Source organism: Brucella anthropi (genome assembly GCF_046630315.1).
Classification (GTDB): Bacteria; Pseudomonadota; Alphaproteobacteria; order Rhizobiales; family Rhizobiaceae; genus Brucella; species Brucella anthropi_A.
On record NZ_LQBD01000007.1, the window covers coordinates 1 to 56,387 of the forward strand.

Here is a 56,387-nt window from a genome sequence, read left to right on the forward strand (position 1 = left end):
CAAACCAGTCAAAACCCTTAAAGCTCAACTCGCTCAACCAACCCCAAGGACGCATCAGCCTGCCGCTTGCGGCGCCGCCGCCCTCGTTGTGGCGCCATATAGACCCCACAAACCAAAACTGTCAACGACCAATCCAAACTTTTTCCAAAAATTCTTTCCACAGACAAACACTCAAATAAGACCGACCAACGCGGCCCTTATATAAGTGTGCATTCCGCCCTATGCGGAGAGCCACCCCATGCGGTCGGCCACGTCATTTGCAAGCGCGCGCACCCGCCTGCCCATGTCTTCTATTGTGTCGGGACGCGCTTCCGCAGCCATCATCGACAAAGCGATGCCCGCTATAGGGTGAAACGGCCGATCGCAGATCGCAGCGCCGATACAGAACATGCCCTCACGCAACTGGCCATTATCGAGCGAATAGCCCCTTGCCTTTGCTTCGGCCATCTCCGCTTCCAGCACCTGGAGCGAAGGCGCGCTCGCCGGTGTAATCGGTTCCGGCCATTCGGACGGCAGATGGCGGGCGAGCTCCTGCGGCGACATCGCGGCCAGCATGGCCTTGCCGGTCGCCGTAAAGACGGCGGGAACCCGCATGCCGATGCGGAATGTGATCCCCAGAGGCGCGGTGGAGTTGCGGCACGACAGATAGATGACATCCGGCCCTTCGAGATGCGAAAGCGTCAATGTATGCGCGCCCAGCCCATCCGCCTCCGCCACCGCCTCGTGAAATGCATCGACAATGTCGCTGCCCGCCATGAACACATTGGCCCAGCGCACCGATTGCGATCCCATGGTGAAGCTTCCATCGCTGTTGAGCTTGAGCAGTTTGAGATGCACCAGCGTCTGGCAAAGTCCGTGCACGCTGCTTTTCGGCAGGCCGGTCCGGCGGGCCAGGTCTGAAAGCTTGAGCCCCTCCGCCACGCCCTTGCCGCCTTCCTGCGCGGATGTCGCGATCTGATCCAGAATTTGTGCCGCGCGCATGACCGCCGGAACCAGTTTCTGGGAACTCTCGCTCTCGCTCACCGTTTTCGTCATAGCTTTGCCACTCACCTGATCGACCGCCCGATAAACCGTTGACTTTGAGCGGTGCGGCCTGTTTAATTCAAAATATCGTAAGCCGTTCAATATACTGAACAGGCTTTCTCTGCAAGACTGGGATGGAACATTATGCTCGCTTTGAAAGACCCCTCACTGCTCAAATCGCAATGCCTTGTCGATGGGCGCTGGATAGACGCCACGGATGGCGCCAGGATCGACGTGACCAATCCGGCGGACGGCTCGGTCATCGGCACGGTTCCCTCCCTTTCTGTTGTGACCATCAAGGAAGCCATCGACGCTTCCGCCAGGGCGTTCCCGGCATGGGCCGCCAAGACCGCCAAGGAACGCACCGCGATCCTGCGCAAATGGTTCGATCTCATCGTCGCCAATGCCGATGATATCGCCCTTATCATGACGTCGGAACAGGGCAAGCCGCTTGCAGAAGCGCGCGGCGAAGTTCTTTATGCGGCGTCCTTCATCGAATGGTTCGCGGAAGAAGCAAAGCGCGTCTATGGCGACACAATCCCTGCCCCGCAGGCCGGGCAGCGCCTGACGGTCATCCGCCAGCCGGTCGGCGTGACGGCGGCCATCACCCCGTGGAACTTCCCGGCGGCGATGATTACCCGCAAGGCAGCCCCTGCCCTTGCCGCCGGCTGCACCATGATCGTGCGCCCAGCCGATCTCACCCCGCTGACGGCGCTGGCGCTTGGCGTTCTCGCCGAAAAGGCGGGCATTCCGGCAGGCGTTCTCCAGATCGTCACCGGCAAGGCGCGCGAAATCGGCGCCGAACTGACCAGCAACGATATTGTGCGCAAGCTTTCCTTCACCGGGTCGACGGAAGTGGGACGCCTGCTGATGGCGCAGTGCGCCCCGACCATCAAGCGCATCTCGCTGGAACTTGGCGGCAATGCGCCGTTTATCGTGTTCGACGATGCCGATCTGGATGCGGCCGTCGACGGCGCCATGATTTCCAAATACCGCAATGCGGGCCAGACCTGCGTTTGCGCCAACCGCATCTATGTACAGCGCGGCGTTTACGACAAGTTCGCCGAAAAGCTTGCCGCCAAGGTCAAGGAACTCAAGGTCGGCAACGGCACGGAGCCGGGCGTGGTCATCGGCCCGATGATCGAGCCGAAGGCCATCACCAAGGTCAAGGCGCATATTGACGATGCCGTGTCCAAGGGCGCCAAGCTCATCACCGGCGGCAAGGAACTGGGCGGCCTGTTCTTCGAACCCGGCGTTCTGACGGGCGTAACCTCCGACATGATCGTGGCCAGGGAAGAAACTTTCGGCCCATTGGCCCCGCTCTTTGCCTTCGACACGGAAGAAGAAGTCATCGCCATGGCCAATGACACGATCTTCGGTCTGGCCGCTTATTTCTATACGGAGAATTTCAGCCGCGCGATCCGTGTCAGCGAAGCGCTGGAATATGGCATGGTCGGGCACAATACCGGCCTGATCTCGAACGAAGTCGCGCCTTTTGGCGGCGTGAAGCAGTCCGGCCTTGGCCGTGAAGGCTCCAAATATGGCATTGAGGAATATCTCGAGACCAAATATATTTGCAGCGCCTATAAGCGTTAAGAACCGCTATTTTCCCGGCGGTTCCCAAACTGTCCGGTGCAAAGCAGTATCAAGGAAGACGGCGCGCATTGTTCGCGCCGCCTTTTTTATTTATAGACGGTGCAACCGCTAATATGGCTTCGGCCAAGAAATTCCGGAAAATATATGCTGCGCCGCCTTTACGACTGGACGATTTCGCTTGCCGCCAGAAAATCCGCCGAATGGTGGCTCGCCATCATCGCCTTTGTGGAAAGCTCGGTCTTTCTCGTTCCCGCCGACGTGCTGTTTCTGCCCATGGCGCTTGCCCGGCCCGAGCGCGCCTGGCGCTATGCCTTCATCGCGACGGTAGCCTCCGTCCTCGGCGGCATTGCGGGCTGGTATCTCGGCTATCACGCCTATGAGCAGATCGCCAAGCCGGTGCTCGAAATGTATGGCAAGCTGGACACGTTCGAGCAGTTGCGCGGCACGACCAGCGCCGACGCCATCCTGCTGATGCTGATCACTTCCGGCCTTGCGCATCTGCCGCCGATCAAGGTGGTGACGATCCTGTCGGGTGCGGCGGGCATCAACATCTGGCTCTTCATCGCATCGGCGATCGTTGCGCGCGGGGCACGTTTCTATTTCCTGGCCTGGCTGCTGCGCCGCTATGGCGAACCGATCCGCCATTTCATCGAAAAGCGCCTCGGCCTGATCGCAAGTCTCGTGGCGGTGGTCTTGATCGCGCTCTTCTTTGCCGTGAAATATCTTCATTCCTGAAGAGCCCGCCCAAACTCGGTCAAAATAAATTGCTTGGAGACAAGCCGATTATTTGCCTTAAAAAGCAAGAGAACCTTTTCAGGGAATCCCATATGGCGTTTGCACTCAATCACCCGGTCGGCAAGGTACAGGCATGGACCGCAGGCATCATGACCGTCGGCCTTGCCGCGACTGTCGCCACGGCGCTCGGCTTCGAGCATCTGGCGGGCTTCATGCCGTGCAAGCTCTGCCTCGAACAGCGCACGCCCTATTATATCGGCGTGCCGGTCCTGGCTGCGGCTTGGGTGTCTTATGGCCTGAAATGGCCCCCGATCCTGACGCGCGGCCTCATCCTGATCGGCGCGTTCCTGATGACCTTCGGGCTGGCACTCGCTGCCTACCACACCGGCGTTGAACTGAAATACTGGCCGGGACCGATCGATTGCAGCGCGGAGACGATGAAAGTCACGCTGGATGCGGGCAATCTGCTGAGCGAGCTCAACACGCACCCGCCAGCATGCGACAGCGCGCCGGGCTATTTCCTCGGCCTGTCCTTTGCCGGATGGAACGTCATCGCAAGCCTGCTCTTTGCAGCCATCGGCTATTACGGCGCTTTTGCGAAAAGTGGGAAGTAAGAGCGGAAAACTATAGGGCTGATTCTTCTTTTATCGCATGTTGTTATCGCAAAACCGCTACGCACTTTTGCGCAACATGCTTATGGCTCCAGTTCGACATCCCAGTACAGAAAATCGAGCCAGCTGTCGTGCAGATGGTTGGGGGGGAAAAGGCGGCCGTTATTGTGCAGCTCCTGCACGGTCGGCATGGTTGGCTTCTGGCGCGGCCACATATGCGCGACGGCGGGCATCATGCCGCCCTTGCGCAGATTGCATGATGAACAGGCGGCGACCACATTTTCCCACGTCGTCTCGCCGCCATGGCAACGCGGGGTAACGTGATCGAAGGTCAGGTCGTGCGGCGAGCCGCAATACTGGCATTCGAAACGATCACGCAGGAAGACGTTGAAGCGCGTGAACGCGGGATAGCGCGGCGGCTTTACATAATCCTTGAGGCAAATCACGCTCGGAACGCGCATGGAAAAGGATGGCGAGGAAACGATGTGATCATATTCCGCCACGATATTCACGCGTTCGAGAAACACCGCCTTGATTGCATCGGGCCAGGACCAGAGCGACAGCGGATAATAGCTGAGCGGGCGGTAATCAGCGTTCAGAACCAGCGCGGGCAGGCCGCTGGTCGAGACGGTTCTGGGTGAGACGGCAACATTCAAGGCGCACCTCCTTCAGAGCAACTCCGGAAAGGGCGAAACAGCTCTCCAGGCGGAATTGCGCTTTCGTCGAAGCGCCGCGCGTCCATTTTGGGCGCAACAACGACGCTCCAACCTCGTGAGGACGGCGCCGCGAAAGCAGACAATCAAGCTTCTGCGAATCGAAATACCGTCATCAGCCGATGTGGATAATGTAAGCCTGACGTGACAGGATTGTGAAGCGGAAACACATTTGTGCTCCGGCAAACACGCAAGTTTTACAGCAGCATCTACAGAAGCGGCGCCGCCTCGCGCCCCTTGATGGCGGCATAATAGGCCCAGAACAATCGCGCCGCCACGCCGCGCCACGGCGCCCAGTCTTCCGCAAGCTTGCGAAGGGCCGCGGCATCGGGCCGGGTCTCGTGCGCAAAGGCGTGCCCGACAGCCGTTTGCAGCGCCACATCGCCCGCCGGAAAGACATCCGGATGACCGGCTGCAAAGAGCAGATAAACCTCCGCCGTCCATGGGCCAATGCCCTTGATCGCCGTCAGGGCCGCGATGGCTTCCTCGGCGGGCAGATCGCAAAGCCCGTGCAAATCGAGGCCACCTTCGGCAAGCGCCTGCGCGACGGCCAGAAGCGTCCTCTGTTTGGGGCGCGAAAGACCGGCAAAGCGCCAGGCCTCCTCCCCGCCTGCGATATAGGCTTCAGGCGTCAGCGGATCGATCACCTGTTTCAGCCGCGCCCAGATTGCGGCGGCGCTGGCGGTTGAAACCTGCTGGGCGACGATGATGGAGGCGAGGCTTTCAAATCCGGGTTCGGACCGGCGTAGCGGCACCGCATGGGAGCGCCCGCATATGTCGGCAAGCCGCCTATCGGCGAGAACCAGCGCCTCCAGCCCGGCCTCAATATCGCTCAGTGTATCGATCCGCCGCATCGGACAGCCTTTCATTCTCTCGGCGCACAACGTACCAATGGAATCAGATGACATTCAACTGACAACAAGCTGCCATGACCGTACCCGTGTTCCGCTTTGCTCCCAGCCCCAATGGCCAGCTCCATCTCGGCCATGCCTATTCCGCGCTTTTGAACGCGGACATGGCCGGAAAAACTGGCGGCCGCTTTCTGCTGCGCATGGAAGATATCGACACGGCGCGCTGCACGCCAGCGCTGGAACAGGGCATTTACGACGATCTCCGCTGGCTCGGCCTGACATGGGAAAAGCCGGTGCGCCGCCAGTCGGAGCATTTTGGCGAATACCGCAATGCCCTCACCAAACTGGCGGACAAGGGGCTCGTCTACCCCGCCTTCCTCAGCCGGGGCGAAGTTCGCGAGCAGATCGGCGAGGCTTTCGCCAGGGGCAAGGACTGGCCTTCCGACCCGGACGGCACACCGCTTTATCCGCAGGGCGAGCGCGACCTGACCGAAAAGGAACAGATGGAGCGCATCGCTTCGGGCATGTCCTATGCCTGGCGGCTCAACATGGACAAGGCGCTGGAAGCCGCGGGCGAACCGCTTTTCTGGAATGAAAGCGGTGCGGGTCCGCAGAGTGAAACCGGCCATCTTGCCGCCGACCCCGCCCGCTGGGGCGACGTGGTGATCGCACGCAAGGACACGCCGACCAGCTATCACCTTTCCGTGGTGGTGGACGATGCGCTGCAAGGCATCACCCATATCGTGCGCGGGCGCGATCTTTTCCACGCGACCGCCGTGCACCGGCTTTTGCAGAAACTTCTGGGCCTGCCCGAGCCGCTCTATCACCATCACGATCTTGTTCTGGGCGAAGACGGGCAGAAACTTTCCAAGAGCCGCAAGGATACCGCGCTCGCATCGCTGCGCGAACAGGGGTGGACGCCCGCCGATATTCGCAACAGGCTGTCCCTATGAATGCTATTTTCGCCGCAGCGTCACAAATGATGTGCCCGCGCCCCGATTGACGAAAGCGCGCCGAAGCGGTTCAAAGGCAGCATGTGGCTGGCGTTGAAAGACGCTGGCAGTGGATTTGTTTATTTTGAAGGAGGCTGAGCCATGGTTTCTCAAAAAGCCGGTCATTACGTTGAGATTGAAGGCTTGCGCGTTGCCCCTGAACTGGTGGAGTTTCTGGCCACGGAGGCCGCACCCGGCACCGGCGTGGAGCCGGAAAAGTTCTGGAAGGGCTTTGCCGCCATCATCCGCGATCTTGCTCCGAAAAACCGCGCCCTCCTCGCCAGGCGTGACGAAATGCAGGCAAAAATCGACGCCTGGTACAAGCAGAACCGCGACAAGGGCTACAGCCAGGCCGATTACCAGCAGTTCCTGAAGGATATCGGCTATCTCCTGCCGGAAGGCGGCGCGTTTTCGGTTTCGACCAGCAATGTCGATCCGGAAATCACCCATATTGCCGGTCCGCAGCTTGTCGTCCCGGTCATGAATGCGCGCTATGCGCTCAACGCCGCCAATGCGCGCTGGGGTTCGCTCTATGATGCGCTCTATGGCACCGATGCCATTTCGGAAGCCGATGGCGCGGAAAAGGGCAAGGGCTACAATCCGAAGCGCGGCGAAAAGGTTATCGCCTGGGCAAAGAACTTCCTTGATGAAAGCGCGCCGCTCAGCACGGGCAAATGGGCCGATGCCGCCGGTCTTGCCGTCAAGGACGGCAAGCTGGAAATCAGGCTGACCGACGGTTCGGCAACGGCGCTGAAGGATGGCAGCCAGTTCAAGGGCTATAATGGCGATGCCGCCGCCCCGACCAATGTGCTGCTGGCCAAGAACAACATGCATGTCGATATCGTCGTCAATGCGGACCACCCGATCGGCAAGACCGATCCGGCGCATATTGCCGATGTGGTTCTGGAATCGGCTGTCAGCACGATCCAGGATTGCGAGGATTCCATTGCCGCCGTCGATGCCGAAGACAAGGTTGCCGTCTATCGCAACTGGCTCGGCCTGATGAACGGCAAGCTGGAAGACACGTTCGAGAAGAACGGCAAGCAGATGACGCGCCGCCTCAATGGCGACCGCAGCTACAAGGCGCCGGACGGTTCCACGCTGACGCTCAAGGGCCGTTCGCTCATGCTGGTGCGCAATGTCGGCCACCTGATGACCAACCCGGCCATTCTCGACGCCGAAGGCCATGAAGTGCCGGAAGGCATCATGGATGCAGCCTTCACCAGCCTGATCGCGCTGCATGATATCGGCCCGAACGGTCGCCACATGAATTCACGCGAAGGCTCGGTCTATATCGTCAAGCCGAAGATGCACGGGCCTGAAGAAGTGGCGTTCGCCAATGAAATCTTCACCCGCACGGAAGAAATGCTCGGCATGAAGCCCAACACGCTCAAGATGGGCGTGATGGACGAAGAACGCCGCACGACCGTCAATCTCAAGGAGGCGATCCGCGCCGCCAAGGATCGCGTGGTCTTCATCAATACCGGCTTTCTCGACCGCACCGGCGACGAAATCCACACCTCCATGGAAGCAGGCCCGATGATCCGCAAGGGCGACATGAAGCAGGCCGCATGGATCGGCGCCTACGAACAGTGGAACGTCGATATCGGTCTGGAATGCGGGCTTTCCGGCCATGCGCAGATCGGCAAGGGCATGTGGGCCATGCCCGACATGATGGCCGCGATGCTGGAACAGAAGATCGCCCATCCGAAGGCCGGTGCGAACACCGCCTGGGTGCCGTCGCCGACCGCCGCCACGCTGCACGCCACCCATTACCACCAGATCGACGTTGCCGCCGTTCAGGAAAAGCTCAAAAGCCGCCCGCGCGCCAGGCTCGACGATATCCTGTCCGTGCCGGTCGCAACCCGCCCGAACTGGACGCCGGAAGATATCCAGAAGGAGATCGACAACAACGCGCAAGGCATTCTGGGCTATGTCGTGCGCTGGGTCGACCAGGGCGTCGGCTGCTCGAAGGTGCCGGACATCAACAATGTCGGCCTGATGGAAGACCGCGCAACGCTGCGCATTTCCGCGCAGCACATCGCCAACTGGCTCCATCATGGCGTCGTTTCGCAAGCGCAGGTGATGGAAACCATGAAGCGCATGGCCGCCGTCGTCGACAAGCAGAACGAAGGCGACCCGCTTTATCGCCCGATGGCCGCCGACTTCGACAAGTCGATTGCCTTCCAGGCCGCCTGCGATCTGGTCTTCAAGGGCCGCGAACAGCCGAACGGCTACACCGAGCCGGTCCTGCATCGCCGCCGCCTCGAGTTGAAGCATGTCTCCTAAAAGTGGGAACCGGTTTGAGGAACAAGACATGCGCGGAAATGAAAACTGAAAGTGCAGGGCTGATTCTTTTCACTTGCAAATGATCGAATACGGCGGGAGAAATCCCGCCGTTTTCTTATTCAACAAGGCCCCTGAAATGACCCTCCTCATCCGCCACGCGACGGAAGCCGATCTTGCTGCCCTGCTCGCCATTTATAATGATGCGGTCGAAAACACGCTTGCCATCTGGAACGAAACGCTTGTCGATCTGGAAAACCGCCGCCAATGGCTGGAAAACCGCAACCGCGACGGCTTTCCGGTTCTGGTCGCCGAACGGGGTGGGCAGGTCGTCGGCTATGCGAGCTATGGCCCGTTCCGCCCGTTCGAGGGGTTTCGCCATTCCTGCGAACTTTCGGTCTATGTCGCAAGCGATGCCCGCGGCGGCGGCATCGGGCGCGCGCTTCTGGCCGAGCTTGTGGAGGAAGCGAGCGAGCGCAAGGTGCATGTGCTGGTTGCCGGTATCGAGGCAGGCAATGCCGCCTCCATCGCGCTGCACAAATCGCAGGGCTTTGAGGATTGCGGCACGCTGAAACAGGTCGGCCAGAAATTCGGGCGCTGGCTCGATCTGACCTTCATGCAAAAAACACTCTGAATGGAAGGGCCGCTTTCGCGGCCCAATTTATCAGTTCGCCTGTGCAACGGCGCTGCCGGTCGGCAATTCGCTCAGGCCGATCTCGCCTTCGACCTGGTCGCTGCGGGCCATCAGATAAAGACCGAGGCCACAGGTCAGGACGGCGATGAACACCAGATACCAGGCATGGGCCATCGGATTGACCGCCAGAAGCGAGGTGACGATCACCGGCGTCAGGCCACCGAAGACCGCATAGGAAACATTGTAGGAAAACGACAGGCCGGAAAAGCGCACCGGCGCCGGGAAGGCGCGCACCATCACATAAGGCACCGCCCCCACCATGCCGACCGAGAGCCCCATCACTGCATAGAGCGCGAACAGGACCGGCAGCGAAACCGCCGCATAGGTGTAGAACACGAAAGTCGCGACGCCGAAGAAAATCCCGGCAACGGCAAAGAAGCGCCCGCTGCCGATGCGGTCCACGATAGCGCCCGCGCTCACCGTGCCGAACATCAGGAACAGCGTGCCGAAGCTTGTCGCGGCCAGCGATTGCAGCGGCGTATAACCATAGAGCTTTTGCAGGAAAGTCGCCGTCATCAGCGTGGTGACAACGATGCCGGCCGACAATATCCAGGTCAGCAGCACGGAAATGACGACACCATGCATGTGGTTGCGAAGGACTGTGCCAAGCGGCAGCTTGTCCTTCAGCAAACGGCTGTTTTTCATCTCGGTGAAGATCGGCGTTTCCGCCAGCCAGCGCCGCAGATAGACCGCAAGCAGGCCGAAAATGCCGCCGATGAAGAACGGAATGCGCCATGCATAGGCGGACAGTTCCTCCGGCGTGAATATCCAGTTGATGGCGGTCGCGATCAGCGAGCCGATCATGATGCCGAGCGTCAGGCCGGAGCAGAGGAAACCGCAGGCCATGCCGACGCGGTTGGCCGGAACGTGTTCGGCCACGAAGGTCCACGCGCCCGGCACCTCGCCGCCGATGGCAGCCCCCTGCAACATGCGGAAGACGATCAGCAGGATCGGCGCGCCGACGCCGAGCGTCGCATAGGTCGGCAGGCAGGCCATGGCCAGCGTCGAGATCGACATCAGGAAGACCGAAAAGGCGAAGACGCGCTTGCGCCCGAACTTGTCGCCGAAATGCGCCAGCACGATGCCGCCCACCGGACGCACCAGATAACCGGCCGCGAAGATGCCGAAAGTCTGGATCAGCACCAGCCAGTCCGGCATGTCGGGCGGAAAGAACAGGTGCCCGATGACGCTCGCAAAGAACACGAAGATGATGAAATCATAAAACTCCAGCGCGCCGCCAAGGGCCGAAAGGCCGAGCGTGCGGAAATCCTGCCGGTTGAGCGGACGGGGACTATTGCCTGCGTGGAGATTCGTCGATGCCATCGATCCGATTCTTTCTATCGCATCGGCCCGCAAATCCTCGTCGATTTTCCGGAAAGCCCGATGCGTGGTTTTGAGAAGTTCAGAGCCCCTTGCGCCCCCATGGGCGCACGGCGCTCCAGTCATTTGTCTGCCTTACCCCAATTTTCGGGGGCGCATTTTAATGCGCCAAATGTGTCCGTTCCGCAAGACTTGACTTCCGGGTTTCAAGGTCTATTTTAGAACTATTCTAAACTAATGGATTTGAATGATGTTCAGCCGTTTCTTCCGCAATGACCGCCGCCCTTTCGATTCGCTTTCCGAGCAGGAAATCCTGGCGCTTGCCATTTCCTCCGAGGAGGATGATGCACGCATCTATCTCGCTTATGCCGATGGCCTGCGCGACGAATATCCGCAATCGGCGAAGATTTTCGAGCAGATGGCAGCGGAGGAACACGGCCATCGCGATGCGCTGATCGAACGGCACAAGGCCCGCTTCGGCGACCGGATTCCGCTGATCCGCCGCGAGCATGTCAGCGGCTATTACGATCGCAAGCCGGACTGGCTGGTGCGCCCGCTCGGCATCGACAAGGTGCGCGAAGCCGCGTCGGACATGGAGGAGCAGGCCTACCGTTTCTATGTCGAGGCCGCCAAGCGCGTCAGCGATGCGGACACCCGCAAGCTGCTGGGCGACCTTGCCCAGCAGGAAAAGCAGCACGAGGCCAAGGCGGAAACGCTGGAACTGGCGCTGACACCGGATCATGTGCAGGATGAGGAACGCGCCGCCGAGCGCAAGCAATTCATCCTCACCTATGTCCAGCCCGGCCTTGCGGGCCTGATGGACGGCTCCGTCTCGACGCTGGCGCCGATCTTCGCCGCAGCCTTCGCGACGCAGGATACGTGGCAGACCTTTCTGGTCGGCCTGTCAGCATCCGTCGGCGCGGGTATTTCGATGGGCTTTACGGAAGCCATTCACGATGACGGCAAGCTGTCGGGCCGCGGTTCGCCGATCAAGCGCGGCCTGTCCTGCGGCATCATGACGACGCTGGGCGGCCTTGGCCATACGCTGCCCTATCTGATCAAGGATTTCTGGACGGCGACAAGCATCGCGGCAATTCTGGTCTTCTTCGAACTGTGGGCCATCGCCTTCATCCAGAACCGCTATATGGAAACGCCGTTTCTCCGCTCGGTGCTTCAGGTGGTATTGGGCGGCGGACTCGTGCTCGCGGCAGGCATATTGATCGGAAATGCCTGATCAATATGCATACTATATATTAGTCGCATATAATATTATTCTCAATCATATCAGTATATTGACAATGAATAAGTATGTTTAATAGATTTTGGGCAGATACATATGGGAGGGAGCAAACGTGGAAAATACAATAAATAAAAAAGGTCACCGTTGGAGTGACCTTTTAGAGCGCCGGGGGTCCGTCACGAACTTGCGTGCTGCCGACCGATTCCCGACGTTTCATTGATAAGTTTATTGATAGCGATGAACCATGTCAAGATACCTTTCTCCCAATGAAATAGCCTCAATCAGCACGCTCTTATCAGCCCCACGTTTAGGAACATATCTGGCCATCACTCGCACACGCACATTCGTAGACGCCATTGAACTCCATCAAGCAACGATGAGTCTCGGTATAGCGATCATGGCTGTCACCGGATTGATCGAAGTCAGTTTGCGCAACGCAGTTTGCCACGAATTGGACAATGCACTGCAAATAAATGGATGGCTGAGAAATCCGCCGCAATCACTCAAATGGTCTGCGCTCGAAGTCTATGCGATAAAAAAGGCTGAACAACAGGCCCGCCGTGCGATCTATTCCAAAATGACGAATGCAGAAAAAGTGGCGTTAGACGCCCTGGCTTTTCCCAACGGGGTGCCTGTTGGTATAAAACACCGTAAATTGGCCGAGAAACGTCAGACAAGTATAAATCCTGTTTCGGATGGCCAAATCATTGCACATTTGACGATGCACTTCTGGAAAAGGCTTTTTTCAGAAAACTACGAACAAACATTATGGAAAAGAGCTTTAAAGAAGATTTTCCCAAATAAAACGCTAACGCGAGCGATGATCGCCTCTCACCTGGAAGCAATCTATGAAGTTCGCAACCGACTTGCACACCATGAACCCGTGTATGGAAGTCGACTGGATGCGATTCTGGAATCAATTGATTTTATGACCCACAATTTTGGTAGCGTGAAGCCGAGTGCCGAAACGCCATTAGCCAAACTTATTTTACCCCAGCGGGACATTCTCGCAGGACAAGTCGCGATCTTTAAAGCAACCTTTGAGCGGCTCACATAAACCATGCGTCTTTTGACGCAAAATAGCGTCGGTGCAAAGCGTGCCGCATTTTATCGTAGTCATACGGCACGCCTTAAGTTTTTGTTTTCGTGCATGTCTTCATCCCATCATAGCAGGAACAGAAATCAGTCGAGCGAACTGATTCCCCCGCAGAGACGGTTTCTACTTTTGGGAGACATGCATTAACTACTCAGCGTCGTCTCCGCATCCTGCGGCCGGGAAATCGGTTCCTCGAAATCCTCGATCGCAATGCGCCCCTGCCGGGAAACGGTGACAAAACTGTTTGCCGGCACCGCCATCCAGTTTGCCGCCTCGCCATCGAGCGGTTCGGACACCACGCATATGCCGGAGGATGCGCCAAGCCTCGCCGTATAAAGCGTCGGCGCAAAGGCATCCGTGGCATAGCGGATGGCGTAAAGCTGGTTTCCATCGGAAAAGGCGGCGGTCAGCCGCAGGAATGGCGGCACGCTGGCGCGAACCGCTTCCTCAAGAACCGTTGCCACCATGCGCTTCATGGCAAGCACGGGGTCCCTGTCGAGGCCGAATTCCAGCATCAAAAGAAAAATCAGTTCCGAATCGGTTGCGCCATGCTTCTGGCCATAGACCTCGTCGCTCAGATGGCTTTCCAGCCTGCGGCGCAAACGGTCGAAATGCCCGATCTGGCCATTATGCATGAAGCTCCAGCGCCCGGAAACGAAGGGATGGCAATTGGAACGGCTGGTGAGCCCCCCGGTCGAGGCGCGCACATGCGCAAGGAACAGACGCGAGCGGATCTGCCGCGCCAGGCTGCGCAGGTTCTGGTCCGACCAGGCGGGCAGGATATCCCGGTAGAGGCCGGGCTCATCCCGATGGCCATACCAGGCGACGCCGAAACCGTCGCCATTGGTACGTGTTTTGGCTTCATGCGCATCGTGGCTTTGCGCCACGAGCGAATGGCAGGGAGACGAGATAATGTCTTCCAGATAGGTTTCCGGTCCGAGATAGGCGGCCCAACGACACATGTGCGATCCGGTATTTACCGGCCCCGGTTATGCGTCCGCTCATAAAGCTGGCGAACGATCGTGCTCGCCGTCTTCTCGAACAAAAATGGCAAAATTGCATGAACGAGCGCCGCGAATGCCGCGCAAAAAAGCTTGAACGAAAACCGTCCGGCAAAGGCCATATGTTCAAAATAGGTTTCGTCAACCGACCGGGGATGTTCGGTAAAAAGGCGTGTCAAGCGCGTGGTCATTGGAAGTACTCCCGTCAATGAGTAATTCATTTCCTCTTGTCCGGTGCCGAAAACACCTTTCTGGAAAATCATTCTAGCAAAACATCTGGAGATAAAATCTCAAATTATCCTTGATAAATATGATTCAATGGGACAATCATCCCAACATGAAACCAGTTCTCGACGAAATTGATCGAAAAATCTTGGATGAGCTGCAAATTGACGGCACCCTGTCCGTTGATTCTCTCTCCGAGAGTGTGCATCTGTCCCGCAATGCCTGCTGGCGGCGGGTGAAGCGCATGGAGGACGAAGGCATCATCAAGGCGCGGGTTGCGCTGGTGGATGCCGAACTGGCGGGATGCGGCCTGTCGGTCTTCATCCTTGTGCGCACATCGAGCCATGATCCCGACTGGCTGACGAAGTTTCGCGCCGCCATGGGCCGCTTTCCCGAAATCGTCGGGGTTTATCGCATGACGGGTGATCTGGATTATGTGCTGAAGGCGCGCGTTTCCGACGTCAAGGCCTATGACCGGCTCTACCAGCGGCTGATCGCCAGCGTCCCCCTATCGGATGTTTCGGCATCATTCGTCATGGAAGAGATCAAGGAAACGACCGCGGTTCCCCTGAAGGAATAGCAGCGCGCACCTTCGCCATGCCCGCTGGAGTGATAAGGGCGCTGGAAACCGGATTTTCGTTCCGGACAGCCCCTTCCCGGTGCAAATTGCATGACCCTGTGCGGTACTATCATTGCAAAACGCCAAATAGGCGGTACACCTTTCATTGGTTTTCACGTATGAGCGTCGCCAATTTAACTTCTCGCAAGAAAGGCTCCCTCATGACCGCAGCATCCGCTCAAGCGCCAACGCTCGGCATTATCCGCCTCGAACATGCGAAGGGTCTGGACCTTCCGGCCTATGAGACATCCGGCTCGGCCGGCATGGATCTGCGCGCGGCCGTTGCCGAAGACCGCCAGATCGTTCTCCTGCCGGGACGCCGCACACTGGTGCCGACAGGTCTGATCTTCGAAATTCCGGAAGGCTTCGAAGTGCAGATTCGTCCGCGCTCCGGCCTTGCCTTCAAGAACGGCATCACCTGCCTCAACACGCCCGGCACCATCGATTCCGATTATCGCGGCGAGGTGAAGGTGCTGCTCGTCAATCTGGGCGATGACGATTTTCGCATCGAGCGCGGCATGCGCATCGCGCAGGCCGTGTTCGCGCCGGTCGTCCAGCCCAAGATTGAAGAGCGCGCCGAAGTGACCGATACGGCGCGCGGCGCCGGCGGCTTCGGTTCGACCGGCACGGCATAAGCGCCATAGCGCAAGCAAAAGCCCGGTCTGGCAGCAGAGCCCGACCGAGCTTTGTCGAGCTTTGCTGAGCTTTGTCAGGCTTTATTGCGTGAGAACAGCGCGTTGGCAAAGAACGCCGGTGACCTGCACATCGGCCTGCCCAATCTTGACGCCGAGCATATCCAGCACCCCGAAAAGCAGGCCATCCACCGCCGGCCCCAAAGGTGTGAGCAATGTGCCCAGAAGCTGGGTCAGCCCACTCAGGGGCAGAGGCAAGGGCAGGAATCCGATCAGGACAACCTCAAGATCGAGCCCCTTTACCAGCCCGACAAAAAGCGATCCGGCGAGTTGGTTGGTCCCCACGGTTTTGATCCGTTTGGCGGCAATATCGGCAGGCGTGAAGGTCACAATTTCCTGCTTGGGGTTGCCGAGCGGCAGTTCGACACGACCGCGAAGCTCGGCAATATCCGCGCTCAGCAATTTCACCTTGGCGATGGCTGTCTTCCTGACGACCGGCGTTTTGCTGAAATTCCCCATCAGGTCGATATCGGTATCGCCGAGATAGACACCGGCCAGACCCGGTTTGACGCCGAGTTTCACCGTGGCGCTTCCGGGGCCCTGCGGGCAGCTTATGCTTTTCAGTTCAGCCTCGCCGCTCGCCACGTCGATGAAGATCGGCACGCGGACATTGGCCAGATAGGAAACAAGCCCGTCATTGCCGACCTCAAGCGTCAGAAGCAGGCGTATCTGCGCCGTGCGCACCAGGGTGCCTGCCCCACCCACGGCAAAGAACGGGGTCTTTTGCGCGGGCTCTCCAACAGCGACGTCCAGTTTGAATGCCAGCACTCCGGGCAGTTTCAGCTCGGTGCCGAGCTGTAGTTGATGATCGCCTCCCAGCATCGCTGCCGCTGAAATCATTTGCAGGACATTGGCCGTGATGTTGTAATTATTGGCCGATCCAAGCGCTGCATCGGCGATCGACCCAAGCCCCAGCAACTTTCCGACCGGCAGTTTCGTGGCCAGGGCACCCGCATCCTTGCCCAGAATACCGAGTGCGGCCTTGGCCGCCGGGTTGTTCGTCACCACTTCGGCCAACACATTCGCCAGCATGCCGACCGAAACATCCGTCCTCAACAGCCGGTCATAAGTACCAGCCGTCAAACCTGCTTTCAAAGCAAGCCTATCCAGAAAACCGAGCAGGTTGATATCGGTTGCCGCAAGCGCGTTATAGTCGGCCAGCTTCAGGTTCAGGCTGGTTCCGAGCAATCCGCCCAAAAGCCCGTTCAGGATGCTTTGGTCGGTATTCAGGCTCAACAGCCGCGAACCGATCGAAAATGCCGCCTCGGCCTTTGTCGCTGCCATGCCGGTTGCGCCGAGCGCGGGCCGGTCGATGAAGGACTGGCCGAAATAGAGATTGCCGGGGCGCGCCAGTCGGACGCGCACCGCATCCGGATTTGCCCCGCCGGCCACGAAACGGCTTTCGACCGCACGGTTCCTGTCGGCGAAATAATTGCCTTTCTCCACCCATACGCGCGTCTTGTCGTCGGTCTTTCCGTTGACGATGGACGGATCATAGGCGCCCGTCATCAACACCGGATCGAGGCCGTTCGCCTGCAATTGCCGCAGCACCGCATCGTTGGCCTGCGAAAGAGAGGCCGCACCGGCAACGGCGGCAAGATCCGCCATGCTTTGCAATTGGCGCCGCTCCAGAAAGAGCGAACTCGTATCGACGCAGAACGCCGCTACCGCCAGAAACAGCGGAGAGACCAGCGCCGCCATCGTCGCCAGATTGCCGCCCCGCGCACGCAGGAAACGCGATACCAAACCCCGCATGACCAATGCCCCCACCCCGTTTCAGATTCCGCCAAGCCTTATTGTCGATGCCCTTGTGATGGTCGTGTCGGGAAGCGGCAGGCCCCTCATCAGGTTCCAGATCGGCAGGTTTTCCGCGTCATAGCGGATCGTCACCGTAAACTGGTTCGGATCGGACTGGGCATTGTCGACAGTCACCTGCATCCGCGCCGGATCGATCAGGGAATATTTTGCCGCGTTCTTCTGGATATAGCCGGTCGCCAGCATCTGCCGTTCCACGGGATCGATACCCGCCAGCGCCGTCCGCGTTGCGTCGGCGGCAAGCTGCTGCACGGCGTTGGCGGCACCGAGATAGAGGCCGAAGGCGATCATCCCCATCAGGATCAGGAGAAAGACCGGCGCCAGTATTGCGAACTCGACTGCCGCCGTACCGCTCTTATTTCGATTGAAAAACAACAATGAAGCGGTTCCGCGAACCAAATGCGGAAACTTGCCCGACAAGGACGCAAACCCTTTTCGCCCCATAATAAGGTAAGCCATGTGCCCTCCCGTCCAAGAGCATTGAAACCTTATTTCCATGTCATTTCGAAACGACATGCATCATGCATGCGCCGACCCACCGCCTTTGCGGACAGATCACGTTTTATTTTCTTCTATACTTTCAGATTGTGGCTTCCCGATCTTATTTAATCAGAAGATAATTTAAGAAAACTTAATTGTCGCCCTCAGCGTGTTTCCATCGCAGAAATGCGAAAGAATAACCGCAAGTTGTATGGCGCAGCCAACTTTCACGCTTATGCCGATGGCAGGAGAAGCGGCCAGCCTTTGTTTCAGCGGCAATTGTTGCATGACAAATAATTAAGATGAAATCCTGAGCGAAAATGCATAGATATCCGGTTAGCAAACCATTGCTTGGTTATTGCGAGAAATTTTGCGGGACATGGCGATGAAACTTCGAAAAGCGGAGTTTCAGACGATTTGAGGGTTTGGCGGTGCTTACATCTTCCGATTCTTCCAAAACCGGGCAGCGAACGGCACCGTCGCAGAAGCGCAAAGACGGCCGGTCCCGCTGGTGGCTCTGGCTTCCGGCGGCGGCGATCATCGCCGGCGCGGGCTGGTATCTTCACGGCTCGGGCGAGGCCGGGGGCCAGAAGACGAGCTACCTCGCCGAACCGGTCACGCGCGGCGACATCGAAAACGCCATCACCGCCGTCGGCACGCTCAGCGCGCTGCGCAGCATCAATGTCGGCGCACAGGTTTCCGGCCAGCTTAAAAGCGTGAAGGTCGAGGTGGGCGATCAGGTCAAGCAGGGCCAGCTTATTGCCGAAATCGACCCCTCGCCCTTTGAAAAGAAGGTGGAGATCGCCAGCGCCCAGCTTGATAATCTCAAGGCGCAACTTTTGAGCAAACAGGCGCAGCTCACGCTCAAGAAAGCCAATGCGGCGCGCCAGCGCTCGCTTCTGGCCACGCGCGGCGTGTCGCAAGCCACCGTCGATCAGGCCGATGCCGATCTTGCCATGGCAGAGGCTGACGTGAAGGCGCTTGGCGCGCAGATTCGCCAGCAGGAAGCCCAGCTTGCCAGCGACAAGGTCGATCTCGGCTACACCAAGATCTACAGTCCCATGGAAGGCACGGTGGTCGACCAGGCCGCCAAGGAAGGCGAAACGCTGAACGCGGTGCAAAGCGCGCCCACCATTGTCACCGTGGCCGACCTCAAGGTCATGACGGTGGAAGCGCAGGTGTCAGAGGCCGATATCGGCAGGCTGAAGCCGGGAATGCCGGTCTATTTCACCCTGCTCGGCCAGCCGGAAAAGCGCTTTACCGGCACGCTGCGCCAGATCAAGCCGACGCCTGCGACCGAAAACAATGTCGTGCTCTATTACGCGCTGTTCGACGTGCCGAACCCGACCGGCGAACTGATGATCAATATGAGTACGCAGGTCTATTTCATTCTCGATGAGGCGAAGGACGTGTTGCTGGTTCCCACCTCGGCGCTGAATTACCGGCACGAGGACCAGAACCGGAAAGGCAAGCCGCAGATCGCCGTCAAGCTTGTGAGCGACAATGGCTCGATCACGGAACGCGCGGTTGAGATCGGCGTGCGCAATCGCGTACAGACCGAAATCAGGAGCGGCCTTGAGGAAGGCGACAAGGTCGTCGTCACCAGCGCTTCCAGCGGGGCTGAAGCTGCCGCGGGCCAGCGGGGCCGCAGGCCCGGCATGCGCCTGTTCTGATGAGCCGTCTCATGTCTGATAATCCCATGTCCGACAATTCCATGTCCGACGCGCCGCTCATCAGATTGAATGACATCCGCAAGACCTACCGCAATGGCGATCTTGCCGTTGAGGTGCTGCATGGCATCACGCTCGACATCCAGGCTGGCGAATTCGTCGCGATCATGGGGGCGTCGGGCTCCGGCAAATCGACGCTGATGAACATTCTGGGCTGCCTCGACAGCCCGAGCGGCGGGCAATATCTGCTCAATGGCGAGGATGTCTCGACACTGGATGCCGATGCGCTGGCCTCGTTGCGCCGGCGAACCTTCGGCTTCGTCTTCCAGAGCTACAATCTCATCTCGACCTCGACGGCACAGGAAAATGTCGAGGTTCCGGCGATCTATGCGGGCCTGCCCGCATCGGAACGTCATGCGCGCGCCGCCGAACTGCTCAACCAGCTGAAACTCGGCGACCGCCTCGACCACCGCCCCAACCAGCTTTCCGGCGGGCAGCAGCAGCGGGTTTCCATCGCCCGTGCGCTGATGAATGGCGGGCGCATCATCCTTGCCGACGAGCCGACCGGCGCGCTGGACAGCCAGAGCGGCGAGGATGTGATGGAGCTTTTGCGCTCCATGCACGCGCAGGGCCATACGGTCATCGTCATCACCCATGCCCGCGAAGTGGCCGAGCGCGCCGACCGGCTGATCGAAATCCGCGACGGGCAGATTCTTTCCGACACGGTCAAGCGCGCCATTCCAGATACGCAGGCCCCCTTCCGCTTGCAGGAGAGCCTTGAGGGCAATTCCGCCCGCATCGCCGATGTTTCGGAAGCGGTGAAGATGGCGATGCGCGCGCTCAAGGCCAATATCTTCCGAACGGTTCTCACCCTGCTCGGCATCATCATCGGCGTCAGTTCCGTGGTGACCATGCTTGCCATCGGCACCGGCGCGCAGAACTCCATCCTCGACCGCATCAATGCCATGGGCACCGATCTCGTTCTGGTACGCCCGTCGATGACGGGTTTTCGCGGGACCGGCCAGATAGCAACGCTGATCCCGGAAGACGCCAATGCCATTCTGGAACTGCCCAACATCAGAACCGCCGTCCCGGAAGTCACCGGCACGGTGACGCTGCGCCGTGGCAATGTCGATTACCAGTCGCAGGCAAACGGCACGGTCCCCGCCTTTTCCGAAGCCAAATCGTGGAAACTCGCGACCGGCGATTTCATCAGCCGGAGCGATATGGACAATTATGCGCCCGTCGCCGTGCTGGGCAAAACGGTGGTCGACACGCTTTTCCCCGATGGCAGCAACCCGATCGGCCAATATATCCTGATCCAGAAAATTCCGTTTCAGGTGATCGGCACGCTGGAGCCGAAGGGCGCGGGCTTTGGCGGCTCGGATCAGGACGATGTGGTGGTCGTGCCGCTTTCGACCGGCAATCTGCGGCTGTTCGGGCAAAAATATGTGCGCACCATCACCGTGCAGGTGAAGGATTCCGACCTCATCAACACGACGCAGGAACAGATTCAGGATCTGCTCGACCAGCGCCACAAGAAGCGCGACACGATGATCACCAACATGTCCTCCATCCGCGAGGATGCGACGGCAATGGGCAATACGATGACGCTGTTTCTGGGGTCCGTGGCGGCGATCTCGCTGCTCGTCGGCGGCATCGGCGTCATGAACATCATGCTGGTGAGCGTGACGGAGCGCACGCGCGAGATCGGCGTGCGCATGGCAACCGGGGCGCGGCGGCGCGATATATTGCTGCAATTCATCACCGAGGCACTCACTGTCTCCGCTATCGGCGGCGCATTCGGGGTCGTGCTGGGACTTGCAGCCACCGCGATCGCCGGTTGGGCCGGGCTTCCGGTCGGCTACAGCCTGGGGCCTGTGCTGCTGGCCTTTGCCTGCGCTTTCGCCACCGGCCTGATCTTCGGCTTCCTGCCGGCGCGCAAGGCTTCCCGCCTGCTCCCGGCTGTGGCACTGTCATCCGAATAATCCATCGAAACCGGAAGGCGGCACGGCGATGATTCTTCTCAAGCGCGGCCTGTTTGCCGCCGCGGCTGTGTTGGCTGCGACAGCGGCGCTGATGCAACCGGGCCAGGCCGGCACGTGCAACCGCGAAAGTTTTGAAGAGGCGAACTATATCGTCTGCGCGGCAAAGGCGGAGGGCCTGCACCTGTTCTGGAAGAATGCGGATGGCCAACCCTATCGCAATTTTTCAAAACTGGCCGACGCCGCCGCAAGCCGGGGCAAGACACTGGTTTTCGCGCTCAATGCAGGCATGTACCAGCCTGATTTTTCACCGATGGGCCTCTACGTCGAGGATGGCCGCGACCTTCACCCGATCAGCAGGACGGTGCCCGCCCATGGCTCCGGCCCCGTGCCGAATTTCTACAAGAAACCGAACGGCATCTTCTATCTCACCGACAAGGACGCAGGCATCCTGCCGACGGACGGTTTCCTGCAACAGAAGATCAAGCCGCGGCTGGCCACCCAGTCCGGGCCGATGCTGGTGATCGGCAACCGGATCAATCCGATTTTCATCGTCGGCTCGACCGACAGGACGCAGCGCAGCGGCGTCGGCATTTGCAATGGCGGCGCGATCCGCTTCGCGGTCAGCGAGGACGCGGTCAATTTCCACGACTTTGCAAGATTGTTTCGCGACCATCTTGAATGCCCGAATGCTCTGTTTCTGGATGGCGGCGGCGGCGCGGGCATTTACGTTCCGGCGCTGGGGCGCAACGATATATCCTGGCACGGCGGCTATGGCCCGATGTTCGGCTTTGTGGAGTGATGGCAGTCAGAGCCTGAATCCAAAAGCGGCAGGCCGAGGCGAAAATGGTGATTTTCGAGTACCGGAGCGCAGTGTACTGAACGTACATGAGCACCGGAACGCAAAAAAGCGCCATTTGCAGACCGGGATGGCGACTTTTGGAACAGGCTCTCAGGGAAAGGCCGATCTGTTCCAAACCGGCCTTTCGGATAGCACTGCTCACTTGAACAGCAGCGGCAGGGTGATCGGCATGCGCGCCTTGGCAATGGCTGCTGGCGGGGCGGGCACCGGCGAAGCCCGACGTGCGGCTTCCAATGCAAGCTGGTCTACGTCCGGATTGCCGGACGAACCGGCCAGACGCGCCGAGAGCACATTGCCCGAAGGGTCGATCACAAAAGTAACCTGAACCAGCCCCTTGGCATTGCGCGATTTGCGTTGCAGGAAACGCACATTGCGCGCCATGTGGGATTGCAGCTTCGACGTCCACTTGGAGGAACTGACGCCAGCGGATGCGGAATTCTCGCCCCGGCGGTTCGCAGCCGCCTTCTCACCAGCGTCCACATCCATGCGCGGCGCGGCGGCCTGACGGGTTACCGGCGCCTTTTCAGCCTTCTTGGGCTTTGGCTTCTCAGCCTTCTGCTTTTCCGGCTTCGGCTTCTCGACCTTTTTCGGTTCCGGCTTTGGCTCCGGTTTCACCTCCGGCTTTTCAACCGGCATAGGCACGGCAACTTCCGGCTTTTCGGCTTCAACCACGTCAGGAATGACTTCTTCCGGTTCCTGAACGGCCTGCGGCTCAGGCTCCGGCGGCGTTACCTCTTCGGGCTGCGGTTCGGGCTCTGCCTGGTCCTGCGGTGCTTCCGCCGTTTCCGGCTGGGCTTCATCCGCAACCTTCTCTTCCATCGGCGCTTCCGGCTCCGGCGCAAGCTCCACCACCATGGCGGCAACCTGCGCGCCATCGGGCTGATCTTCGTCCTGCGCCATGTGGATGGCATAGGCACCGGCGGCATGCACGGTCAGAACCAGAATGCCCGCGCCGATCCAGCGCCCCGCATCATGCCAGAAGGAATGATGCGGAGTATCAGCCGAAGCCACCTTTACAGGCGGGTGGTCGGGCGGAAGCGTATTCATTGCGCGGCTCCCTGCGGTGCCGGTGCGGCGGAAGGCTGCGCAGCCCCCCCGGCAGGTGTAACCCCGGTCTGATCGGCCCCAACCGTTTCGAGGCCGACCAGCGCGATCTTCAGATATCCGGCTTCCCGCAGAAGGTTCATCACCCGCATCAATTCGCCATAACCGACATTCTTGTCGGCACGCAGGAAGATGCGGGCTTCCTTGTTCTTCTCCGACAGGCCATCCAGCGCCACGCCGAGGCGCTCGCGCTCCACCACATCATTGCCGACACTGATGCTGAGGTCTTCCTTCAGCGTCACATAAAGCGGCTTGTCGGGACGCGGCGCGGGCGCTGCCGTCGAGGCAGGCAGGTCCACCTTCACGTCAACCGTGGCCAGAGGTGCTGCCACCATGAAAATGATGAGCAGAACCAGCATGACATCAATGAAGGGCGTCACATTGATCTCGTGGTTCAGTTCGAGATCGTCTCCGCCGCCTTCGCGAACCTTGCCAGCCATGATGCCTACTCCGCTGCGTGCAGCGTGCCTTCTCGCACACCGGCCGTTCTGAAATCGAGGTCGCGGCTGACAAGGCGCTCGACGCCTGCCGACGCATCGGCGAGCAGCGACCGGTAGCCGGTGATGGAACGGGCGAACACATTATAGATGACCACGGCAGGAATAGCCGCGACAAGACCGATGGCGGTCGCAAGCAGGGCTTCGGCAATGCCCGGCGCCACGACGGCGAGGTTGGTCGTCTGCGCCTGGCTGATATTAATGAACGAATTCATGATGCCCCAGACCGTGCCGAAAAGCCCGACGAAAGGCGCAACCGAACCGATGGTCGCCAGAATGCCCGTGCCCTTGGAAAGACGGCGACCGGCTTTCGCCTCGATGCGCGACAGGCGCGAGGAAACACGCTCCTTGAGGCCCTCGCCACCGGCGCGCGCCAGCGCGGGATCGGAAAGGCGAACCTCGTCATCCGCCGCGCGGACCAGCACGGCACCCGGCCCCTTGGCACCGTCCAGCGCGCGGACGGCTTCGGCAAGCGTTGCCGAATGACCGATGACCTTCAATGCCCTGGTGGCGCGGCGGCGCGCACCGGCCAGTTCAAGCGTCTTGGCGACCCAGACCGTCCATGTGGCAAGCGAAGCGATCGCCAGGCCGATCATCACCGCCTTCACGACCCAGTCGGCAGCCATGAACATGCCCCAGGGCGACAGGTCGTGCGGGAGGATGAGGCCGTTTTCGCGTTCAACAGGCGCTGCGGCAGGGGCAACCGTCTCTGACCGGATCAGTTCCGGTGAAGGAGCCTGAACCGGAGCGGTTGGGGCCGAAGCGGTTGGAGCCAAAGTGGTCGAAGCCGGGGCGTTCGTCGCGGGAGTTGCGTCTTGAGCCAAAGCAGAAGCCGCGCCCAGCAAGCCAATGCCCACCGCCGCAGCCATGAAGCCCTTTCGCCAGAAACCAGTCATTTTGATCGCCTTTTGATTGTTCAGATCCGCGCGCACAGGACCAAACCCTCATGCAGGCCGTCGCGCCGCTTGTTGGCCTCTTCTTACCCCCCAATAACATGATGGTGCAAGTCATGTTTTTGCCCCGTGGGCATTTTCGGCAGGCAATCCCCGGATGCGGCAAGATTTTTCAACACGCGCCCATTTGCCAGTTGCACATTTGCGGCAAATCAGCCCTGATATGGTTAATCCGAGCGTCTGGAAATTGGTTTTAAAGAACAAATTCCGGATGCCGGGGAGAAAATACGGTTCCGCTCGGATCGGAATTTTGGAGGACATGCCAATGATGCTCAAGGATATCCAGGCGCTTGAACATGCGGCACGCACCGCCATGGCAGGCAATGACGATCCGCTGCCGGTCCAGCAGCGTTCATTGAAGCCGACACATGTTGGATTGGCCTTTGTCATGCTGGCGGGCGCGGCTTATCTGCTGCTGGCCTGAAGCAGGGATTTGCAACCCGCAACAGCGCCTGCCCCATTCTTGCCGCATGAAGGACATGGGTTTCACAATTTTGACGCCTGAATAACACATGTTTTGAGCGGAACGGAAAGCGTTTCCCCTCGTTTTTTCTCCTGAAGACGGCGAGATTGCCTCTCGCCTTCGGTTTGCCTTGATTACCGACAGGAGTTTTCATGAAAAGATTTTTCGCTTCCACGGCCCTTGCCGCGCTGATCGCCCTTCCCGCTTTCGCGCAGGGTGGTTCACCGATTTTTTCCGACACGAAACAGGAAAAGCCGATCGCCAGCGAGAACGGATATTTCGAGGCATCTCCGGGCCAGCTTCTCGTGTCGGGCTTCATCGGCCAGGCGGTCTATAACGGCCCCTCCAGCGACGCCGCCAATATCGGCACGGTCAACGACATGATCCTCGGCGCCGATGGCACCCCGCAGGCGGTCGTGATCGGGGTCGGCGGTTTTCTGGGCGTCGGCGAAAAGGACGTCGCCATCGGCTGCGACCGCCTGTCCTGGGTGGTACGCGATGACGGCAAGCGCTGGCTGATCGTCGACGCGACCAGGGAACAGCTGGAGAAGGCCCCGGCATTTGACCGCAGCGCGGCCTTTGAGGCGGATGGCCTGCCGCGGGCTGCCGAAAAGACGGTCACGACGCAGAAGGCCGACAGGGTCATGCCCGAGGGCATGAAGCCGCTGCCCACCGACGGATTGAGTGCCGACAAGCTGATCGGCGCGACGGTTTTCGGTGCGGATGATACGAAGATCGGCACGGTGGGCGACGTCCTGATGACCGCGGACGGCCAGACCGAGGCCTTTGTCGTCGATGTGGGCGGTTTTTTGGGCATCAACTCCAAGCCGGTGGCCGTATCCATTGCCAATCTGGACGTGGCGACGGGCAAGGACGACAAGGTGAATGTTTTCACGCAGTTCACCAAGGAGCAGTTGCAGGCGCAGCCCGCCTATTCGGATGAAGCCTACAGAAAGGACCCGGAAGGCACGATCCTGCACGGCGAAGCGGAGTGATGCCTCCCGGTTGCAGGCGCAGCCCGCCTATTCGGATGAAGCCTACAGAAAGGACCCGGAAGGCACGATCCTGCACGGCGAAGCGGAGTGATGCCTCCCGATTGACCCAACTGGTTTACCCCGTGATTTACCATGACTTGCAACAGGCGGCTGGCCTTGTTGCCGCTGATGGCTTTGCATGCAACCATTAGGCCAGCCGCACGTTACCCGGATAACCGGAGCATGAACAGGAGAGCTGATATGGCGCGAGCATCCGCAAAGACGAGCAGGGTCGAAGAAAAGATCGAGGAAGCGCTGACCGATGCCAGCACAGAGGACCTTCAGGCACAGGTCGAGCAGCTGAAGGAAGATATTGCGGCCATTGCGGCGACATTGGCCAATCTCGGCTCGCAGACCGTCCGCGATGCGAAACGCAGCGCGAAGGAAACCTATAAGAGCGCCTATATTCAGGGCGAGGACGTCGTGGACGACCTGCGCAACAAGGCGCAGGATGTCGAAGCCCAGCTGACGGCAACGGTGCGCGAGCGTCCGATTGCCTCGCTCGCGACTGCACTCGGCATCGGCTATCTTCTGGCCCTGCTCTCCCGCCGCTGAGGCGCGCCATGCTGAAAGCCCTGATGCCCCTATTGTCCGCCATGGCAGGCGAGGAACTGAAATTCGTCGCGGGTCAAACCAAACGTGCGGCGGTTTTCGGCGCGGCCATCGCCGTTTTCGCGTTGATTGCGATCACCTTTTTCTGCGTCGCCGCCTTTCTGGCGCTGGCGCAGAACTATGGCGGCCCGCTTGCCGCCCTCATTCTGGCGGCGCTATCGCTGATCGCAGCGCTTCTCATTCTCGCGGTTCTGAAAATCCAGGCCGCTTCCGAGGCCAAAAAGCGCAAGCAGAAAATGGAGGCCGACAAATCGGCAATAGTGGCAACGGCGGCAATCGCGACCGTTCCCGCCATCCTCAAGCGTCCGATACTGGCAGCCGCCCTGCCGCTGGCCGCCATTGCGCTGGTTTCGCTTCTCTCCGACAAGAAGAAGCGCCCCCCGCAGGGCTGACCGCTTCACACATCGCAAAAGGCCGGCCTCAACCGGGGCCGGCGTTTTCTTTTCCGCCTTCATCGCCTCATTTGCCGAGCGGTGCATCCCCGTCTTCGGCAAGCGACGACAGGCGAACGATCACTCTGGTCCCCACACCATTATCGGTCTTGCAATAAACCGGCTTTTCACCGAACTGCATGCAAAGCTGCTCGATGACCAGCGTGCCCAGACCGTTCTTTTCGCCGGACTTGTGATGATCCGCATCCAGGCCAATGCCGTCATCCTCCACCACCAGGACCGGAATGGCGTCTTCACCCGGCTTCAGGCTGATATGGATATGGCCTTCCGCGCGCCCCCGGAAAGCATGTTTGATCGCATTGGTGACAAGCTCGCCCAGAATGATGCCGATCGTCGTCACGTCGCGCGCCTTCAGGTCGAGCGGCGCGAGATCGGTCGAAAATTCAATCCTGCGGTCCTGGCCGATGGCATCCCTGATATCGTTGATGACGGTTCCCAGAAAATCGTCGACGCGCGCCTTCTCCATATCCTCGCCAAGCCGCAGGCGGCGATGCGCGGTCGAAACGGTCTGAACGCGATCGCGCGCGGCGGCAAGCGCTGCGCGGGCATCCTCGCTGCGCGTCTGCCGCATCTGGAGCCCCAGCAGGGACGAAACCGTCGCCAGCGAATTGCCGATGCGATGATTGGTGTCCTGCAGCAGAAGCTCCACTCGCTGGCGCTCGCGCTCGGCTGTCTGGCGCGCCTGCTCCAGCTCGGCGGTCCGCTCCTGCACGCGCTGCTCCAGCAATTGCTTTTCGGACAGGAGCGCCGTCTGCCCTTCGAACATGGACCGCGCATAGCGCTGCACGCGGCTGAACAGCAAAAGCGTCAGCATGGCGGCCGAGGCCAGCGCCACGATGGAGGTTGCCGTCATCCAGTTGCGCATACGGTTGATCCGCTCGTTGCGTTCCAGAAGCTGCTGTTCTTCCGCATCGATGAACTGGGTGACGGTATTGGCAAGCTGGTCCATCAGCACCTTGCCCTCGTCGCCGCGCACCTTTTCAACCGCCGCGGACACATTGCCCGACTGGGCAAGATTGACCGTCTCGCGCACATCCTCCTGTTCGCGCTCCACCAGCGCGCGGATCTGCTTGACCCGCGCCTCCTGCAACGGGTTCTGGCCGGTCAGGGCCTCAAGATCGGCCAGCGTCTTGTCGACATTGAGAATGGCGTTGCGATAAAGGTCGAGATAGGTCTCGTCCAGTGTCAGGAGATAGCCGCGACGGCTCATCTCGATATTGCTGGCCAGACGCGCAACCTTGTCGACCTGCTGGCGCAAGGCATAATTGCGCGAAATGTCCACCACCTGATGATTGACCCCGGTGGAGAGGAACAGCGTCATCACCGCCGACAGCAGCACAAGGCCGAGCGAGACGATAACCGCAACCGGCTTCGACGACGATCGGAGCAGTTTTTGCAACAAGGCTGATGGCAAGGACGCAACCTACAAACAGACAACCACTGTGCCGACGCGAAGCATCAGCAAAGTCTAACCTACATTTGACTGGATAAATTGCAATCGCCGCGGGCAAAAACAGCCGGACCGGCCTGCCTGCGGCGCTTCAAGCCCCTTTTCCCGCGGAAAAGAGGGCGAAAAATCAAACATGGGTCAAGCAAAGCTTCTCAAGGTTGCCCGCGATGAATCGGCATCGGGGCCGTAATCGCTTTCGCCTTCGATCTTGAGAATTTCCTGCAGGCGGGCACGGGCGCGGCTGACGCGGCTCTTGATGGTGCCGACGGCACAGCCGCAGATTTCTGCCGCTTCCTCATAGGCAAAGCCCGAGGCGCCGATGAGAATGATCGCTTCGCGCTGGTCATCGGGCAATTGCTCCAATGCCGCACGGAAATCCTGCAGATCGAGCGAGCCATATTGCGAGGGATGCACGGCAAGCTGCTCGCTGAACACGCCATCGGTGTCCTGAACCTCGCGGCCGCGCTTGCGCATCTGCGTATAGAATTCGTTGCGCAGTATGGTGAAGAGCCAGGCTTTCATATTGGTCCCCATTTCAAAGGACTCCTGCTTGGCCCACGCCTTCATGATTGTATCCTGGACGAGATCGTCCGCCTTGTCGTGCTGGCCGATCAGCGACACCGCAAAGGCGCGCAGGCTCGGCAGCGATGACAGGAGTTCCCGCTTGAACTGTGCATTGCTCTCAACCGACGGACCGGGTGCTGTGTTCACGCATACTCTCCTGTTCAGCCTGATCGAGTTTTTGGAGAAGATCGAGGAAGCGATCCGGGATCGTCTCGTCCTGTATCGAGGTGTACAGTGCCTTTAGTTTCAATCCGACTTCACAATTTGGTCCTAATATATCCTTCTGAACGCGACGGGGCGACCTGACCCCGGCTCCGTTCATATGAAGGTTTTCTTTTTCTGCCATATCCTGATCGTTCCGGGCTGATCGCCCTACCCTATTAATCTAAGCCCCTGCTTCAGCGGGAAATGCGCGGCCCGCCGAAAAGTTCCCCGGCATATCCCTTAATTCGGAACTTTTTCCAAAGCACCTCGTTATGTGTAACATAATGCTGCGCTCGAAACATGTGGGGCGGAGAGGATTTGCACCTTGTCCGCCGCAGTGTTTCAATGAACGAAAGCGGCAGTTGAGGAGTTCCAACACCATGACGTTATCGACGCGTATCGCGCCGCACCTTCCCTATCTTCGTCGTTTTTCCCGCGCGCTGACCGGCTCGCAGGCTTCCGGCGACGCTTATGTTGCGGCCGCCCTCGAAGCCCTGATCGCCGATGTGAGCATTTTCCCGAACACCTCTTCCGACCGGATCGGCCTCTATCGCCTTTTCTGCGATCTATACAAGACGGCCTCAGTCCGCCTGCCGGAACCGGCATCGGATTTTGCATGGGAACAGCGTGCGGCCAGAAATCTTTCGCACATAGCGCCCCTGCCCAGACAGGCCTTCCTGCTTGTGGCCGTGGAGGGCTTTTCCGACCGGGAGGCGGCCGAAATCCTCGAACTGGACGAGGCCGAACTGAACCGCCTTCTCTCCACCGCTTCGGCCGAGATTTCGCGCCAGGTCGCAACCCGCATCATGATTATCGAGGACGAACCGCTGATCGCGATGGATATCGAGCAGATGGTGGAGAGCCTCGGCCATGAAGTCGTGGGCATTGCCCGCACCAAGGATGAGGCGCTGGCACTCTTTGCCAGGGAAAAGCCGCGCATGGTGCTGGCCGACATCCAGCTTGCCGACGGAAGTTCCGGCATCGATGCGGTGAACGAGATTCTTCAGGATCACACGATCCCGGTTATTTTCATCACCGCCTTCCCGGAACGCCTTTTGACCGGCGAACGCCCGGAGCCGACCTTCCTCGTCACCAAGCCGTTCAACCCGGATATGGTGAAGGCACTGATCAGCCAGGCGCTCTTCTTCGACGAGGCCTCGCAGGTCGCCGCCTGAACCCGGACATCATGAACTCCCGGAAGCAACCGGCTTTCGGGAATATGGCTGTCGACGCTCCCGACGCAGCTTTCGACACCCGCCACTGCGCACCCTGTCATGAGTATTGAAAGTTGTGAGCGTTTTAATTTTCCCCAAACCGCGGAACCAAGCCGCCCCCCATGTCGTTTCTCCTGCACACAATAAAGAGGAGATCGGACATGCTTTATTATGCGCTTGTATTTCTTGTGGTGGCACTCGTCGCCGGTGCGCTCGGTTTCGGCGGCATCGCGGGGGCGTCGGCCGGTATAGCGCAGATACTGTTCTTCGTGTTCCTTGCCCTGCTCGTCATTTCGCTCATTGCATCGGCAATCCGCAAGGCATAACGGACACAAAATCAAAGGCTGTTTTTGACCTTCTGACATATCAGCCTCTGTTGTTTGTCAACGATAATCACCGCCGCATGCCACTATGCGGCGGTTTACCGGTTCCACACTTCTGGCAGGCTCGCGGATCGCAGGGCGATCATCCGGGCAAAACCCGCCGACCGGTCGCTGAAACGGACGTCATGGCACATAAACTCCCGCCACGCCTTTCCGGAGTTGCTGCCATCTTGCCAATGCGCGATCTGAATTCGGTTGCGGGACAATCGGGGCTGACATGACTGCTGGCACAAAACCTACCCTGCAAGAAACCGAGCCCGAGGCCGCGCGCCTGCGGGCGCTGTTGAGGGCAGTGCGCAACAGCAATGTCTGCGTGCTCTACCAGACGCCCGATCTGATCTATAGCTGGGGCGAAAACATCCCGCTCTACTGGCAGGACAAATGGAAAGCCGGTGGAAACGACTGCGATTTCATCTTCTCCGCAAGCCTGCACAAGCTCGACAGCGCCAAGCGCGCCGCGCTCGACACGGGCGAGGCGCAGAATGTGGAACTTGCCGTCAATGATGGCGACAAGCTGCGCTGGATCGAATTTCATATCGACTGCGACCGCGACGATAACGGCAACATTTTGGGGCTGGTGACGACCGCCATCGAAATCAGCGAGTTGAAGCGGCGCGAGCAGGTGCTGAAGACCCTCCTGCGCGAAGTCAGCCATCGCTCCAAGAACCTGCTTGCCATCGTGCAGAGCATCGCCAGCCAGACGGCGCGCTTTACCGATTCCATCGACGATTTCCTGCTGAAATTCCGCGGGCGCATCCAGTCGCTTTCCTATTCGCAGGATCTGGTGACGGATTCGAACTGGCGCGGCGCCCAGTTTCGCGATCTGGTGCATTCACAGGTCGAAAAATATATCGATCTCAACGATGAGCGGCTCAGCATCGAGGGCGACAATCCCTATCTTTTCCCCGGCGCCGCACTGCATATCGGCCTTGCGCTGCATGAACTGGTGGTCAACGCGACCTCCTTCGGCGGGCTTTCCATCCCCTATGGACAGGTGAGGATTTCGGCACGGGTCACGCATGTCGCAAGCGGCAATGACAGGCTGGAATTCCGCTGGGAAGAAACCAATCCCGCCAGCCCCTCCGCCCTGCCCGGTGTCATCGAGCACGATCCGCGCTTCGGCAGCGCCGTGCTGCAACGCATCGTGCCCGCCTCCGTCAACGGCCATGCCGACTATCGCATCGACGGCACCGGCGCGATCTATTCCCTGCTCATCCCCGCCGAACAATTCGACGCCTGATCCCGCCCGGCGCGAAAAAACCTCCAAAAAAAACCGTCATGGTCAGACCTAGGGCCTGAACCATGACGGCTTGCTCTAAATTTGCGGAACGCCGGCGGCATGACGCTTGAAGTCTGCGCGGCATTCTCGCCGTTCGCCTCGTGCGGGGAGGTTGAGGCAAACTCTGAAGGCCGCGTTGTGGGGGCGGGGTCACGACCTTCATGCGCGCTTAACGCCACAGACGAAACTTGGTTCCTTCAATTTCTAATTTTTTTGCAATAAAGTTCGAGACGGTGATGCACGATCTCGTAACCGAGCGAACGGGCGATCTCTTCCTGCAATTTTTCGATCTTGTCGGAGCGGAATTCCACCACATCGCCGGAATCCATATCGATGATGTGATCGTGATGCGCGCCGCTTGCCTGTTCGAAGCGCGACGGCCCTCCGGCAAAGGCATGGCGGTGAATGGCGCCGCGCTCTTCCAGAAGCTTCATCGTGCGATAAACGGTCGACAAGGAAATACTATTGTCGATCTCCACCGCCCGGCGGAAAATCTCAAGCGCATCGGGGTGATCTTCCGTCTCGGTCAATATGTTCAGGATGATCCGGCGCGGCCGCGTGATGCGGACACCGGCCTGGCGCAGTTCCTGTTCATAATCGGGCTTCTTGTACGATTCACTCATGTCCCGATTATGCACCGTCCCATTGCCAGTTGCAATTTTTTGCAACTGGCCCGCGCCCGATCTCCCCAGTTACTAATCGGCAAACTGTTCGCGTTCGGATGCCGGAGCAAGCACGGTAAACAGCGCCGCTCCATCACGGTCGAGCTCCTCGACGGTCACCGGATATGTATCGCCGTCCTGCGATTTGAGGCCGACTGCGGATGCGTTCATCGCCTCGGATATCGTCTCCCGGTCGCCCCAGAACTTGCCGCGCTTCGTGAGGTCGGCGCCGTCGGCGGGAATAGCCACGCTATATTCCACCACGCCCTTGTCGATACCGTCGCAAATAAGACTGGCCGAACCGTTCTTGATTGAAACGCTCATTGTTCCTCCGCTTTGTGTCGGCCCCTGATCGAGGACTACCCTAACGCGCATCCGCAAATGTGTAAAATACTGTGTGGGGAAGAAGGTGCTGGTACGCCCAAGGGGAATCGAACCCCTGTTTGCGCCGTGAGAGGGCGCCGTCCTGACCGCTAGACGATGGGCGCGTAAGCCATGGTGCTGATATAGTCGCCAAAAGGAAAAAGCGCAATCCTCGAAGGCAGAAACAAACAGGGCGGCAATCACGCCGCCCCAATCAGACCCTGCCCGCCCTACTCGACATTGCCGAGCTTGATGCGGCCGATGATGCGCGACTCGCGATAATCATAGATGATGAGTTCCGTGCCGCCATCCGGCAGCAGCGTTTCCAGCGAAAGCTCGTTGCCGGAAAGGCTCTGCGACAGGAGACGCGTGCCGGGCGTCAGGTCGATCTGCGATTCGATCAGCTTCGGCGGTTCCGGCTTGGCGGGCGCGGCCTGTCCTGGAATATCGGAACGGGCTTCTTCGACCGGCGGGGTTTCCGGCGCGCGATTGATCTTGTAGACAACGGCGACAAGCACCGCCATAAGACCGATCAGCATGACACCGATGGAAACGGCCAGAAGCCGGATCATCTTGCGGCGCACACGTTCCATGGCTGGATCAAGCTGGGGCTCGGCCTGTTCATCCGGGTAATAGCCCTGCTGATAGTCCTGATAGCCTGAATCCTGATGATTCTGGTATCTGGGATAGTGTGGATCCTGCATTCAACGACTCCGGTTCGAACTTCGCCGTGTTACGGCGTGTGGCGCGTGATAGAGCATTTTGCAGCCAAATGGAAACATTTGACGTCGCATAAATGCGGTAAATTCAAGAGGCAGGGCAGTTCTGACGATTTCATCACGGCAGAACGGCTCTCAAAAAGGAAAACACGAGTGAAAGAGCTAACAACCGACTCCGATGCCACGGGCAAGCGTCTCGACCAGTGGCTGGCCGCAGCATTGGGGCCGGAACTCTCGCGCAGCCGCGTTCAATCCCTCATTGCCGAAGGCCATGTGACCATCGACGGCGCGCCCGCCCGTGAAACCAAGCAGAAGCTGCGCGAAGGCATGACAATCGCCATCGTGCTGCCCGAGCCGGAACCAGCCGAACCGATTGCCGAGAACATACCGCTCGATATTCTTTACGAGGATGACGATCTCATCGTCATCAACAAGCCCGCCGGGCTTGTCGTTCATCCGGGCAATGGCAACTGGACGGGAACACTGGTCAATGCCCTTCTATATCATTGTGGCGATAGCTTGTCGGGCATTGGCGGAATTCGCCGCCCTGGCATTGTCCATCGCCTCGACAAGGATACGAGCGGCGTCATGGTCGTGGCCAAGAATGACCGCTCGCACCGCCATTTGAGCGAACAATTTGCCGATCATGGCCGCACCGGCGATCTGGAGCGCGCCTATCTTGCGCTTGTCTGGGGCATGACCGAACGCCCGCAGGGCTTCATCGATGCGCATCTGGGGCGCTCGCATCGCGACCGCACCAAGCAGGCGGTGGTCAATGCAGAGCGGGAAGATGCCCGCCACGCCGTCACCCATTATGTGACGGTGGAGAAATTCGGCCCGCGCGAGGATGCGACCGCGCTGGCCTCGCTTGTCGAGTGCCGCCTTGAGACAGGCCGCACCCACCAGATCCGCGTGCATATGGCCCATATCGGCCATCCGCTTGTGGGCGACATGGACTATGGCAGCGCCTACAAGACCAAGGCCAACAAACTGCCGGAACCGCTGAAAGAGGCCGTGCGCGGTTTCCACCGGCAAGCATTGCACGCCTGGCTGCTTGCCTTCACCCATCCGGCCACGGAGGAACTGATGCGTTTTGAAGCGCCGGTACCGGAAGATATGGAGCAGCTTCTGGAAAATTTCCGGAAACATTCTATATAATACTGGCAACCATGACGGTTCGCCGGAACAGGGGACAGTCTATAAACAGGAAGCTGATCCGACATCGAAAACCGGGGCGCGGCCACAGCCGCTCCCTCACCACAAGAAACAATTTATTTCAGACGGCCCATTCAGACGACGCGTGCAACCTTTGGCCTGCAGCAACGTTCACATTGTAGTGACGGATTGTTTCACGGATTAAAGGATCGTGTTTTCGCCAAAATCATGCCTATATATCAAGGCTCGCGTGTGGGAAGTGCAGGAGGCAGCCCCCGCGACAGGTTCGCCAAACGGGAACCTGAAATTATAAAGGAGGGTGCTCTATGGCCCAGATGAATCTCCCAAGCATTACGTCCGGTGACGGGGGGCTTACCCGTTATCTGGAAGAAATCCGCCGCTTTCCCATGCTTGAGCCGCAGGAAGAATATATGCTGGCCAAGCGTTATCACGAACATACCGATCCCAAGGCCGCCCACAAGCTGGTGACGAGCCATCTGCGTCTCGTGGCCAAGATCGCCATGGGCTATCGCGGCTATGGCCTGCCGATCGGCGAGGTGATTTCGGAAGGCAATGTCGGCCTCATGCAGGCGGTCAAGCGTTTCGAGCCGGAGCGCGGCTTCCGTCTTGCCACCTATGCCATGTGGTGGATCAAGGCTTCGATCCAGGAATATATCCTGCGTTCGTGGAGCCTTGTGAAGATGGGCACGACCGCCAATCAGAAGCGCCTGTTCTTCAATCTGCGCAAGATGAAGAGCAAGATTCAGGCGCTTGATGATGGCGATCTCAACCCGGATCAGGTCAAGCAGATTGCAACCAAGCTCAATGTGAGCGAAGACGAAGTGGTTTCCATGAACCGCCGCCTGTCTGGCGACGCTTCGCTGAACGCGCCCTTGCGCGCTTCGGAAGGGGAATCGGGCGAATGGCAGGACTGGCTGGTCGATGACAGCAACAGCCAGGAGCAGGTTCTGATCGAGCAGGACGAGCTGGAAAACCGCCGCTCCATGCTTGAACAGGCGATGGATACGCTGAACGACCGCGAACGCCGCATTTTCGAGGCCCGCCGCCTGTCGGAAGACCCGATGACGCTGGAGGATCTTTCCAGCGAATTCGGCATCAGCCGCGAGCGCGTGCGCCAGATCGAAGTGCGCGCCTTTGAAAAGGTGCAGGCTGCGGTGAAGGCCGCGGCCCACAAGCAGCAAAAGGCGCTGAACCCTGTCGAGGAAGCGCACGCCTGAAACTGATGATCCGCTGATCCTTTACTGCCGCAGACGGGCAACCGTTCTGCGGCGGAATTGTTTAAAGCGTATCCCGAAAAGCGTGAAACGGTTTTCGGAAAAGATGTGTAATTCAAGCTGCGCTGCCCCTCATTTATTCCTAATATCAAAATATAAAAATATTGGACCTTTAGGTTCAATATGTAATATATAATATATATAGCCTTCACTTGGATTTAATAATGAAAGGCGAAGACCCTTTTCCCAAATAATGTCACGCTTTTATCCATTAGAAGGAATTATAAAATGATTATATTTAAGCTTAAAAAAATATCAGCAATCCTTGCCATTATATTGGCATCTTCCGTTGCCACAGCATCTTCCGCTTATGCGATCTCCTTCAACTTCACATTTGAAAACAATAGTGATGACGACATCATCCTGGAGCCTATGACCCAGCGTGAACATCCAAAGCGAGATCCCAATCAAGTTTGGTCGACATGCATGGGAAAAAACTGGAATACGCCAAAAACGCCGATAACAATACGCAGAGGCCAGAGATACACGGTCAGGAACGTCAGCGTAAAAGCTTGCAAACCATCAGTGAATACATGGAAAGTAAGCAAAAATAGCAACAAGGATATTTATGGATATGTTCAATTCATCAATCACTACACGCTAAGCATCAACAATGGCGCATTTTCAGCCTTGATCCGTAACTTTTTCGGTGTCGGCAACACAAAAGACCCTGTTGCAGCGCGCCATCCTGCAGCCAACTATGCATCGTGTGGGCCCAAAAAACTCAACTGCAACGGTAAAAATGTACCAATGCGTGGCGGCGATATTACCATTTATATCGGAGAAAACCGCCGTCCCAAATAAAGCGTGAAGGTCTCATGCTTTCTGCCGCAGACGGGCAACCGTTCTGCGGCGGAATTGTTTGGGCATCACCGGTCCGCTGCGCCTTTCGCAAGTTCAAATCCCTCATCGATCCAGCCGGTCAGCCCGCCTGCCATGATCTTGACGGGCCGGTCGAGATTGGCAAGCCGCAAGGCGCCGCGCGCCGCGCCATTGCAATGGGGCCCCGCGCAATAGGTGACGAAAACCGTGTCCTGCGGCCATTGCGCCATTTTGGACGCGATGATCTTGCCATGCGGCAGATTGATCGCACCCGGTATATGGCTCTTTGCGAAAAGCCCCGGGCTGCGCACGTCGAGAAGCACGAAATCGGCTCCCTTGGACAGGGCATCATGCACGTCCCAGCAATCGGTCTCGAAGGTGAATTCGGCTGCGAAATGATCGCGCGCCAATGCGCTCGCCGCAGGCGGGATGGCTGTTACGGCAGATTTCCTGTCGGTCTTGGCTGCACTATCCATGGGCGTTCTCCTTTGTCTTCGGCACGGTTTTCGCCCATTTGCCAATGTGCTTGCAATTGGCGCGATTGACAATATACGTAAAGATAATGACAAACCCGCTGCCCGCACCCGAAGGCCCGCTTGTCGTGGCGCTGCTCTACGACCGGCTTTGCACGTTCGAATTCGGCATTGTTGCCGAAATCTTTGGCCTGCCCCGCCCCGAAATGGGAGCGGGCTGGTATCGCTTTGCCAGTTGCCCGATCGAAGACGGCCCATTGCGCGCGCATGGCGGCTTTGCCATCATTCCCGACGGCAGGCCCGATCTCATCGATAAGGCCGACATCATCATAGTTCCGGGCTGGAAAGGGGCCGACAGTCCGGTGCCGGAAGCGGTCAGCGAAAGGCTGCGTTGTGCCCACCGGCGCGGCGCGCGACTTGCCTCCATCTGTTCGGGCGCCTTCGTTCTGGCCGCGACAGGGCTGCTGGACGGCGGCACCGCCACAACGCATTGGCGCCATGCCGATGCGCTGCGCAAAAAACACCCCGCGATCGACGTCGACGATGCCTCGCTCTATCGCGAGCATGATCGCATCTTCACTTCGGCTGGAAGTGCCGCCGGAATAGACCTCCTGATCGAAATCGTTCGACAGGATTTTGGCCCCCTCGCCGCAAATTCCGTTGCCCGGCGGATGGTCATGCCCGCGCACCGCACCGGCGGACAGGCCCAGTTTCTCGAACGTCCGGTCACAAGGCGCGAAGGCAGCGCGATCAGCCCGGTGCTGGACCGCATGCGCGCCGATCTTGCGGCAGACTGGACAATCGGGCGCATGGCGGCTCAATGCCGGATGAGCCCGCGCACATTCCTGCGCCGCTTTGCCGAGGCAACCGGCGCCACGCCGGGCGACTGGCTCGCCATGGAGCGGGTAGCTGCGGCCAGGGAACTGCTCTCTCAAGGACAGGCAGGCATTGACGATATCGCTGCTGCGGTCGGCTTTGGAAGCGCCCACACGCTTCGCCATCACTTCCGCCAGAAGATCGGCATCAGCCCGGCGGAATATCGCAGGCGGTTCCGGGCGCAAACCCTGATACAACCGATATAAAACCGTCAGATCACTGTCATGGATTGGCTTTAGGGACGAGGGCGGTTTCAACCCAAGCCGTGAAGGCTATCCCATGAAAAAGCTCCTGCTCGCCGCAGCACCTCGAAGCTTTCTTCCGCGTCTACAAGCCGTTGCCGGAAGGCCGCAAAGTCGTTGAACCGGGCGGCTTCGACAGTGGCGAAGCGGCGCGAAACGAAGTTGCCAAGGCCATCAAGGCTTTCACCGAAAAGAAGAAACCAGCGCGCTTCAAACAAAAGGCCGCTCGAAGCGGCCTTTTCGTCTTGATGGATACGGTCAGTTCGCGCCCAGCACTTCGTTGAATGCTTTTTCGCCCGGCACGCCCTTTTCGAGACTGATGAGCGCGCGGCGGCCATTGCGATAGGAGATCGGAATATCGATCCATTGCAGGCGGCGCATCAGCGAAAGATTGGTGTCCTGCGCGGTGCGGGCATCGTTCAGCCAGACGATGAAGAAATTGTCGCCGATCTTCGACGGCACGGCGATCAGCGGGTTGCCCGCCGCCTGTTCCGTATCCTTGAAGGTGATGCGCTGCACATTGTCCACCACGCCGCCGGGGAAGCCTTCCGGCACGGTGAAGACAAGCTCGATCAAATGGCTGGCCGGGATGGATTTATCCGTATTCTTGCGGATGGTCATCTTCATCTCGACCTTGCTGGTCGGCATCGTGACGGTCGCACGCACCGCCGGTTCGGCAGGCTGGCCGTCTTCCGGGCTTTCCTCGATGGTCGACCAGACCACATTGCCGCGTTCGACCGAATCCGAACCCGCGCCGCCACGTTCCTCATAAAGAAGCGCCTGCTGGCCGACGGCCACGGCCTGGTTCTGTCCGGGCTGTGCGCCTGTCTGCGTATTGGTTTCGGCAGGCGCAGGCGTGGAGGCGGCGGTCGATGTGCCTTCGCCGATGCCGTTTGCGCCACCGGCAGGGCCGCTATCCACTTCGCTGCCATCCGGCATCAGGCGCTGCGTCATCTTCGGCTCGCCGGCGGGCTGCTGCGGCGCTTCCGGCGTCTGCTCGCCGCCCGTGGTCGGCGTCGTGTCTTCGGAATGCGTTTCGGTATCCGAACCGGTCGCAGGCGCGTCGCTGCGCCCGAGGCTCGATGCCACTTCCTGAATCTTGTCCTTGTTGGCCCAGACCGCATAACCGGCGCCGCCAATCAGCAGAACCGCAATCAGACCGGCGATCAGCCCCTTATAGGAGCGCTGCTCCTTGCGGGCCGTGCGTTCGATATATTCGCTGCGGCGGGCTTGCGTCTTTTCCTTGGCCCGATCCATCCAGTCATCGTTGCGCTGGGCGGCAAAGGCCGGTGCGTCATCATCTTCGGCGGCGCTGTCGCGAGGCGCATCATCCTCATCATGGGATGGGGAAGGCCCTGCGTCGTGATTCGCCTCCTGCAGAAAATCTTCCAGCGCATCCGCGGCCGGTTCTTCCCTGGCTGCGGCTGGCGGCGCATAAAAGGCTTCGACCTCGGCAATGGCGTCTTCAAGAATATTGCGCTGGCGGACAGCTACAGCCTGCGAGGCATTTGCCGTGACGAGCTTCTGCTCGATCGTTGCACGCGCCTTGGCATAAACGCGCTGGCGCAATTCAGGCGACTTGTCCGCCTGCGCATCGATCGTCTTTTTCAGTACCGCTACAAAATCCGCCATTCCGTCTTACCCGGTTTTCGCCCGTCCAGATGAACAATAAGCACAGGATGCAATAAATGTCCCAATAATCACAATAATCAAGGGAAAGCAAAGTCTCTGGCTACGATTTAGCGAAGACTTTCAAAACGATGCGGTAAAATAGTGGCAAAATTCGCCCTGCCGCGAAGCTTTGTGGGGCCGATTGCGTTCTTTGCACAACGGCCGAAACGAAATCGGAGCAGCCTCCGGAAAAGCTGCTCCGAACCTGTCAATCGCTATTATAGCCGATCAATCATGGAACGGATCGGTGACGAGGATGGTGTCCTCGCGTTCCGGGCTGGTGGAGAGCATGGCCACCGGCGCGCCGATCAGTTCTTCGATGTGACGGACATATTTGACCGCCTGCGCCGGGAGATCGTTCCACGAACGCGCACCGGCGGTCGTTTCCGACCAGCCCGGCAGCGTTTCATAGATCGGCTTCACGCGCGCCTGCGCGCCCATGGAGGACGGCAGATAATCGATGCGCTTGCCATCGAGTTCATAGGCGACGCAGATCTTGATTTCGTCCAAGCCGTCCAGAACGTCGAGCTTGGTGAGCGCGATGCCGGTGATGCCGGAGGTGCGGACCGTCTGGCGCACGATCACGGCGTCGAACCAGCCGCAGCGGCGCTTGCGGCCTGTCACCACGCCGAATTCATGGCCCTTGGTGCCGAGGAATTCGCCGATCTCGTCGTTCAGTTCGGTCGGGAACGGGCCTTCGCCAACGCGGGTCGTGTAGGCCTTGGTGATGCCGAGCACATAGCCGATGGCTGTCGGACCGAGGCCCGAACCGGCGGCAGCCTGACCGGCAACCGTGTTGGAGGAGGTCACGAAGGGATAGGTGCCATGGTCATTGTCAAGCAATGCGCCCTGCGCGCCTTCGAACAGGATGCGGTCGCCCGCCTTGCGGCGCTCGTCGAGAACGCGCCAGACCTGATCGATATAGGGCAGTATCTGGTCGGCAACGGAGGTCAGCTCGGTCAGAATGGTTTCGACCGCGATTTCCTCAAGGCCCATGCCGCGACGCAGCAGATTGTGGTGCGCGAGCAGGCGTTCGACCTTCGGCTCCAGCGTTTCCGGCTCGGCCAGATCGATGACGCGGATGGCACGACGGCCGACCTTGTCTTCATAGGCCGGGCCGATGCCGCGCTTGGTGGTGCCGATCTTGAGGCCCGAATTGGAGCCTTCGCGCATGGCATCGAGATCGCGATGGATGGAGAGGATGAGGGGAGCGTTTTCGGCAATGCGCAGCACTTCGGGATTGATGTCGATGCCCTGTGCGCGCAGCTTTGCGACTTCGGCGACGAAATGATGCGGATCGACCACGACGCCGTTGCCGATGACGCTGAGCTTGCCGCGCACGAGGCCGGAAGGCAGCAGCGAAAGCTTGTAGCTGACGCCATCGATGACAAGCGTATGACCTGCGTTATGACCGCCCTGGTAGCGCACGATGACATCGGCGCGCTCGGACAGCCAGTCCACGATCTTTCCCTTGCCCTCGTCGCCCCACTGCGACCCGACGACAACCACATTTGCCATTGAAGAAACTCCTTGGCTTCTATTTGAAAATCCAAGGATCAAAGCGGCCCGGACGCCGCCAATGAGGGCAACGGGGTGCTGATCCCTCGTCTCTATACAGATTCAATCCGGCTTGCGCGACTCTTTCGTGCAAGAAATTCGCGATTTTTGAACGCCCCTTGAACGAAGGGCGCTTAGGTCGCTTGAGATTCCGTTTATGGCGTGGCGAAAATGGTGGGATTTGAGACCCGGAGCGGAATGTACATTTTAGTACATGAGCACCGGAAGCGAAAAATCACGCCATTTGCAGCCCGCCAGAAGCGGAATATCTGCGACCTAACCGGCGCGGACCATATAGAGCGCATCCTCCGAATAGCTTTTCAGCTTTTCCTCAAGCGCCGGGAGGTCGCGGACGACAAAGCCCTTCTTTTCCCAAAAGCCCTGGGAGCCGTTGACGGCGACGAGCGACATGGTGACGAAGCCGTCGCGTTCGGCCTGCAAGGCCATCAGTTCGACGACGCGGGTGGCGGCGCCGCTGGAGCGGGCTTCGGGCAGAAGCGCGATATCGTGGATATAATAGGTGTTGGTATCGTCGGGCAGTTCGCCCAGAACGGCGTTGAGGGCTGGAACCGTATCCAGCTTCCATGGATGGCTAATGCCGTAACCGAGGATTTCAGTGTCGCGGGCCAGCACGAAGCAGCCTGCGGGATAGAGCTCGAAGCGGTCCCGGAAGACCGCCTCATCTTCGAAGAAATCGAGATGGACAACATTAGCAACCGCAGTCACGCCCGCAATATCCTGCTCGTGCATGCGCCGCCATTCCGGCTGTACCATCTCTTCAACCATGTTCTCAAACTTCTCCGACGTTGAACTCAAGCGGTGTTGCCGCCTTGATTGCCTCTTGAGCCGTCAGTTCGTCAAGTGCTGCCTGCGGAATCTGTTCATCCACATAGAGCATGGCGATCGCATCGCCACCGGGATGGTCGCGTCCAAGCGAGAAATTCGCAATATTGACGTTGTGCTTGCCGCAGATCGTGCCCAGCAGGCCGATCATGCCCGGAACGTCCTTGTTGGTGACGTAAAGCATGTGCGGGCCGACCTCGGCATCGAGGTTGATTCCCTTGATCTGGATAAAGCGCGCCTTGCCGTCGGAGAAGCAGGTGCCTGCAATGGAGCGCTCGCGCAGCGTCGTCTTCACCGTCAGCTTGATATAGCCGTCGAAAATGCCGGACTTGTCGCGCTTGACTTCCGAGACGATGATGCCGCGCTCCTTCACCATGATCGGCGCGGAAACCATGTTGACATCGGCCACCTGCGGACGGATGAGACCGGCCAGAGCCGCACTCAGCAATGCGCGCGTGTTCATGGTGGCGGTGGAACCGTCGAACAGCACTTCCACTTCCTGGATCGGCTCGTCCGTGACCTGGCCGACGAAAGCGCCAAGCACATCGGCAAGCTTCACGAACGGCTTCAGACGGGGCGCTTCCTCCGCCGTGATCGACGGCATATTGATGGCATTGGAAACGGCGCCCTTGACCAGATAATCCGACATCTGCTCGGCCACCTGAAGCGCGACATTTTCCTGTGCTTCCGCCGTCGACGCGCCAAGATGCGGCGTGCAGACGACATTGGGAAGCGAGAAAAGTTCGTTTTCCGTCGCCGGTTCTGTTTCATAGACGTCGATACCGGCACCCGCCACATGGCCGGATTTCAGCGCCGCCACCAGATCCTTTTCCACGATCAAGCCGCCGCGCGCGCAATTGACGATGCGCACGCCGGGCTTGGTCTTGGCCAGGTTTTCCGCATTGATGATATGCCGCGTCTTGTCGGTCAGCGGCGTGTGCAGCGTGATGAAATCGGCACGCGCCAGCAATTCGTCCAGATCGACCTTTTCCACGCCCAGTTCCTGCGCGCGGGCTTCGGACAGGAACGGATCGAAAGCCACCACATGCATTTTCAGGCCGATGGCGCGGGTCGCGACAATCGAACCGATATTGCCGCAGCCGACGACGCCAAGCGTCTTGCCGGTGATTTCCACGCCCATGAAGCGGTTCTTTTCCCACTTGCCTGCACGGGTGGATGTGTCGGCCTCCGGCAATTGCCGCGCGACGGCGAACATCAGCGCAATGGCATGTTCGGCGGTGGTGATCGAATTGCCGAACGGCGTGTTCATGACGATGATACCGCGGCGCGAAGCCGCCGGAATATCCACATTGTCGACGCCGATACCGGCGCGGCCGACGACCTTGAGCTTTTTGGCGGCGGCGATCAGCTTTTCCGTGACCTTGGTGGCCGAACGGATCGCCAGACCGTCATAATCGCCGATGACTTCGAGAAGCTTTTCCTTGTCCTTGCCGAGATCGGGCAGGTAATCGACTTCCACGCCGCGATCCTTGAAAATCTGGACGGCGGTGGGCGAAAGCTTGTCGGATACGAGAACGCGAGGTGCCATGCTGGCCTCCTTCAAACATTTTCAAACCATGCATTTCCTGCGATGACGCAGACCGTTCTCACTCAGGAAATGCGCTGTAAAGGGGAATGCGGGCCATGACCGTCCCAACACGGCCATGGCGTCATGCATGAAATGCTCAGGCCGCCGCTTTCAGCGCGGCCTTCTGCGTTGCAAAAGCCCAATCCAGCCAATGCGTCAGCGCTTCCAGATCGGAAGCTTCCACCGTCGCGCCAGCCCAGATGCGCAGGCCCGAAGGGGCATCGCGATAGGCGCCGATGTCATAGGCAACGCCCTCCTTGTCGAGCGCCGTGACGATGCCCTTGGCGAAAGCGGCCTGCTCGTCGGCTGACAAGGCAGTGACTTCTGGGTCGACAATGGTGAGGCAGACGGAGGTGTTGGAGCGCGTTTCCGGCTTCACGGCCAGATTGGCAATCCACGGCGTCCTTTCCACGAAACCGTTCAGGACGGCGAAATTGGCGTCGGCGCGCGCAACCAGCGCATCAAGACCGCCGAGCGACTTCGCCCATTTCAGCGCATCGAGATAATCTTCCACGCAGAGCATGGAGGGCGTGTTGATGGTTTCGCCGACGAAGATGCCTTCGATCAGCTTGCCGCCCTTGGTCATGCGGAAAATCTTCGGCAGCGGCCATGCAGGCTTGTAGCTTTCCAGCCGCTCCACCGCACGCGGGGACAGGATCAGGATGCCATGCGCGCCCTCGCCGCCCAGCACCTTCTGCCAGGAGAAGGTGACGACATCGAGTTTCGGGAAATCCAACGCTTGAGCGAAAGCGGCAGAGGTCGCATCGCAGAAGGTCAGGCCCTTGCGGTCAGCCGGAATGAAATCACCGTTCGGGACGCGCGCACCAGACGTGGTGCCGTTCCAGGTGAAAACGACATCGCGGTCGAAATCGACTTGGCTGAAGTCGACAATCTCGCCATAGGGCGCTTCGAATGTGCGGACATCTTCGAGCTTGAGCTGCTTCACCACATCCGTGACCCAGCCCGAACCGAAGCTTTCCCATGCAACCATATCGACGCCACGCGCGCCGAGCATGGACCACAGCGCCATCTCGACAGCGCCGGTGTCGGAAGCCGGCACGATACCGATACGGTAGTCGGCAGGCACCTGCAGTACTTCGCGGGTAAGGTCGATGGCTTCTTTCAGCTTGGTCTTGCCGATTTTCGCGCGGTGCGAACGGCCAAGCGCCGCATCGACCAGCGCATTCAGCGACCAGCCGGGACGTTTTGCACAGGGACCGGATGAAAAATTAGGATTAGCCGGGCGAACTGCCGGCTTCGCAATCGTCGTCATGTTGTTTCTATCCTCTCAGATAGCACGCGTCTCGTTGGGGAGACGTGGCCCACTTACCGGGATAGCCGAAAGCGCATTCTTCCTCAATACGTCATTCGTGGAATATTTTTGCCCAGCTCGCCCGGATTGCTCCGGGCGAGTGGAATTTCGTTATCGCGTCGCCGTCTGCGTTTCCGAAGGCTCTTCTTCCATGCGGGCATAATAGCTTGCAATCAGCGCACCGGAGATATTGTGCCAGACACTGAAAACGGCGCTTGGCACAGCCGCCAGCGGCGAGAAATGCGCATTGGCGAGCGCAGCGCCAAGGCCGCTGTTCTGCATGCCGACCTCGATGCTGATCGCCTTGCGCTTGGCAAGCGACAGCCCCGCGAACCGTGCGGCAAAATAGCCGAGCAGCAGGCCGCAGCAATTGTGCAGGAAGACCACGGCGAAGATCAGCAGGCCGGACTGCGCGATGGCCGCCTTGTTGACCGCGACCACGGCGGCGACGATCAGCACAATGCCGATGACCGACACAAGCGGCAGCATGGGCACCGCAGCCTTGACCACGCCCGGCACCAGCTTCTGGAGAATGAAACCAAGCGCCAGCGGCACCAGGATCACCTTCACGATGCTGATGAACATGCTCATCGCATCGACCGGCAGATACTGGCTGGCGAAGAACCAGACGAGGAATGGCGTGACCAGCGGCGCCAGAAGCGTGGTGACGCTGGTGCAGGCGACGCTGAGCGCCACATCGCCCTTCGACAGATAGGTCATGACGTTGGAAGCCGTGCCGCCGGGGCAGCAGCCGACCAGGATCACCCCCGCCGCCACTTCCGGCGACATCGGGATGATGCGCGTCAGCAACACGGCCAACAGCGGCATGATGATGAACTGCGCCAGCACGCCGATAGCGACATCGAAAGGCCGCCTAGCGACTTCGGCAAAATCCTTGCCCGAAATCGTCAGCCCCATGCCGAACATGATGATGCCGAGCAGGACCACGATCCATGGCGCGAAGACGCTGAATGTCGATGGCAACAGGAAACCGAGAACGGCAAAGATGATGACCCAGACGGCAAAAGTCCGGCCGACGAAATCTGAAAATGCTGCGATTGCTTTCATGACCCTCCCCTTTTCAGGACACGCATCCGATACGTTCTTTCACCTGTAAGGATTCGAGCCGTTCATGAAAACGAAAATTTCGAAGCAACTGAAATAATGAACCGGAAAGCGGGCCGGAAAGCCCGCTGCAAGAATAGCAGGGCGCGAGGGTCAGGACCTACTCATTTGATGAAAATGGTGTGAGGCCATCCGTTTGGATACGAGGAGAAAAGGCGAAGGAAATGTGGTTCATTTTCGAGCCTTTTCGACGAAGTAGCCGGGCGGATGGACCACATCCTCTGGACACCGAAATGACTGGCGATCTGCTGCGTCGAGCCGCTCTTGTCATTTCAGGTGCCATTTCCATAAAATGAGTAGGTCCTGACCCTAAGATACAAACGCTATCCAAACCCTGAAAAATGCTCAATTGCCGCACGGGCTTAACCAAGTCTCGATGAGACTTGCTATTACCAGGCCGTGAAACGCACACCGGCGCGCAGCTGATGCGACTGGAGGTCCTTGTCGCTGAGCGTGGCCGCTGCCGCGCTTGCAATTTCGCCGCCCTCGATCACCCCATAACGATAGCCGATATCGAGCTTGATATTGGAAGCCACATCGATGCCGACACCCGCCATCAGCGCCCAGGCAAGACGATAATCATCGTCCGACTTGTAATCGCCATAGGCCGTATCGACGGCATAGCGCACATTGGCAAAGCCAAGGCCAGCCCCGAGATAGGGCGTGAAGCCGTAATATGTGCCCAGATCGACATAGGCATTGGCCATCATGTCCCAGCTGCGCACATCGACATCGTAATCATCGAAGCTTTGTTTGGAATAGCCGAGCGTCACGTCGCCGCGCAGATTATCCGTGAACTGATAGCCAATGCCGACGGAAGGCACGACATTCTTGTCCAGATCATAGCCCTCGGTCCCGTTCCAGAGAGGCGTCTTTTCCTGAAGCTTGACCTTGGAGACGATGGTGTAGCCGATATCGCCGCGCAGATACCAGCCGGACCCGACCTCGACCGGCTGCACCGGCACGGTGGGCTCAAAACCGACCATATCGAGATCGGCGGCAAAAGACTGCGATACGACGCATAATCCCGCCAGCAATGAAGCTGACGAGCAGAAAGCACGCCATTGCATAGACATGATGAAATCCCCGCTTATGTATGTATCATCATGTATGAATGAACATGGTTAAGATCGCATAAATAGGGAGCATTTTTACTATGCTTCCAAACAAACAAGGCCCGGATGACCGGGCCTTTGCTGTCTTGGCATTTGCTTTTTACTTGTAGACCGGGCCGTCCACGATGGTCGAGACCTGCTGCGGGGCATAGGCGGGAGCCGCACCGCCGAACATGTAACGCAGGCCGACACGCACATCATGCACATTCATGCCATTGTCGTAGCCGTCGCCAAGCCACTGATTGCCTTCGAACATCTTGCCGCCATTGATATGGCGATAGCGATAGCCCGCATCGAGCTTGAGGTTCTGCGTGAGATCGACCGACGCACCGGCCATGAGCGCATAGGTAAAGCGCCAGTTGGCCGCACCTTCCTGCGTGCCGCCATAACGAACGTCGTCGAGGTCGCCCCATTTCACGCGCGTGCCGCCGATACCGGCGCCGATATAGGGCGTGAAGCCGGCAAAATTGCCGAGATCGACATAGGCATTGGCCAGAATGGACAGGGCGGAGAAACGGCCGCGCTCATCGGAAGCGCAGTTGAGATCGCCGTTACAGGCCGCACCATAGGTATGGCCGTTGAATCTGGCGCGGGTCATGTAGTCGACGGTCAGATCGGTACGGAAATAATCCGTCACCTGATAACCGACACCGCCGCCCACAAGGAACGAACCCTTGAGGTCGCCATAAAGCGTGTTGCTGCCGAAGGTCGATGAATTGCCGCCGCAGGTCGCGCAATTATCGATGGTCGCGTAGTCGGCATCCTTGAACTTGGCCTTGGAGTACCCGATATCGCCGCGCAGATACCAACCGCCAACGGCAGGCGGCGCAACGACGACTTCCGGGACTTCCGGCACAGGCTCAATGATATCGGCCGCAACCGCAGCCGGCGCCGCAGCCATCAGGGCAACCGATGCCGCTACACCGGCAAAAAGAGTTTTCGTAAGACTTTTCATTTGTCTGCCCCACAGAAGAATCGCGCCGCCGCAAGCGACGGATAAAAATGTTTGAGGGGAGCCTATGCGGCAAAAGTTAAATACAACTTAACCTTGTTTTTTTACCAAGTTTATTAAGATTATCTAATTTATAAAAAGCCGAATCGAAGCAAAAAAGCGCGGGCAAAACCCGCGCCTTCCGTTCGCAGCCGTGCCGGGGCAAGATCAGGCCGCAGCGCTGCTTTCCGACGAGATCACATCGATGATGTCGTTGACGACCTTCTCCACCAGACTGCGATCATCGCCTTCCGCCATGACGCGGATGAGCGGCTCCGTGCCGGACGGACGGATAACCAGACGCCCCTGAACGCCGAGCCGTTCGGTGGCCTCATCGATTGCGCTCTTCACGCGCTTGTTCTCCAGCGGCTTGCCGCCAGCGGTACGCACATTCTTCAAAAGCTGCGGCACCGGATCAAACTTGCGGCAGACTTCGCTGATCGGCTTGCCCTGTTCCTGCGCAACGGCAAGAATCTGCAAGGCGGAAATCAGGCCGTCGCCCGTGGTCGCGAAATCGGACAGCACGATATGGCCTGACTGTTCGCCGCCGACATTGAAGCCATGCTCGCGCATATGCTCGACCACATAGCGGTCGCCCACCTTGGTGCGGGCCAGCGTCAGGTGACGGTCGGCGAGGAAGCGCTCCAGCCCAAGATTGGACATGACGGTCGCCACGATGCCGCCGCCTTCAAGGCGATCAGATGCCGCCCAGCTTTCGGCAATGACGGCCATCAGCTGGTCGCCATCGATGACGGTGCCGTTTTCATCGACCAGCAGCACGCGATCCGCATCGCCGTCGAGCGCAATGCCGACATCGGCGCGCACCTCATGAACCTTCTTCATCAGGCCGATGGGATGCGTGGAGCCGCAATCCTCATTGATGTTGATGCCGTTCGGCTCGTTGTTGATGGTGATGACTTCCGCGCCCAGTTCCCAAAGGGCGGCGGGGGCCACCTTGTAGCCCGCGCCATTGGCGCAATCGACCACCACGCGCAGGCCGTTCAGATCGATATTACGCGGCAGCGTGCGCTTGGCGAATTCGATATAGCGGTAGATGTCGCCATCCACGCGCTTGGCGCGGCCAACATCGCCATGGCTTGCGAGGCAGGGGGTCAGATCGCCATCGATCATCGCCTCGATCTTCAGCTCGATCTCGTCGGACAGCTTGTAACCGTCCGGGCCGAACAGCTTGATGCCATTGTCATAGAATGGATTGTGCGAGGCGGAGATCATGACGCCGATATCGGCGCGCAGCGAGCGGCACAGCATTGCGACGGCGGGCGTCGGGATCGGGCCGAGCAGGAAGACATCCATGCCGGCGGCAGTGAAACCGGCCACCAGCGCATTTTCCAGCATATAGCCGGACCGGCGCGTATCCTTGCCGATCACCACCCGCGAGGCCTGGCCCTTGCGGCGGAAGATATGGCCCACCGCCATGCCGACTTTCATGGCAACTTCCGGTGTCATCGGAAAGCTGTTTGCCTGTCCGCGAATGCCATCGGTTCCGAAATATTTCCGTGTCATCTGTTTCGCCTTGCGCTGAGCCATGAAACGCTCTCTATATTTTCGACCATGCCGCCCGGTTTCGCCGGCGGGAAACGGCTGCTGATCAGCCGGATGGCAGCCGGACAGCAGATTTTCGCCGTTCTTAACGCGAAAACATGTCCAAATGCAATTTCGCCTTTGGCGGCAGCTTCAGCACGCCCACATCCAAAGTCGTAAGCCGGTGCAATATGATGCGCCGAAATCCTTAACGAGCCTTTGCGGCAGGTTTGAGCCGAAACGAGAGCGGTTCCGACGATTCCATTTAAACCGGAACCGCTTGAGACGTTTCACATTTTTGGCTCGAAAATGCTCCAGGTTGAATGCAAGAAAGCCGGGACAAACCCGGCTTTCTCCACGTCGTTTGCACGCAGCTTACTGCGGCTGCGGCTCCATGCCCGGTTCGCTGCCGGGCTCACTGCCCTTGCGCTTGCGCGGGCTTCCGGCCTTCGGCACACCCGAACCGCGCGACGGCGTATCGCTGCCCTGATCGCGCGATGGCTTGTTGCCCGCGATCAGTTCCTTGATTTCGTCGCCGGACAGCGTTTCATATTCGAGCAGTCCTTCGGCAAGCGCGATCCAGTCCTTCTTCTTCTTGGTCAGGATGCGGGTCGCCTCGGCATAGGCTTCGTCGATCAGGCGGCGCACTTCGGCGTCGATGATCTGCGCGGTTTCTTCCGAAACATTCTGCGTGCGGGATACCGAATGGCCGAGGAAGACTTCTTCCTGATTGTCGCCATAGGCCACACGGCCAAGCTTGTCGGAATAGCCCCACTGCGTCACCATCGAACGGGCAAGCTTGGTGGCCTGCTGAATGTCGGAGGAAGCACCGGACGTGATGTTTTCCTTGCCGAATTTCAGCTCTTCCGCCACGCGGCCGCCCATCATGATGGCAAGGCGCGACACCATCCACGTATAGGTGGCCGAATAACGGTCGCCTTCGGGAAGCTGCATCACCATGCCCAGCGCGCGGCCGCGCGGAATGATGGTGGCCTTGTGGACCGGATCAGCCGCGGGCACATTGAGCGCAACGATGGCGTGACCGGCTTCGTGATAGGCGGTATTGGCCTTTTCCTCCGGCGTCATGGCGGAGCGGCGTTCCGCGCCCATCATGATCTTGTCCTTGGCGTCCTCGAATTCCTGCATGGTCACAAGGCGCTTGTTGCGGCGCGCGGCCATGAGGGCGGCTTCGTTGACGAGGTTGGCGAGATCGGCGCCGGAGAAGCCCGGCGTGCCGCGTGCGACAACCTTGAGATCGACATTGGGGGCAAGCGGCACATTGCGCACATGCACCTTGAGGATCTGCTCGCGGCCGACGATATCCGGGTTCGGCACCACGACCTGACGGTCGAAACGGCCCGGACGCAGGAGCGCCGGATCGAGAACGTCGGGACGGTTGGTCGCCGCGATCAGGATGATCGATTCATTGGCTTCGAAACCGTCCATCTCGACCAGAAGCTGGTTGAGCGTCTGTTCGCGCTCATCATTGCCGCCGCCAAGACCGGCGCCGCGATGACGGCCGACCGCATCGATTTCGTCGATGAAGATGATGCAGGGCGCATTCTTCTTGGCCTGTTCGAACATGTCGCGGACACGGCTTGCGCCGACACCGACGAACATTTCAACAAAGTCCGAACCGGAAATGGTGAAGAAAGGCACATTGGCTTCGCCCGCGACCGAACGCGCCAGCAGCGTCTTGCCGGTGCCGGGAGGGCCAACGAGCAGCACGCCGCGCGGAATCTTGCCGCCGAGACGCTGGAACTTCTGCGGATCGCGCAGGAACTCGACGATTTCCTCAAGGTCCTGCTTGGCTTCCTCCACACCGGCGACGTCCTGGAAGGTCACGCGGCCATGCGCTTCGGTGAGAAGCTTGGCTTTCGACTTGCCGAACCCCATCGCCCCGCGCGAGCCGCCCTGCATCTGGCGCATGAAGAAAATCCACACGCCAAGGATGAGGATCATCGGCAGCCACGACAACAGAATGCCGATCAGCGAGCTGGAACCGTCGGTTTCCGGGCGCGCGGTGATCGCCACATCCTTGCTTTCAAGGCGCGAAACGAGACCCGTATCGCCCGGCGAATAGGTCTGGAAGGTCGAACCATTGTCGGCAAAGGTGCCGGTGATCCGCTGGCCGGTGATCGTGACCGATTTCACGCGACCGTTGGAGACGTCGTCAATAAATTGCGAATAGGAAACTTCACGGGAACTGGAACGCTGACCTGGGCTTTGGAACAGGTTGAACAGCGCGATCAAAAGAAGAGCAATGATCGCCCAAAGGGCGAAGTTGCGATAGTTCGGATTCATATCGGGTCCAATCGATACCACGGCCATTCCGCGGGCACGGAATGATGTTTCGGCCTAACATAGGATCGAAGGATGGCCTTGCCAAGGCGCGTTCGCCCCCGCATCCTCGATTCTTCGCACTCTGGTTTATAAAAAGAGCATTTCGAGCCAAAAGTGCGAAGCGCCTGCGCGGGGAAATCCGTCCACTGGACTGATTTCCGATCCCGCTTCGATGCGTGAGGATAATGCGCCGAAACAAAAGAGCGAGCTATTCCCGGCGATTCTGCTGGATCGGGAACCTCTCTAGGACATTTCCGCGCAGACGCGCCCGATACGGGCCTGAACGGCCATTGCGAGCGCGAAATCATGCCCCGGCAGGACGTGATCGAAGATGGCAAAATGCCGTTCGATATGAATGCCTTGCGGAAGATTTCCATCCGGCAGGAACGGCAAGGCAAAAAGCTGCCCTTCCCTGTAAAGGGCCGGAGAAACCAGCAGGCCCTCACATTTGCGCGAGTCGACCTGGATGTCCTGCGCCTTCAGGAAATCGGCAAGCGCCTGGCGTCCCGGTGCCGCAAGATCGAAACCGGATGCGCCGTCATTCGAAAAACGGTAACGCCCGTCCCAGACGACAGATTTGCCCGGCTCCAGGCGAAGGTTGGGCAGATTGCGTTTTTCGCGGCGGAACCGATGCGGGAGGCCGCCCTCGCCCCGCTCGATCAGGGCGCCGAACACGGTCAGGCGATGGCTGTCATCACCTCCCGACAGAACCCGTTCGATGCGTAAGCGTTCGCTGTCGCCCGGCAGGAAGCGACGCCCCCCGGCAATGGCCGCCAGCAATCCCGAAAACAGCCGGCGCACATTCACCGGAAGAGCACGATAGAGCTGCGGCTCGACGAGCAGGGTTTCGGTCGCATCCATGCGCAGGCTTGCCGGATCGGCAAGCGCTGCAACCAGCACGGCATTGTCGCGTTCACGCGCGGCGCCAGCCTCGGCAATCCGGTCGAGAACCGCCTGCCGGTCGGTTTCGGCGGCAATGCCCAGACGAATGCGCGGCCGTTCATATGCCGTGTTCACATTGCTGGGATCATCGACCCAGGCGATGCCTCTTCGCCGCAATTCATCGCGCAAGGCCTGCCGGGAAACGGAAAGCAGCGGGCGGTCGAGTTCGATGGAGCCTTTCAGCCTGACGCCCTCCAGCCATGAGCGGGATGACATGGCGGCAAGGCCCCGCGCCTCGGCATGGGTGCTGCGTTCCCGGCGCATCAGAAAGGTTTCGATCTGGTCGTCCTGCGTATGGCCGGTGACGATAAAATCCCCACCCGCCTCCCGCGCGGCCTGCACCAGCAGGCGATAACGCGCCGTGCGCGCGGCAGCGGCAAGCCCGCTTGCGGGCTTCGCCTCATCCCAGGCGAGAATGCGGTGTTCTATGCCGTATTGCCGGCAAAGCCGGCCGACATTCTCGGCCTCGATCTTCGATTCAGCGCGCAGCCGGTGGTCCACCGTCACGGCAACCAGCCGTGGCGGGTTCTGGAGCATGGCCATATAATCCCGAAGGAGGAAAAGCAGGCCGAGAGAATCGCTGCCGCCCGACACGGCGGCAATCACAGCCCTGGCACGCTCAAATCCGAATGGCTCGAATAATTGGGAAATATTGCTTGGGCTAAGCCCCACGAAAAAAACTCCGCAATCAGCACTTCGCGCGGCTGCGCTCATCGGCGACGCGCTTCAATATGGCGGGGGACGCCTTGGGGTAACGTTCTGGAATCTGCGCGAAGGTGGCGCAGGCGACATCGCGATTGTCCATTTTTTCAAGCGTCATGCCGAGCTTGAACATATTTTCCGGCGCGCGCTTCGAATCGGGATAATCGCGTTGCGTATCGATGAAGACCGTTGCGGCTTCCGGATAACGGCCCTGACCGTAAAGCGATTCTCCCAGCCAGAAACGGGCTTCCGCCGTGTTGGGATCAGCCGGATAACGCTTCACATGTTCGCGGAACCCGGTTTCGGCGGCCTTGTAGTCGCCCGACATCAGATATTGATAGGATGCCTGATAAAGCGAATTGGGATTATCGTCGGAGGGAAGGGATGCAACCGCATCGCCTGCCGCCGTTCCGCCCGCCGTGGCGCCGGATGCCACACCCGGCTGCGCCGTGCGCGGTGTGGCATCGAGCGTTTCGCCGATTACATTGCCATTGGCGTCGAACCGGATGGAACCCAGCGTTTGCGGCGGCTCGCCACGTGCCGGTCCGCCCTGTGCGCTGGAACCAATAGCCACGGAATCGGCGCCTGACATCTGGCCAGCGGCGTTTGGCGCGGCATTTCCGGAAACCCCGCCATCGAGATTTCCGTTATTGCCCTGACCCATGCCCTGGCTGGAGCCGGCATCGGCAAGCGACGTGTCGCCGCCAGCCTGCTGAACATCCATATCCGCGCGCTTGCCGGTTTCCAGAAACTGGAAGCGGTTTTCGTTTTCTTCCTGCATCTTCTGCATCTGATCCTGCATTTCGAGGATCTGGAAGTTCATGGCTTCCGCCCGCGCGCTGAGCGCATCCGCAATCGCGGCGGGGTTGCCCATGCCCTGCGCGCACAGATCAGCCCCCGGCGATGCCGCGGCGGGTGCGGGCTGGGACGCACCGCTGGACGAGGGCGAGGTTACGCCGTTCTTCTTTTCCAGCTCTTCAAAGCGGAATTCATTGTCTTCCTGCGCCTTCTGCAACTGGTTGTCGGTGAACGAAATCTGGGCGTCCACATCCTCCACCTTGCCGGTCAGGTTGCGCACCAGTTCCTGTTGCAGGCCGGGGCTCTGATAGCCGCCCTGCCCGCCGCCTGCGCCGCTATCGCGCATGGCATCATCGAGAATAGCCGTCGAGCCGATGCTGACATGATTGCGCGCACCGCCACGGCCCTTCTCCAGCGCCTGGAAACGCGCTTCATTGTCGCGCTGGATTTTCAGCATCTTGTCGCGAAGCTGCAAGATGCGCGCATAGGACTGGGCGTTCTGATGCGCCAGATTGCATATCTGCTGGGAGAACTGA

The 56,387-nt window shown here is 59.3% G+C and carries 55 protein-coding genes, 1 tRNA gene and 1 pseudogene (1 of these 57 running past the window's edge); 24 read left to right on the forward strand and 33 right to left on the reverse strand.

The window, feature by feature from the left end:
• Positions 1-219: 219 nt before the first annotated feature.
• Complete coding sequence (locus tag AVM02_RS04930; RefSeq protein WP_411505884.1) at positions 220-1,035, reverse strand: IclR family transcriptional regulator; 816 nt, start codon at positions 1,033-1,035, stop codon at positions 220-222.
• 132 nt (positions 1,036-1,167) lie between these two features.
• On the opposite strand from AVM02_RS04930, the gene AVM02_RS04935 reads away from it, so the two are divergent.
• From AVM02_RS04935 to AVM02_RS04945, 3 genes are all read left to right on the forward strand, one after another.
• On the forward strand, positions 1,168-2,619 hold the full coding sequence (locus AVM02_RS04935) for an NAD-dependent succinate-semialdehyde dehydrogenase (protein ID WP_411505885.1): 1,452 nt from the start codon (positions 1,168-1,170) through the stop codon (positions 2,617-2,619).
• A gap of 144 nt (positions 2,620-2,763) precedes the next feature.
• Positions 2,764-3,354 carry a YqaA family protein gene (locus AVM02_RS04940; RefSeq protein WP_411505886.1) on the forward strand — a complete coding sequence of 197 codons (591 nt, stop codon included), beginning with the start codon at positions 2,764-2,766 and terminating at the stop codon, positions 3,352-3,354.
• Between the two features lie 92 nt (positions 3,355-3,446).
• Positions 3,447-3,968, forward strand: coding sequence for a disulfide bond formation protein B (locus AVM02_RS04945; protein ID WP_411505887.1), 522 nt, complete (start codon positions 3,447-3,449; stop codon positions 3,966-3,968).
• A gap of 80 nt (positions 3,969-4,048) precedes the next feature.
• Here the strand turns inward: AVM02_RS04945 and AVM02_RS04950 are convergent, their stop codons facing one another.
• Complete coding sequence (locus tag AVM02_RS04950; protein WP_411505888.1) at positions 4,049-4,621, reverse strand: HNH endonuclease; 573 nt, start codon at positions 4,619-4,621, stop codon at positions 4,049-4,051.
• Positions 4,622-4,887: 266 nt separating this feature from the next.
• Positions 4,888-5,532 carry a DNA-3-methyladenine glycosylase family protein gene (locus AVM02_RS04955; RefSeq protein ID WP_411505889.1) on the reverse strand — a complete coding sequence of 215 codons (645 nt, stop codon included), beginning with the start codon at positions 5,530-5,532 and terminating at the stop codon, positions 4,888-4,890.
• Positions 5,533-5,606: 74 nt separating this feature from the next.
• Here AVM02_RS04955 and gluQRS point away from each other — a divergent pair, with 74 nt between their 5' ends.
• From gluQRS to AVM02_RS04970, 3 genes are all read left to right on the forward strand, one after another.
• Complete coding sequence (gene gluQRS, locus AVM02_RS04960; protein WP_411505890.1) at positions 5,607-6,482, forward strand: tRNA glutamyl-Q(34) synthetase GluQRS; 876 nt, start codon at positions 5,607-5,609, stop codon at positions 6,480-6,482.
• 141 nt (positions 6,483-6,623) lie between these two features.
• Entirely contained in the window at positions 6,624-8,810 is a 2,187-nt protein-coding gene (locus AVM02_RS04965; RefSeq protein WP_411505891.1) for a malate synthase G, read from the forward strand.
• Positions 8,811-8,946: 136 nt separating this feature from the next.
• Complete coding sequence (locus AVM02_RS04970) at positions 8,947-9,441, forward strand: N-acetyltransferase family protein (RefSeq protein WP_411505892.1); 495 nt, start codon at positions 8,947-8,949, stop codon at positions 9,439-9,441.
• Positions 9,442-9,471: 30 nt separating this feature from the next.
• On the opposite strand, the gene AVM02_RS04975 is transcribed toward AVM02_RS04970, so the two are convergent.
• Complete coding sequence (locus tag AVM02_RS04975; RefSeq protein ID WP_411505893.1) at positions 9,472-10,824, reverse strand: MFS transporter; 1,353 nt, start codon at positions 10,822-10,824, stop codon at positions 9,472-9,474.
• 247 nt (positions 10,825-11,071) lie between these two features.
• Between AVM02_RS04975 and mbfA the strand changes: the two genes are divergently transcribed.
• Positions 11,072-12,055 carry an iron exporter MbfA gene (gene mbfA / locus AVM02_RS04980; protein WP_411506009.1) on the forward strand — a complete coding sequence of 328 codons (984 nt, stop codon included), beginning with the start codon at positions 11,072-11,074 and terminating at the stop codon, positions 12,053-12,055.
• A 250-nt stretch (positions 12,056-12,305) separates the two neighbouring features.
• Positions 12,306-13,118, forward strand: a complete 813-nt coding sequence (locus tag AVM02_RS04985; protein ID WP_411505894.1) for an Abi family protein — start codon at positions 12,306-12,308, stop codon at positions 13,116-13,118.
• 182 nt (positions 13,119-13,300) lie between these two features.
• Here AVM02_RS04985 and AVM02_RS04990 read toward each other — a convergent pair whose 3' ends face one another.
• Together AVM02_RS04990 and AVM02_RS04995 are read right to left on the reverse strand one after the other, a co-directional pair.
• Entirely contained in the window at positions 13,301-14,119 is an 819-nt protein-coding gene (locus AVM02_RS04990; RefSeq protein ID WP_411505895.1) for a class II glutamine amidotransferase, read from the reverse strand.
• A 14-nt stretch (positions 14,120-14,133) separates the two neighbouring features.
• The gene (locus AVM02_RS04995; RefSeq protein WP_411505896.1) at positions 14,134-14,349 is read right to left on the reverse strand and encodes a DUF6356 family protein; all 216 of its coding nucleotides are present in this window, start codon (positions 14,347-14,349) and stop codon (positions 14,134-14,136) included.
• A 146-nt stretch (positions 14,350-14,495) separates the two neighbouring features.
• Between AVM02_RS04995 and AVM02_RS05000 the strand changes: the two genes are divergently transcribed.
• Both AVM02_RS05000 and dut read left to right on the forward strand, forming a co-directional pair.
• Entirely contained in the window at positions 14,496-14,963 is a 468-nt protein-coding gene (locus AVM02_RS05000; protein WP_411505897.1) for an Lrp/AsnC family transcriptional regulator, read from the forward strand.
• A 200-nt stretch (positions 14,964-15,163) separates the two neighbouring features.
• Entirely contained in the window at positions 15,164-15,637 is a 474-nt protein-coding gene (dut, locus tag AVM02_RS05005; protein WP_411505898.1) for a dUTP diphosphatase, read from the forward strand.
• A gap of 81 nt (positions 15,638-15,718) precedes the next feature.
• Here dut and AVM02_RS05010 read toward each other — a convergent pair whose 3' ends face one another.
• Positions 15,719-17,449, reverse strand: coding sequence for a pilus assembly protein TadG-related protein (locus tag AVM02_RS05010; protein ID WP_411505899.1), 1,731 nt, complete (start codon positions 17,447-17,449; stop codon positions 15,719-15,721).
• A gap of 21 nt (positions 17,450-17,470) precedes the next feature.
• On the reverse strand, positions 17,471-17,968 hold the full coding sequence (locus AVM02_RS05015; RefSeq protein WP_411505900.1) for a TadE family protein: 498 nt from the start codon (positions 17,966-17,968) through the stop codon (positions 17,471-17,473).
• Between the two features lie 452 nt (positions 17,969-18,420).
• On the opposite strand from AVM02_RS05015, the gene AVM02_RS05020 reads away from it, so the two are divergent.
• Genes AVM02_RS05020 through AVM02_RS05030 form a run of 3 tightly spaced genes read left to right on the forward strand, consistent with a single transcriptional unit; the run spans position 18,421 to position 22,446 of the window.
• The gene (locus AVM02_RS05020) at positions 18,421-19,662 is read left to right on the forward strand and encodes an efflux RND transporter periplasmic adaptor subunit (RefSeq protein ID WP_411505901.1); all 1,242 of its coding nucleotides are present in this window, start codon (positions 18,421-18,423) and stop codon (positions 19,660-19,662) included.
• Between the two features lie 41 nt (positions 19,663-19,703).
• A complete protein-coding gene (locus AVM02_RS05025) occupies positions 19,704-21,647 on the forward strand; it encodes a MacB family efflux pump subunit (RefSeq protein ID WP_411506010.1) in 1,944 nt (647 codons plus the stop codon).
• Positions 21,648-21,675: 28 nt separating this feature from the next.
• A complete protein-coding gene (locus AVM02_RS05030; RefSeq protein WP_411505902.1) occupies positions 21,676-22,446 on the forward strand; it encodes a phosphodiester glycosidase family protein in 771 nt (256 codons plus the stop codon).
• Positions 22,447-22,453: 7 nt separating this feature from the next.
• Here the strand turns inward: AVM02_RS05030 and AVM02_RS05035 are convergent.
• The 4 genes and pseudogenes from AVM02_RS05035 to exbB form a co-directional block, all read right to left on the reverse strand.
• Positions 22,454-22,561, reverse strand: a pseudogene (locus AVM02_RS05035) (flagellar basal body P-ring protein FlgI); the annotation flags it as partial.
• 83 nt (positions 22,562-22,644) lie between these two features.
• Positions 22,645-23,553 carry an energy transducer TonB gene (locus tag AVM02_RS05040; protein ID WP_411505903.1) on the reverse strand — a complete coding sequence of 303 codons (909 nt, stop codon included), beginning with the start codon at positions 23,551-23,553 and terminating at the stop codon, positions 22,645-22,647.
• Complete coding sequence (exbD, locus tag AVM02_RS05045) at positions 23,550-24,050, reverse strand: TonB system transport protein ExbD (RefSeq protein ID WP_411505904.1); 501 nt, start codon at positions 24,048-24,050, stop codon at positions 23,550-23,552. The genes AVM02_RS05040 and exbD overlap by 4 nt, the downstream gene beginning before the upstream one ends.
• Before the next feature lie 5 nt (positions 24,051-24,055).
• Complete coding sequence (exbB, locus tag AVM02_RS05050; protein WP_411505905.1) at positions 24,056-25,039, reverse strand: tonB-system energizer ExbB; 984 nt, start codon at positions 25,037-25,039, stop codon at positions 24,056-24,058.
• Between the two features lie 118 nt (positions 25,040-25,157).
• Here exbB and AVM02_RS05055 point away from each other — a divergent pair, with 118 nt between their 5' ends.
• The 4 genes from AVM02_RS05055 (at position 25,158) to AVM02_RS05070 (ending at position 27,561) form a co-directional block, all read left to right on the forward strand.
• Positions 25,158-25,484 carry a hypothetical protein gene (locus AVM02_RS05055; RefSeq protein ID WP_411506021.1) on the forward strand — a complete coding sequence of 109 codons (327 nt, stop codon included), beginning with the start codon at positions 25,158-25,160 and terminating at the stop codon, positions 25,482-25,484.
• Positions 25,485-25,675: 191 nt separating this feature from the next.
• Positions 25,676-26,518 (forward strand): PRC-barrel domain-containing protein, encoded by an 843-nt coding sequence (locus tag AVM02_RS05060; RefSeq protein ID WP_411505906.1) that lies wholly within the window; start codon positions 25,676-25,678, stop codon positions 26,516-26,518.
• 240 nt (positions 26,519-26,758) lie between these two features.
• Positions 26,759-27,112, forward strand: a complete 354-nt coding sequence (locus AVM02_RS05065) for a YqjD family protein (protein ID WP_411505907.1) — start codon at positions 26,759-26,761, stop codon at positions 27,110-27,112.
• An 8-nt stretch (positions 27,113-27,120) separates the two neighbouring features.
• Positions 27,121-27,561 (forward strand): hypothetical protein, encoded by a 441-nt coding sequence (locus AVM02_RS05070; RefSeq protein ID WP_411505908.1) that lies wholly within the window; start codon positions 27,121-27,123, stop codon positions 27,559-27,561.
• Positions 27,562-27,628: 67 nt separating this feature from the next.
• On the opposite strand, the gene AVM02_RS05075 is transcribed toward AVM02_RS05070, so the two are convergent.
• The 3 genes from AVM02_RS05075 to AVM02_RS05085 form a co-directional block, all read right to left on the reverse strand.
• Positions 27,629-29,035, reverse strand: coding sequence for a sensor histidine kinase (locus tag AVM02_RS05075; protein ID WP_411505909.1), 1,407 nt, complete (start codon positions 29,033-29,035; stop codon positions 27,629-27,631).
• A 174-nt stretch (positions 29,036-29,209) separates the two neighbouring features.
• A complete protein-coding gene (locus AVM02_RS05080; RefSeq protein ID WP_411505910.1) occupies positions 29,210-29,782 on the reverse strand; it encodes an RNA polymerase sigma factor in 573 nt (190 codons plus the stop codon).
• Entirely contained in the window at positions 29,754-29,981 is a 228-nt protein-coding gene (locus AVM02_RS05085; RefSeq protein WP_411505911.1) for a NepR family anti-sigma factor, read from the reverse strand. The genes AVM02_RS05080 and AVM02_RS05085 overlap by 29 nt, the downstream gene beginning before the upstream one ends.
• Before the next feature lie 238 nt (positions 29,982-30,219).
• Between AVM02_RS05085 and AVM02_RS05090 the strand changes: the two genes are divergently transcribed.
• The 3 genes from AVM02_RS05090 (at position 30,220) to AVM02_RS05100 (ending at position 32,676) form a co-directional block, all read left to right on the forward strand.
• Positions 30,220-31,014, forward strand: coding sequence for a response regulator (locus AVM02_RS05090; protein ID WP_411505912.1), 795 nt, complete (start codon positions 30,220-30,222; stop codon positions 31,012-31,014).
• A 200-nt stretch (positions 31,015-31,214) separates the two neighbouring features.
• Positions 31,215-31,379 carry a DUF1328 domain-containing protein gene (locus AVM02_RS05095; protein WP_006473348.1) on the forward strand — a complete coding sequence of 55 codons (165 nt, stop codon included), beginning with the start codon at positions 31,215-31,217 and terminating at the stop codon, positions 31,377-31,379.
• Positions 31,380-31,653: 274 nt separating this feature from the next.
• Positions 31,654-32,676, forward strand: a complete 1,023-nt coding sequence (locus AVM02_RS05100) for a sensor histidine kinase (protein ID WP_411505913.1) — start codon at positions 31,654-31,656, stop codon at positions 32,674-32,676.
• A 236-nt stretch (positions 32,677-32,912) separates the two neighbouring features.
• Here AVM02_RS05100 and AVM02_RS05105 read toward each other — a convergent pair whose 3' ends face one another.
• The 4 genes from AVM02_RS05105 to AVM02_RS05120 form a co-directional block, all read right to left on the reverse strand.
• A complete protein-coding gene (locus AVM02_RS05105; RefSeq protein ID WP_411505914.1) occupies positions 32,913-33,338 on the reverse strand; it encodes a transcriptional repressor in 426 nt (141 codons plus the stop codon).
• 72 nt (positions 33,339-33,410) lie between these two features.
• On the reverse strand, positions 33,411-33,701 hold the full coding sequence (locus AVM02_RS05110) for a hypothetical protein (RefSeq protein ID WP_411505915.1): 291 nt from the start codon (positions 33,699-33,701) through the stop codon (positions 33,411-33,413).
• A gap of 89 nt (positions 33,702-33,790) precedes the next feature.
• Positions 33,791-33,865: transfer RNA gene (locus AVM02_RS05115), tRNA-Glu, on the reverse strand.
• Between the two features lie 105 nt (positions 33,866-33,970).
• Positions 33,971-34,444: a hypothetical protein gene (locus AVM02_RS05120; protein WP_411505916.1), complete on the reverse strand. Its 474-nt coding sequence runs from the start codon at positions 34,442-34,444 to the stop codon at positions 33,971-33,973.
• Between the two features lie 168 nt (positions 34,445-34,612).
• On the opposite strand from AVM02_RS05120, the gene AVM02_RS05125 reads away from it, so the two are divergent.
• The 3 genes from AVM02_RS05125 (at position 34,613) to AVM02_RS05135 (ending at position 37,713) form a co-directional block, all read left to right on the forward strand.
• Positions 34,613-35,617 carry an RluA family pseudouridine synthase gene (locus AVM02_RS05125; protein ID WP_411505917.1) on the forward strand — a complete coding sequence of 335 codons (1,005 nt, stop codon included), beginning with the start codon at positions 34,613-34,615 and terminating at the stop codon, positions 35,615-35,617.
• A gap of 323 nt (positions 35,618-35,940) precedes the next feature.
• Positions 35,941-36,852 (forward strand): RNA polymerase sigma factor RpoH, encoded by a 912-nt coding sequence (gene rpoH / locus AVM02_RS05130; RefSeq protein WP_411505918.1) that lies wholly within the window; start codon positions 35,941-35,943, stop codon positions 36,850-36,852.
• 285 nt (positions 36,853-37,137) lie between these two features.
• Positions 37,138-37,713 carry a hypothetical protein gene (locus tag AVM02_RS05135; protein WP_411505919.1) on the forward strand — a complete coding sequence of 192 codons (576 nt, stop codon included), beginning with the start codon at positions 37,138-37,140 and terminating at the stop codon, positions 37,711-37,713.
• 65 nt (positions 37,714-37,778) lie between these two features.
• Here the strand turns inward: AVM02_RS05135 and AVM02_RS05140 are convergent, their stop codons facing one another.
• On the reverse strand, positions 37,779-38,207 hold the full coding sequence (locus AVM02_RS05140; RefSeq protein ID WP_411505920.1) for a rhodanese-like domain-containing protein: 429 nt from the start codon (positions 38,205-38,207) through the stop codon (positions 37,779-37,781).
• A gap of 86 nt (positions 38,208-38,293) precedes the next feature.
• On the opposite strand from AVM02_RS05140, the gene ftrA reads away from it, so the two are divergent.
• Positions 38,294-39,286 carry a transcriptional regulator FtrA gene (ftrA, locus tag AVM02_RS05145; RefSeq protein WP_411505921.1) on the forward strand — a complete coding sequence of 331 codons (993 nt, stop codon included), beginning with the start codon at positions 38,294-38,296 and terminating at the stop codon, positions 39,284-39,286.
• Positions 39,287-39,333: 47 nt separating this feature from the next.
• On the opposite strand, the gene AVM02_RS05150 is transcribed toward ftrA, so the two are convergent.
• The 13 genes from AVM02_RS05150 to ybgF form a co-directional block, all read right to left on the reverse strand.
• Positions 39,334-39,540, reverse strand: a complete 207-nt coding sequence (locus AVM02_RS05150; protein WP_411505922.1) for a hypothetical protein — start codon at positions 39,538-39,540, stop codon at positions 39,334-39,336.
• A gap of 40 nt (positions 39,541-39,580) precedes the next feature.
• A complete protein-coding gene (locus tag AVM02_RS05155; protein ID WP_411505923.1) occupies positions 39,581-40,954 on the reverse strand; it encodes a transcriptional regulator in 1,374 nt (457 codons plus the stop codon).
• A 267-nt stretch (positions 40,955-41,221) separates the two neighbouring features.
• Positions 41,222-42,511: an adenylosuccinate synthase gene (locus AVM02_RS05160; protein WP_411505924.1), complete on the reverse strand. Its 1,290-nt coding sequence runs from the start codon at positions 42,509-42,511 to the stop codon at positions 41,222-41,224.
• A 315-nt stretch (positions 42,512-42,826) separates the two neighbouring features.
• A complete protein-coding gene (locus AVM02_RS05165; RefSeq protein ID WP_411505925.1) occupies positions 42,827-43,336 on the reverse strand; it encodes a GNAT family N-acetyltransferase in 510 nt (169 codons plus the stop codon).
• A gap of 4 nt (positions 43,337-43,340) precedes the next feature.
• The gene (serA, locus tag AVM02_RS05170; RefSeq protein ID WP_411505926.1) at positions 43,341-44,942 is read right to left on the reverse strand and encodes a phosphoglycerate dehydrogenase; all 1,602 of its coding nucleotides are present in this window, start codon (positions 44,940-44,942) and stop codon (positions 43,341-43,343) included.
• 136 nt (positions 44,943-45,078) lie between these two features.
• Positions 45,079-46,254 carry a phosphoserine transaminase gene (locus tag AVM02_RS05175; protein WP_411505927.1) on the reverse strand — a complete coding sequence of 392 codons (1,176 nt, stop codon included), beginning with the start codon at positions 46,252-46,254 and terminating at the stop codon, positions 45,079-45,081.
• Positions 46,255-46,404: 150 nt separating this feature from the next.
• Complete coding sequence (locus AVM02_RS05180; protein WP_411505928.1) at positions 46,405-47,361, reverse strand: bile acid:sodium symporter family protein; 957 nt, start codon at positions 47,359-47,361, stop codon at positions 46,405-46,407.
• 446 nt (positions 47,362-47,807) lie between these two features.
• On the reverse strand, positions 47,808-48,494 hold the full coding sequence (locus AVM02_RS05185; protein WP_411505929.1) for an outer membrane protein: 687 nt from the start codon (positions 48,492-48,494) through the stop codon (positions 47,808-47,810).
• 139 nt (positions 48,495-48,633) lie between these two features.
• Positions 48,634-49,488: an outer membrane protein gene (locus tag AVM02_RS05190; protein ID WP_411505930.1), complete on the reverse strand. Its 855-nt coding sequence runs from the start codon at positions 49,486-49,488 to the stop codon at positions 48,634-48,636.
• A gap of 204 nt (positions 49,489-49,692) precedes the next feature.
• Positions 49,693-51,048 (reverse strand): phosphoglucosamine mutase, encoded by a 1,356-nt coding sequence (gene glmM, locus AVM02_RS05195; protein WP_411506011.1) that lies wholly within the window; start codon positions 51,046-51,048, stop codon positions 49,693-49,695.
• 393 nt (positions 51,049-51,441) lie between these two features.
• Positions 51,442-53,370, reverse strand: a complete 1,929-nt coding sequence (gene ftsH, locus AVM02_RS05200; RefSeq protein WP_411506012.1) for an ATP-dependent zinc metalloprotease FtsH — start codon at positions 53,368-53,370, stop codon at positions 51,442-51,444.
• Positions 53,371-53,652: 282 nt separating this feature from the next.
• Complete coding sequence (gene tilS, locus AVM02_RS05205) at positions 53,653-55,023, reverse strand: tRNA lysidine(34) synthetase TilS (RefSeq protein WP_411505931.1); 1,371 nt, start codon at positions 55,021-55,023, stop codon at positions 53,653-53,655.
• A 16-nt stretch (positions 55,024-55,039) separates the two neighbouring features.
• Positions 55,040-56,387, reverse strand: the 3' portion of a protein-coding gene (gene ybgF / locus AVM02_RS05210) for a tol-pal system protein YbgF (RefSeq protein WP_411505932.1). Its footprint extends 134 nt past the window's final position; the window shows 1,348 of its 1,482 coding nt (coding positions 135-1,482); its start codon lies off the right edge, out of view — the gene reads right to left on this strand; its stop codon occupies positions 55,040-55,042.

Bases quoted from the DNA above. Each gene is read 5' to 3' on its own strand.
- AVM02_RS04930 (WP_411505884.1), bottom strand. From the start codon at position 1,035: ATGACGAAAACGGTGAGCGAGAGCGAGAGTTCCCAGAAACTGGTTCCG.
- AVM02_RS04935 (WP_411505885.1), top strand. From the start codon at position 1,168: ATGCTCGCTTTGAAAGACCCCTCACTGCTCAAATCGCAATGCCTTGTC.
- AVM02_RS04940 (WP_411505886.1), top strand. From the start codon at position 2,764: ATGCTGCGCCGCCTTTACGACTGGACGATTTCGCTTGCCGCCAGAAAA.
- AVM02_RS04945 (WP_411505887.1), top strand. From the start codon at position 3,447: ATGGCGTTTGCACTCAATCACCCGGTCGGCAAGGTACAGGCATGGACC.
- AVM02_RS04955 (WP_411505889.1), bottom strand. From the start codon at position 5,532: ATGCGGCGGATCGATACACTGAGCGATATTGAGGCCGGGCTGGAGGCG.
- gluQRS (WP_411505890.1), top strand. From the start codon at position 5,607: ATGACCGTACCCGTGTTCCGCTTTGCTCCCAGCCCCAATGGCCAGCTC.
- AVM02_RS04965 (WP_411505891.1), top strand. From the start codon at position 6,624: ATGGTTTCTCAAAAAGCCGGTCATTACGTTGAGATTGAAGGCTTGCGC.
- AVM02_RS04970 (WP_411505892.1), top strand. From the start codon at position 8,947: ATGACCCTCCTCATCCGCCACGCGACGGAAGCCGATCTTGCTGCCCTG.
- AVM02_RS04975 (WP_411505893.1), bottom strand. From the start codon at position 10,824: ATGGCATCGACGAATCTCCACGCAGGCAATAGTCCCCGTCCGCTCAAC.
- mbfA (WP_411506009.1), top strand. From the start codon at position 11,072: ATGTTCAGCCGTTTCTTCCGCAATGACCGCCGCCCTTTCGATTCGCTT.
- AVM02_RS04985 (WP_411505894.1), top strand. From the start codon at position 12,306: ATGTCAAGATACCTTTCTCCCAATGAAATAGCCTCAATCAGCACGCTC.
- AVM02_RS04990 (WP_411505895.1), bottom strand. From the start codon at position 14,119: ATGTGTCGTTGGGCCGCCTATCTCGGACCGGAAACCTATCTGGAAGAC.
- AVM02_RS04995 (WP_411505896.1), bottom strand. From the start codon at position 14,349: ATGACCACGCGCTTGACACGCCTTTTTACCGAACATCCCCGGTCGGTT.
- AVM02_RS05000 (WP_411505897.1), top strand. From the start codon at position 14,496: ATGAAACCAGTTCTCGACGAAATTGATCGAAAAATCTTGGATGAGCTG.
- dut (WP_411505898.1), top strand. From the start codon at position 15,164: ATGACCGCAGCATCCGCTCAAGCGCCAACGCTCGGCATTATCCGCCTC.
- AVM02_RS05010 (WP_411505899.1), bottom strand. From the start codon at position 17,449: ATGCGGGGTTTGGTATCGCGTTTCCTGCGTGCGCGGGGCGGCAATCTG.
- AVM02_RS05015 (WP_411505900.1), bottom strand. From the start codon at position 17,968: ATGGCTTACCTTATTATGGGGCGAAAAGGGTTTGCGTCCTTGTCGGGC.
- AVM02_RS05025 (WP_411506010.1), top strand. From the start codon at position 19,704: ATGTCCGACGCGCCGCTCATCAGATTGAATGACATCCGCAAGACCTAC.
- AVM02_RS05030 (WP_411505902.1), top strand. From the start codon at position 21,676: ATGATTCTTCTCAAGCGCGGCCTGTTTGCCGCCGCGGCTGTGTTGGCT.
- AVM02_RS05040 (WP_411505903.1), bottom strand. From the start codon at position 23,553: ATGAATACGCTTCCGCCCGACCACCCGCCTGTAAAGGTGGCTTCGGCT.
- exbD (WP_411505904.1), bottom strand. From the start codon at position 24,050: ATGGCTGGCAAGGTTCGCGAAGGCGGCGGAGACGATCTCGAACTGAAC.
- AVM02_RS05055 (WP_411506021.1), top strand. From the start codon at position 25,158: ATGCGGCAAGATTTTTCAACACGCGCCCATTTGCCAGTTGCACATTTG.
- AVM02_RS05060 (WP_411505906.1), top strand. From the start codon at position 25,676: ATGAAAAGATTTTTCGCTTCCACGGCCCTTGCCGCGCTGATCGCCCTT.
- AVM02_RS05065 (WP_411505907.1), top strand. From the start codon at position 26,759: ATGGCGCGAGCATCCGCAAAGACGAGCAGGGTCGAAGAAAAGATCGAG.
- AVM02_RS05070 (WP_411505908.1), top strand. From the start codon at position 27,121: ATGCTGAAAGCCCTGATGCCCCTATTGTCCGCCATGGCAGGCGAGGAA.
- AVM02_RS05085 (WP_411505911.1), bottom strand. From the start codon at position 29,981: ATGGCAGAAAAAGAAAACCTTCATATGAACGGAGCCGGGGTCAGGTCG.
- AVM02_RS05090 (WP_411505912.1), top strand. From the start codon at position 30,220: ATGACGTTATCGACGCGTATCGCGCCGCACCTTCCCTATCTTCGTCGT.
- AVM02_RS05095 (WP_006473348.1), top strand. From the start codon at position 31,215: ATGCTTTATTATGCGCTTGTATTTCTTGTGGTGGCACTCGTCGCCGGT.
- AVM02_RS05100 (WP_411505913.1), top strand. From the start codon at position 31,654: ATGACTGCTGGCACAAAACCTACCCTGCAAGAAACCGAGCCCGAGGCC.
- AVM02_RS05105 (WP_411505914.1), bottom strand. From the start codon at position 33,338: ATGAGTGAATCGTACAAGAAGCCCGATTATGAACAGGAACTGCGCCAG.
- AVM02_RS05110 (WP_411505915.1), bottom strand. From the start codon at position 33,701: ATGAGCGTTTCAATCAAGAACGGTTCGGCCAGTCTTATTTGCGACGGT.
- AVM02_RS05120 (WP_411505916.1), bottom strand. From the start codon at position 34,444: ATGCAGGATCCACACTATCCCAGATACCAGAATCATCAGGATTCAGGC.
- rpoH (WP_411505918.1), top strand. From the start codon at position 35,941: ATGGCCCAGATGAATCTCCCAAGCATTACGTCCGGTGACGGGGGGCTT.
- AVM02_RS05135 (WP_411505919.1), top strand. From the start codon at position 37,138: ATGATTATATTTAAGCTTAAAAAAATATCAGCAATCCTTGCCATTATA.
- AVM02_RS05140 (WP_411505920.1), bottom strand. From the start codon at position 38,207: ATGGATAGTGCAGCCAAGACCGACAGGAAATCTGCCGTAACAGCCATC.
- ftrA (WP_411505921.1), top strand. From the start codon at position 38,294: ATGACAAACCCGCTGCCCGCACCCGAAGGCCCGCTTGTCGTGGCGCTG.
- AVM02_RS05155 (WP_411505923.1), bottom strand. From the start codon at position 40,954: ATGGCGGATTTTGTAGCGGTACTGAAAAAGACGATCGATGCGCAGGCG.
- AVM02_RS05160 (WP_411505924.1), bottom strand. From the start codon at position 42,511: ATGGCAAATGTGGTTGTCGTCGGGTCGCAGTGGGGCGACGAGGGCAAG.
- AVM02_RS05165 (WP_411505925.1), bottom strand. From the start codon at position 43,336: ATGGTTGAAGAGATGGTACAGCCGGAATGGCGGCGCATGCACGAGCAG.
- serA (WP_411505926.1), bottom strand. From the start codon at position 44,942: ATGGCACCTCGCGTTCTCGTATCCGACAAGCTTTCGCCCACCGCCGTC.
- AVM02_RS05175 (WP_411505927.1), bottom strand. From the start codon at position 46,254: ATGACGACGATTGCGAAGCCGGCAGTTCGCCCGGCTAATCCTAATTTT.
- AVM02_RS05180 (WP_411505928.1), bottom strand. From the start codon at position 47,361: ATGAAAGCAATCGCAGCATTTTCAGATTTCGTCGGCCGGACTTTTGCC.
- AVM02_RS05185 (WP_411505929.1), bottom strand. From the start codon at position 48,494: ATGTCTATGCAATGGCGTGCTTTCTGCTCGTCAGCTTCATTGCTGGCG.
- AVM02_RS05190 (WP_411505930.1), bottom strand. From the start codon at position 49,488: ATGAAAAGTCTTACGAAAACTCTTTTTGCCGGTGTAGCGGCATCGGTT.
- glmM (WP_411506011.1), bottom strand. From the start codon at position 51,048: ATGACACGGAAATATTTCGGAACCGATGGCATTCGCGGACAGGCAAAC.
- ftsH (WP_411506012.1), bottom strand. From the start codon at position 53,370: ATGAATCCGAACTATCGCAACTTCGCCCTTTGGGCGATCATTGCTCTT.